Origin of the sequence: Demequina silvatica (assembly GCF_000971215.1) — a bacterium.
Lineage (GTDB): Bacteria > Actinomycetota > Actinomycetes > Actinomycetales > Demequinaceae > Demequina > Demequina silvatica.
This window is the reverse complement of sequence record NZ_BBMA01000002.1, coordinates 388749-443530: the sequence shown is the minus strand read 5'-3', so window position 1 is coordinate 443530 and position 54782 is coordinate 388749. Positions and strand designations below refer to the sequence as shown.

General features: G+C 72.9%; 57 protein-coding genes, 1 tRNA gene and 1 pseudogene (1 of these 59 only partly in view). 25 read left to right on the top strand and 34 right to left on the bottom strand.

The annotated features are described in order from the left end of the window. The 4 genes in view from AOM05_RS02140 to AOM05_RS02125 are tightly spaced (at most 23 nt apart) and all read right to left on the bottom strand, a layout consistent with a single transcriptional unit that may run on beyond the window. Positions 1-1650, bottom strand: partial view of a cation:proton antiporter gene (locus AOM05_RS02140; protein WP_062519039.1) — the 5' portion only. 195 nt of this gene lie to the left of the window's left edge; only the first 1650 of its 1845 coding nucleotides appear in the window; the start codon lies at positions 1648-1650; the stop codon falls past the left edge of the window. A gap of 9 nt (positions 1651-1659) precedes the next feature. After that, positions 1660-2616, bottom strand: coding sequence for an SGNH hydrolase domain-containing protein (locus AOM05_RS02135; protein WP_062519037.1), 957 nt, complete (start codon positions 2614-2616; stop codon positions 1660-1662). Next, positions 2613-3083 carry a nucleoside deaminase gene (locus AOM05_RS02130; RefSeq protein ID WP_062519035.1) on the bottom strand — a complete coding sequence of 157 codons (471 nt, stop codon included), beginning with the start codon at positions 3081-3083 and terminating at the stop codon, positions 2613-2615. Before AOM05_RS02130 ends, AOM05_RS02135 begins: the two co-directional genes overlap by 4 nt. A gap of 23 nt (positions 3084-3106) precedes the next feature. Then, positions 3107-4381, bottom strand: a complete 1275-nt coding sequence (locus AOM05_RS02125; RefSeq protein ID WP_062519033.1) for an ATP-binding protein — start codon at positions 4379-4381, stop codon at positions 3107-3109. A gap of 250 nt (positions 4382-4631) precedes the next feature. Between AOM05_RS02125 and AOM05_RS14110 the strand changes: the two genes are divergently transcribed. Next, positions 4632-5024: an FKBP-type peptidyl-prolyl cis-trans isomerase gene (locus AOM05_RS14110; RefSeq protein ID WP_062519031.1), complete on the top strand. Its 393-nt coding sequence runs from the start codon at positions 4632-4634 to the stop codon at positions 5022-5024. A gap of 113 nt (positions 5025-5137) precedes the next feature. On the opposite strand, the gene AOM05_RS02115 is transcribed toward AOM05_RS14110, so the two are convergent. Next, positions 5138-5425 (bottom strand): type II toxin-antitoxin system RelE/ParE family toxin, encoded by a 288-nt coding sequence (locus AOM05_RS02115; RefSeq protein ID WP_062519029.1) that lies wholly within the window; start codon positions 5423-5425, stop codon positions 5138-5140. Further along, positions 5422-5676 carry a ribbon-helix-helix protein, CopG family gene (locus AOM05_RS14375; protein ID WP_062519026.1) on the bottom strand — a complete coding sequence of 85 codons (255 nt, stop codon included), beginning with the start codon at positions 5674-5676 and terminating at the stop codon, positions 5422-5424. The genes AOM05_RS02115 and AOM05_RS14375 overlap by 4 nt, the downstream gene beginning before the upstream one ends. Positions 5677-5851: 175 nt before the next feature. On the opposite strand from AOM05_RS14375, the gene AOM05_RS02105 reads away from it, so the two are divergent. Continuing rightward, entirely contained in the window at positions 5852-6253 is a 402-nt protein-coding gene (locus AOM05_RS02105) for an ArsR/SmtB family transcription factor (RefSeq protein WP_062519023.1), read from the top strand. Positions 6254-6256: 3 nt separating this feature from the next. Next, a complete protein-coding gene (locus tag AOM05_RS02100) occupies positions 6257-7249 on the top strand; it encodes an SRPBCC family protein (RefSeq protein ID WP_062519021.1) in 993 nt (330 codons plus the stop codon). Here the strand turns inward: AOM05_RS02100 and AOM05_RS02095 are convergent. Beyond that, positions 7246-8010: a putative protein N(5)-glutamine methyltransferase gene (locus AOM05_RS02095; protein WP_062519019.1), complete on the bottom strand. Its 765-nt coding sequence runs from the start codon at positions 8008-8010 to the stop codon at positions 7246-7248. The genes AOM05_RS02100 and AOM05_RS02095 overlap by 4 nt on opposite strands. 55 nt (positions 8011-8065) lie before the next feature. On the opposite strand from AOM05_RS02095, the gene AOM05_RS02090 reads away from it, so the two are divergent. Together AOM05_RS02090 and AOM05_RS02085 are read left to right on the top strand one after the other, a co-directional pair. Beyond that, positions 8066-8557 carry an SRPBCC family protein gene (locus AOM05_RS02090; RefSeq protein ID WP_062519017.1) on the top strand — a complete coding sequence of 164 codons (492 nt, stop codon included), beginning with the start codon at positions 8066-8068 and terminating at the stop codon, positions 8555-8557. A gap of 9 nt (positions 8558-8566) precedes the next feature. Beyond that, entirely contained in the window at positions 8567-8995 is a 429-nt protein-coding gene (locus tag AOM05_RS02085; RefSeq protein ID WP_062519016.1) for a cupin domain-containing protein, read from the top strand. 35 nt (positions 8996-9030) lie between these two features. On the opposite strand, the gene AOM05_RS02080 is transcribed toward AOM05_RS02085, so the two are convergent. Next, positions 9031-10464, bottom strand: coding sequence for a DHA2 family efflux MFS transporter permease subunit (locus AOM05_RS02080; RefSeq protein ID WP_082097186.1), 1434 nt, complete (start codon positions 10462-10464; stop codon positions 9031-9033). Between the two features lie 82 nt (positions 10465-10546). Here AOM05_RS02080 and AOM05_RS02075 point away from each other — a divergent pair, with 82 nt between their 5' ends. Continuing rightward, on the top strand, positions 10547-11158 hold the full coding sequence (locus AOM05_RS02075; RefSeq protein WP_062519011.1) for a TetR/AcrR family transcriptional regulator: 612 nt from the start codon (positions 10547-10549) through the stop codon (positions 11156-11158). Here AOM05_RS02075 and AOM05_RS02070 read toward each other — a convergent pair. Then, positions 11128-12546 (bottom strand): sensor histidine kinase, encoded by a 1419-nt coding sequence (locus tag AOM05_RS02070; RefSeq protein WP_156164993.1) that lies wholly within the window; start codon positions 12544-12546, stop codon positions 11128-11130. The genes AOM05_RS02075 and AOM05_RS02070 overlap by 31 nt on opposite strands. Beyond that, positions 12543-13226, bottom strand: a complete 684-nt coding sequence (locus AOM05_RS02065) for a response regulator transcription factor (RefSeq protein WP_062519008.1) — start codon at positions 13224-13226, stop codon at positions 12543-12545. The genes AOM05_RS02070 and AOM05_RS02065 overlap by 4 nt, the downstream gene beginning before the upstream one ends. Positions 13227-13405: 179 nt before the next feature. On the opposite strand from AOM05_RS02065, the gene AOM05_RS02060 reads away from it, so the two are divergent. The 3 genes from AOM05_RS02060 to AOM05_RS02050 are packed head-to-tail and all read left to right on the top strand — an operon-like array spanning position 13406 to position 16626. Beyond that, positions 13406-14029 (top strand): DUF4956 domain-containing protein, encoded by a 624-nt coding sequence (locus AOM05_RS02060; RefSeq protein ID WP_082097184.1) that lies wholly within the window; start codon positions 13406-13408, stop codon positions 14027-14029. Further along, positions 14026-14793 (top strand): polyphosphate polymerase domain-containing protein, encoded by a 768-nt coding sequence (locus AOM05_RS02055; protein ID WP_062519005.1) that lies wholly within the window; start codon positions 14026-14028, stop codon positions 14791-14793. Before AOM05_RS02060 ends, AOM05_RS02055 begins: the two co-directional genes overlap by 4 nt. A 15-nt stretch (positions 14794-14808) precedes the next feature. Further along, positions 14809-16626: a carbohydrate-binding domain-containing protein gene (locus tag AOM05_RS02050; protein WP_082097183.1), complete on the top strand. Its 1818-nt coding sequence runs from the start codon at positions 14809-14811 to the stop codon at positions 16624-16626. A gap of 472 nt (positions 16627-17098) precedes the next feature. Here AOM05_RS02050 and AOM05_RS02045 read toward each other — a convergent pair whose 3' ends face one another. Continuing rightward, positions 17099-17977, bottom strand: a complete 879-nt coding sequence (locus AOM05_RS02045) for a LysR family transcriptional regulator (protein WP_062519003.1) — start codon at positions 17975-17977, stop codon at positions 17099-17101. 78 nt (positions 17978-18055) lie between these two features. Between AOM05_RS02045 and AOM05_RS02040 the strand changes: the two genes are divergently transcribed. Beyond that, positions 18056-19087, top strand: coding sequence for an aminotransferase class V-fold PLP-dependent enzyme (locus AOM05_RS02040; RefSeq protein WP_062519001.1), 1032 nt, complete (start codon positions 18056-18058; stop codon positions 19085-19087). A gap of 51 nt (positions 19088-19138) precedes the next feature. Here AOM05_RS02040 and proC read toward each other — a convergent pair whose 3' ends face one another. Together proC and AOM05_RS02030 are read right to left on the bottom strand one after the other, a co-directional pair. Further along, the gene (gene proC / locus AOM05_RS02035) at positions 19139-19984 is read right to left on the bottom strand and encodes a pyrroline-5-carboxylate reductase (RefSeq protein WP_062518999.1); all 846 of its coding nucleotides are present in this window, start codon (positions 19982-19984) and stop codon (positions 19139-19141) included. 44 nt (positions 19985-20028) lie between these two features. Continuing rightward, the gene (locus tag AOM05_RS02030; RefSeq protein ID WP_062518996.1) at positions 20029-21225 is read right to left on the bottom strand and encodes a hypothetical protein; all 1197 of its coding nucleotides are present in this window, start codon (positions 21223-21225) and stop codon (positions 20029-20031) included. 94 nt (positions 21226-21319) lie between these two features. On the opposite strand from AOM05_RS02030, the gene radA reads away from it, so the two are divergent. Continuing rightward, positions 21320-22696, top strand: coding sequence for a DNA repair protein RadA (gene radA, locus AOM05_RS02025; protein ID WP_062518994.1), 1377 nt, complete (start codon positions 21320-21322; stop codon positions 22694-22696). A 6-nt stretch (positions 22697-22702) separates the two neighbouring features. Here radA and AOM05_RS02020 read toward each other — a convergent pair whose 3' ends face one another. Next, the gene (locus AOM05_RS02020; RefSeq protein WP_156164992.1) at positions 22703-23329 is read right to left on the bottom strand and encodes a hypothetical protein; all 627 of its coding nucleotides are present in this window, start codon (positions 23327-23329) and stop codon (positions 22703-22705) included. 59 nt (positions 23330-23388) lie between these two features. On the opposite strand from AOM05_RS02020, the gene AOM05_RS02015 reads away from it, so the two are divergent. After that, the gene (locus AOM05_RS02015; protein ID WP_082097182.1) at positions 23389-24300 is read left to right on the top strand and encodes an HhH-GPD family protein; all 912 of its coding nucleotides are present in this window, start codon (positions 23389-23391) and stop codon (positions 24298-24300) included. Positions 24301-24313: 13 nt separating this feature from the next. On the opposite strand, the gene AOM05_RS02010 is transcribed toward AOM05_RS02015, so the two are convergent. From AOM05_RS02010 to AOM05_RS01950, 13 genes are all read right to left on the bottom strand, one after another. Beyond that, entirely contained in the window at positions 24314-25327 is a 1014-nt protein-coding gene (locus tag AOM05_RS02010; protein ID WP_062518990.1) for an aldo/keto reductase, read from the bottom strand. Positions 25328-25487: 160 nt separating this feature from the next. Next, positions 25488-26543, bottom strand: coding sequence for an IS110 family RNA-guided transposase (locus AOM05_RS02005; RefSeq protein WP_062518989.1), 1056 nt, complete (start codon positions 26541-26543; stop codon positions 25488-25490). A 368-nt stretch (positions 26544-26911) separates the two neighbouring features. Beyond that, positions 26912-29422 carry an ATP-dependent Clp protease ATP-binding subunit gene (locus AOM05_RS02000; protein WP_062518987.1) on the bottom strand — a complete coding sequence of 837 codons (2511 nt, stop codon included), beginning with the start codon at positions 29420-29422 and terminating at the stop codon, positions 26912-26914. A 183-nt stretch (positions 29423-29605) separates the two neighbouring features. After that, complete coding sequence (dtd, locus tag AOM05_RS01995) at positions 29606-30031, bottom strand: D-aminoacyl-tRNA deacylase (protein WP_062518985.1); 426 nt, start codon at positions 30029-30031, stop codon at positions 29606-29608. A gap of 7 nt (positions 30032-30038) precedes the next feature. Further along, a complete protein-coding gene (locus AOM05_RS01990) occupies positions 30039-30380 on the bottom strand; it encodes a DUF2516 family protein (protein WP_062518983.1) in 342 nt (113 codons plus the stop codon). A 31-nt stretch (positions 30381-30411) separates the two neighbouring features. After that, positions 30412-30843 (bottom strand): type II toxin-antitoxin system VapC family toxin, encoded by a 432-nt coding sequence (locus tag AOM05_RS01985; RefSeq protein WP_062518981.1) that lies wholly within the window; start codon positions 30841-30843, stop codon positions 30412-30414. 2 nt (positions 30844-30845) lie between these two features. Then, the gene (locus AOM05_RS01980) at positions 30846-31106 is read right to left on the bottom strand and encodes a type II toxin-antitoxin system prevent-host-death family antitoxin (RefSeq protein ID WP_062518979.1); all 261 of its coding nucleotides are present in this window, start codon (positions 31104-31106) and stop codon (positions 30846-30848) included. Positions 31107-31156: 50 nt separating this feature from the next. Then, positions 31157-32293 carry a CAF17-like 4Fe-4S cluster assembly/insertion protein YgfZ gene (ygfZ, locus tag AOM05_RS01975; RefSeq protein ID WP_062518977.1) on the bottom strand — a complete coding sequence of 379 codons (1137 nt, stop codon included), beginning with the start codon at positions 32291-32293 and terminating at the stop codon, positions 31157-31159. Between the two features lie 25 nt (positions 32294-32318). Further along, a complete protein-coding gene (locus AOM05_RS01970) occupies positions 32319-32906 on the bottom strand; it encodes a heme-binding beta-barrel domain-containing protein (protein ID WP_062518975.1) in 588 nt (195 codons plus the stop codon). Positions 32907-33078: 172 nt separating this feature from the next. Further along, positions 33079-33438 carry a DsrE family protein gene (locus AOM05_RS01965; RefSeq protein WP_062518973.1) on the bottom strand — a complete coding sequence of 120 codons (360 nt, stop codon included), beginning with the start codon at positions 33436-33438 and terminating at the stop codon, positions 33079-33081. Between the two features lies 1 nt (position 33439). Further along, complete coding sequence (locus AOM05_RS01960) at positions 33440-33877, bottom strand: DUF4395 domain-containing protein (protein ID WP_062518971.1); 438 nt, start codon at positions 33875-33877, stop codon at positions 33440-33442. A 33-nt stretch (positions 33878-33910) separates the two neighbouring features. Continuing rightward, positions 33911-34345 (bottom strand): thioredoxin family protein, encoded by a 435-nt coding sequence (locus tag AOM05_RS01955; protein WP_062518969.1) that lies wholly within the window; start codon positions 34343-34345, stop codon positions 33911-33913. 18 nt (positions 34346-34363) lie between these two features. Further along, entirely contained in the window at positions 34364-35098 is a 735-nt protein-coding gene (locus AOM05_RS01950; RefSeq protein WP_062518967.1) for a hypothetical protein, read from the bottom strand. Between the two features lie 56 nt (positions 35099-35154). On the opposite strand from AOM05_RS01950, the gene AOM05_RS01945 reads away from it, so the two are divergent. Together AOM05_RS01945 and nhaA are read left to right on the top strand one after the other, a co-directional pair. After that, positions 35155-35859 carry a response regulator transcription factor gene (locus AOM05_RS01945; protein WP_062518965.1) on the top strand — a complete coding sequence of 235 codons (705 nt, stop codon included), beginning with the start codon at positions 35155-35157 and terminating at the stop codon, positions 35857-35859. A gap of 49 nt (positions 35860-35908) precedes the next feature. Next, the gene (gene nhaA, locus AOM05_RS01940; protein WP_228373179.1) at positions 35909-37255 is read left to right on the top strand and encodes a Na+/H+ antiporter NhaA; all 1347 of its coding nucleotides are present in this window, start codon (positions 35909-35911) and stop codon (positions 37253-37255) included. A 26-nt stretch (positions 37256-37281) separates the two neighbouring features. On the opposite strand, the gene nth is transcribed toward nhaA, so the two are convergent. Continuing rightward, complete coding sequence (gene nth, locus AOM05_RS01935) at positions 37282-37986, bottom strand: endonuclease III (protein WP_062518963.1); 705 nt, start codon at positions 37984-37986, stop codon at positions 37282-37284. Positions 37987-38081: 95 nt separating this feature from the next. Between nth and AOM05_RS01930 the strand changes: the two genes are divergently transcribed. Next, positions 38082-38486: a hypothetical protein gene (locus AOM05_RS01930; protein WP_062518961.1), complete on the top strand. Its 405-nt coding sequence runs from the start codon at positions 38082-38084 to the stop codon at positions 38484-38486. A gap of 1 nt (position 38487) precedes the next feature. After that, positions 38488-39180, top strand: a complete 693-nt coding sequence (locus tag AOM05_RS01925; RefSeq protein WP_062518959.1) for a Crp/Fnr family transcriptional regulator — start codon at positions 38488-38490, stop codon at positions 39178-39180. Positions 39181-39278: 98 nt separating this feature from the next. Here AOM05_RS01925 and AOM05_RS01920 read toward each other — a convergent pair whose 3' ends face one another. After that, positions 39279-39752 carry a RidA family protein gene (locus AOM05_RS01920; RefSeq protein WP_062518957.1) on the bottom strand — a complete coding sequence of 158 codons (474 nt, stop codon included), beginning with the start codon at positions 39750-39752 and terminating at the stop codon, positions 39279-39281. Between the two features lie 2 nt (positions 39753-39754). Next, complete coding sequence (gene sp36, locus AOM05_RS14100) at positions 39755-39913, bottom strand: Sp36 family protein (RefSeq protein WP_156156006.1); 159 nt, start codon at positions 39911-39913, stop codon at positions 39755-39757. A 78-nt stretch (positions 39914-39991) separates the two neighbouring features. Between sp36 and AOM05_RS01915 the strand changes: the two genes are divergently transcribed. The 4 genes from AOM05_RS01915 to AOM05_RS01900 all read left to right on the top strand — a co-directional run bounded on the left by AOM05_RS01915 (position 39992) and on the right by AOM05_RS01900 (position 45323). After that, positions 39992-42544, top strand: coding sequence for a penicillin-binding protein (locus tag AOM05_RS01915; protein ID WP_062518954.1), 2553 nt, complete (start codon positions 39992-39994; stop codon positions 42542-42544). Between the two features lie 2 nt (positions 42545-42546). Next, positions 42547-43449, top strand: coding sequence for a metallophosphoesterase (locus AOM05_RS01910; RefSeq protein WP_369401109.1), 903 nt, complete (start codon positions 42547-42549; stop codon positions 43447-43449). A 47-nt stretch (positions 43450-43496) separates the two neighbouring features. Further along, a tRNA-Pro gene (locus tag AOM05_RS01905) sits at positions 43497-43570 on the top strand. A gap of 184 nt (positions 43571-43754) precedes the next feature. Further along, positions 43755-45323, top strand: a complete 1569-nt coding sequence (locus tag AOM05_RS01900; RefSeq protein ID WP_062518952.1) for an L-lactate permease — start codon at positions 43755-43757, stop codon at positions 45321-45323. A gap of 173 nt (positions 45324-45496) precedes the next feature. Here the strand turns inward: AOM05_RS01900 and AOM05_RS01895 are convergent, their stop codons facing one another. Both AOM05_RS01895 and AOM05_RS01890 read right to left on the bottom strand, forming a co-directional pair. Continuing rightward, positions 45497-46540 (bottom strand): aspartate-semialdehyde dehydrogenase, encoded by a 1044-nt coding sequence (locus AOM05_RS01895; RefSeq protein WP_062518950.1) that lies wholly within the window; start codon positions 46538-46540, stop codon positions 45497-45499. Then, the gene (locus AOM05_RS01890; RefSeq protein ID WP_174442350.1) at positions 46537-47808 is read right to left on the bottom strand and encodes an aspartate kinase; all 1272 of its coding nucleotides are present in this window, start codon (positions 47806-47808) and stop codon (positions 46537-46539) included. The genes AOM05_RS01895 and AOM05_RS01890 overlap by 4 nt, the downstream gene beginning before the upstream one ends. Positions 47809-47923: 115 nt before the next feature. Between AOM05_RS01890 and AOM05_RS01885 the strand changes: the two genes are divergently transcribed. From AOM05_RS01885 to AOM05_RS01865, 5 genes are all read left to right on the top strand, one after another. Beyond that, the gene (locus AOM05_RS01885) at positions 47924-49441 is read left to right on the top strand and encodes a carboxylesterase/lipase family protein (RefSeq protein ID WP_062518948.1); all 1518 of its coding nucleotides are present in this window, start codon (positions 47924-47926) and stop codon (positions 49439-49441) included. A gap of 99 nt (positions 49442-49540) precedes the next feature. Beyond that, on the top strand, positions 49541-50476 hold the full coding sequence (locus AOM05_RS01880; RefSeq protein WP_062518946.1) for an ABC transporter ATP-binding protein: 936 nt from the start codon (positions 49541-49543) through the stop codon (positions 50474-50476). After that, positions 50473-51696 (top strand): ABC transporter permease, encoded by a 1224-nt coding sequence (locus AOM05_RS01875; RefSeq protein WP_062518944.1) that lies wholly within the window; start codon positions 50473-50475, stop codon positions 51694-51696. Before AOM05_RS01880 ends, AOM05_RS01875 begins: the two co-directional genes overlap by 4 nt. 88 nt (positions 51697-51784) lie before the next feature. Further along, positions 51785-52714, top strand: a complete 930-nt coding sequence (locus AOM05_RS01870; RefSeq protein ID WP_062518942.1) for an ATP-binding cassette domain-containing protein — start codon at positions 51785-51787, stop codon at positions 52712-52714. Then, the gene (locus AOM05_RS01865; RefSeq protein WP_062518940.1) at positions 52711-53892 is read left to right on the top strand and encodes an ABC transporter permease; all 1182 of its coding nucleotides are present in this window, start codon (positions 52711-52713) and stop codon (positions 53890-53892) included. The genes AOM05_RS01870 and AOM05_RS01865 overlap by 4 nt, the downstream gene beginning before the upstream one ends. On the opposite strand, the gene recR is transcribed toward AOM05_RS01865, so the two are convergent. Next, positions 53885-54481: a recombination mediator RecR gene (gene recR, locus AOM05_RS01860; protein ID WP_062518938.1), complete on the bottom strand. Its 597-nt coding sequence runs from the start codon at positions 54479-54481 to the stop codon at positions 53885-53887. The genes AOM05_RS01865 and recR overlap by 8 nt on opposite strands. 52 nt (positions 54482-54533) lie before the next feature. Further along, a pseudogene (locus AOM05_RS14370) lies at positions 54534-54782 on the bottom strand (hypothetical protein); the annotation flags it as partial.

Genomic DNA, 54782 nt, shown 5'->3' with positions numbered 1-54782 from the left:
GAGCCGCTGCGCGAGCTCGCGCCTGCCGTACTCGCGCGTGAGGTGCGTCGCGTGGATGCGCCAGCCGTCCGCGACATGCGCGTCGAGCCCGGCCAGGTCGGTGCTGCCGTCGAACGCGTACGAGGCGCGGCGCTCGAACGTGAGCGCGCGGCGCTCGCCCGTGCCCTCCGCGGGCGCGACCTGGAACGACCGGTGGAAGCCGTACTCCGTGCCGAGGCTGCGGGCCACCAGCGCGTTGTAGTAGTCGTTGTCGGTGGCCGCGAGCACGTGGCTGACGCCGGCCTCCTCGAGGGTCTCGTCGGCGTGCTCGGACAGCACCTCGCCGAAGTAGGTGGGGACGCCGGCCATGCGGGCGGGCTGGAGGCTCTGGTAGCGGCCGTCCGCGATGGTGGTCCTGACACCGAGCCGGCGCAGCGCCTCCGCGAGCTCGAGCCCGAACCGCGACGCGCCCACCAGCAGCAGGCCGTTGCGCGGTCCCATGGTGAGCCCGAGCCGGCGCGCGAGCGGCGCGAGCGTGAAGCCGTGCGCGACCACCGTGACGATGATGACCAGGAACACCGTGGGCACCAGCTGGGCGCCGTCGGGGTAGCCCGCGGCCTCCATCGCCGGGCCGAACGATCCCGCTGTCGCGGCGGCCACGATGCCGCGCGGCGCGATCCACCCCAGCAGGATCCGGTCCGGCTTGGGCACGTCGGAGCGCAGCGTGACCAGGGCGATGGTGATGGGGCGGACCACGAACATCAGGACGAGCACGAAGGCGACGATGCGCAGGTCCAGCTCGCGCAGGTCCTCGGCGGTGAGCGTGGCCGGGATGACGATGAACAGCGAGCTCACCAGCACCACGGTGAGCCCCTCCTTGAAGTGGAGCAGCTGCTCGCGTTCGGCGAGGCGCATGTTGCCCAGCACCAAGCCCATCGCGGTGACCGCGAGCAGGCCCGTCTCGTCCTGCATGCGGTTGCCCAGGCCCGCGACCAGGAGCACCGCGACCAGCAGCAGCGGCGACTTGAGGTGGCCGGGCACCCAGCCGCGGCGGAAGGCCACGCCCATGAGCAGGCCCACGCCGGCGCCCATGCCGCCGCCCACGATGATCGCGAACATGAGGCCGCCCAGCACGGAGGCGGCGCCGTCGTCGGACAGCGCGAACAGCTGGAACGTGAGGAACGCGAGCGTGACGCCGATGGGGTCGTTGACGATCCCCTCCCACTTGAGCAGCGCCGCGGAGTCGCGCCGCAGGCCCGCCTGACGCAGCAGGGGCGCGATCACCGTGGGTCCCGTCACCACGAGGATCGCGCCGAGCACCAGCGAGACGGGCCAGTCGAAGTCGCCCACCCAGTGCGCCGCGCCGGCGGTGAGCGCCATCGCGACGGGCGGCCCGAAGATGGTGAGGCGGCCGATCCCCCTGCCCACGCGGCGGAACTCCGAGAAGCGCAGGCTCATCCCGCCCTCGAACAGGATGACCGCGACGCCGAGACCGATCAGCTCGGACAGCTCGTCGGGCTCGAGGTCCACCGTGACCCACCCGGTGAAGGGTCCGAGCGTGAGCCCGACCGCGATGAGGACCACGATCGCGGGGATGCGCAGGCGGGCGGCGAGCAGCTGGGACGCGAGCCCGGCCACCAGGACCAGGACCACGGAGGCGGCGATGTTCACGGGCCGAGCCTAGGGCGCCGCGAGGAAGCGGTCGGGGATCCGGCGCTCGAGGTACGGCGCGAGGGTCCGGGAGAACGTCTTGGTGAGGTGGTTCTCGTTGCGGTAGACCACCACGGAGCCGATCGCCGCAGGGCAGCGGGTCTCGGTGCAGAACATGCGCGAAAGGTTCGCCGGGGTGACGGCCTTGACACGAGCCGCCGCGAGCCCGAGCATGTTGGGCCGGGCGAACGCGACGTCGCGCGGCGTGCCGCACTTGCGGACCGCGGGCTCGTTCTTCACCAGGCACTCGAGCGCCTGCGTGCTCGCGACCGGGTTGTCGATGATGGGGATCACGCGCGAGCCGGCCCGCGCCAGCGCACGCCAGGTCCTCGCGTAGCCGTCCACTGCGGCCTCCTTGGCCGCGGCGCCCTCGCCGTAGGCGCTGCCGTAGATCGCGGACGTGAGGATCAGGGTCGGCTTGTCGCGGAGCAGGCGCTGCTGCACGCTCGCGTTCCACGTCGCGCAGCTCTCGCGCAGCTTGGTGCCGGTCCACGTCTGCGCCTCGACGTTCCACGGGCACGACTGCTTGAGGTGGATGGTGAGGTCCCAGCCGTTCTGGTTCGCCAGGATCTTCACGGCGGGGAACCAGTGCGCGGCGTGCGAGTCGCCCACGAGAGCGACCTTCACCTTCCCCTTCGGATCGCCGAACGTGCAGCTCTTGAGCGTCGGGCTGAAGCGCGTGGTGCGGCACCTGTCCGCGTTGAAGTCCGGCAGGTCGGCGCGGGCCTTCGCCGGCGACGGGGTGAGCGCGGCGGTCCAGTCGGTGGTGCAGCTCGCCTTGTAGGCCATCGCTTCGGCGCCGAAGCAGGTGTCCGTGGCGGCCGTGGCCGCGGGGGCGGCGGGGGCGAGCGTGAGGCCGGTCGCCGCGAGGGCGGCCGCGATCGCGAGCGTGACGGGGCGCCGGAGTGCGGTCCAGGCGTGGGTCACGCCCAGAACCCCTGGTGGGGCGCAGCGGCCTCATCCTCGAGCAGGGGCCCGGTGACCGCGATGCGGCGCGATCCGGCGCCCAGCACCTCGCGGCACGGCAGGCTCAGCGTGGGGTTGTCCTCGTGGGCGCCGGTGAGGGCGAGCAGCCCCGTCTCAGCGAGGCCGTAGACCACGGCGCCGATCCCGGACCAGTAGATCGCACCGGAGCACATCGCGCACGGCTCGCAGCTGGTGACCAGGGTACAGGCGGCGAGCTCGTCCGCGTCGAGCTGGTTCGAGGCGAGCCGCACCAGGTTGGTCTCGGCGTGACCTGTCGCGTCGCGGTGGGTCACCACGGTGTTCTCGGCCTCGAGGACGATGCGCCCGTCGCCGTCCACGAGCACCGCGCCGAACGGGTGGTTGCCGTGGTCGCGTGCGGCCTGCGAGACGGCGATCGCGCGGCGCAGGTGGTCGAGGTGATCGGTCATGGGCCCAGCCTAGGCAACCCCGCCTACACGCGCCCGAAGGTCTCGATGTCCTCCGCGAACTCGCCCGCGACCTGCGCGGACACGGTGGCGCGCGTGGCCGCGACGGCCGCGAGGTAGTGCTCCGTCGACGGGCCCGCCCCGTCGCCGCCGTCCACGGCCGCCTCGAGCGCCGCCTGGTTCGCACGCCTGGCGGCGAACTCGATGTCGGCGGGCGTGAAGCCGTCGCTCGCGGCCACCACGGCGTCGACGTCGACGGACTGTGCGGCGGCCGGGGGCAGGAACCGGGCCCAGATCGCGGCGCGCGCCTCCGCATCGGGCAGGCCGATCGGGATGACGTAGTCGAAGCGTCCGTGGCGCAGGAACGCGCTGTCGAGCGAGCGGATGAAGTTGGTCGCGCACACCAGCAGGCGGTCGGGGCGCTCGCGGAACGCGGGGATGAGCTTGAGCAGCTCGTTGGTGACGCCCTGCAGCGGCGAGGGCGGGTCGCCGCGGCGGTGCGAGGCGATCTCCTCGACCTCGTCGATCAGCACCACCGCGTGCTCGAGCTCCGCGATGCGGTGGAACGTGTCGCGCAGGGCTCCGGCGAGCCCCGCCGGGTCCGCCGCGAGCCGCGAGGGGAACACCTCGACGAAGGACCAGTCGAGGCGGGACGCGATCGCCTTCGCGAACGTGGTCTTGCCCGTGCCGGGCGGGCCGAACATCACCACCGCGCGCGGCGGCGCCACCCCGAAGCGGTCCGCCAGGGCCGGCTCCGCCAGCGGCAGCACCAGGCGCCGCTCGATGAGGTCCTTCTCATGGCGCATGCCCGCGACGCCGTCCCAAAGCCCGCGCGGCAGCACGCGCCCGCCCAGCTCCTCGAGCAGCACCATCTCCTCGCGCTGCACCCGGATGCGCCTCTCGAGGTACCTGACCGCCTTCTTCTCCTCGAAGCCGGCGTCGCGGAACGCGTCCAGATGCGTCTGCTCGCCCGGGACCAGGGCCGAGAGCGTGCTCGGGCCCGCCTCGGCCACTCGCGTCTCGACCGCCCGCAGAAGCCCGGGGCCTATGCCCAACCCATGCCACGCATCGTCCACGCCGTGGAATACCACCCACGCCTGGTTGTGCGCCCGGCGCGCGACCGCGGCACCCACGATCAGGTCCTGCGCGGTGGCGACCACCGCGATGTCCTCGGTCGCGGACGTCAGCACCTCCGCGAGCGCGTAGACCGGCTCGACCCCCGCCGCGCGAGACCTCTCCCACAGGCGCACCACGGCCTCGAGGTCCTCGGCGTGAGCGTCGCGGATCCTCCAGGCGGGCATGCGGGCCTCCTCGCACCTCGGTGTACGTGGCACCGACGGTACCCGAGGGGGGTATGCGCGGGCGAGGGGGTGTTGCCGCCGCGGCGCCGTGCGGCCCCGGCGTCGCGCGGCCCCGCCGTGCTGCGGGACGCTCACCGTGCTTTTCAGGCGGTCCGTGCTCCGGGCGGGACAGGCGCTCACCGCTCGCGGCACCCGGCCGGCCCGCGCCGCCCTAGGCTGGCGGGGACAGCCCTCGACCCCAGGAGCCACCATGACGCTGCCCACCATCACCCGCGACGCGAACGGCGCGCCCAGCATCGACTTCACCGGTGCGGAGAAGCCCGAGGGGCTCGTGGTCGAGGTCCACGAGGCCGGCGACGGTCCCGCCGTGACCGAGGGTCAGCACATCACCGTGCACTACAGCGGCTGGCTGTGGGACGGCGCGAAGTTCGACTCGTCGTGGGACCGCGGCGAGTCCATCTCCTTCCCGATCGCGTACGGCTCGCTCATCGACGGCTGGGTCGACGGGATCGTGGGCCAGCCGGTCGGCTCGAAGCTGCTGCTCGTGGTGCCGCCGGAGTCGGGCTACGGCTTCCGCCCGATGGGCCCCATCCCCGCCGGCTCGACGCTGGTGTTCACCGTGGACGTGCTCGAGGCGCGCTGAGCGCTTGGGTGGCGCGCTGAGCGCGCGCCCACCTCACTGACCCGCGCGCGCCGGGCGGCTGTCCCGCCCGGCGCGCGGCAGCGCAGAAAAGCACGGTGAGCGTCCCGCCCGGTTCAGTCGACGCCGGGCGTGTCCCGTCGGGTGTGCAGCACCCGGAGGATCAGGATGTCTCCCGCGTCGAGGCGGTAGAAGAGTCCGTAAGGGAACTCGCGGATGCGCGCGCGTCGCACCCCGGGCAGGCCGTCGACCGGCGGCGCGCCGTTGGGGAACATCACGAGCCGATCCATCGCGCGATCGAGCCGGTCGAGGAAGCGTCGCTCGAGATCCCGGTCGACCGCGCGGTAGTGGTCGCGCGCCTCGGTCAGATCGCCTACGGCGCGCTCCGTGAGCCGGATCGTCACCGCTCGCGGTGCAGCTCAGCGCGGACCTGCGCCCAGTCGTGGTCCCCGGCGGGATGCTCGCCGGCCTCGTCGAGCGCAGCGACCAGCAGTTGCCGCTCCTGCTCGGTGGGGACGTAGACGGCCTCGCCGAAGTGCGTCCGCAACGCCTCCTGGATCACCTCCGACCGGGTGCGGTGCTCCACTGCCCTGGCGCGCTCGACAATCTCGAACAGCTCCTCGGGCAACGTCACGGCGACCTTGCGCACCGGCATGGTTCCTCCCGACCCCGCGTGGTATGACAAAAGCATACCGAGGCTCGCTGACCGCGCACCGGGCTGCTGTCCCACCCGGTGCACAGCAGCGCAGAAAAGCACGGTGAGCGTCCCGCCCGGACCGGGAGACGAGAGCACTTGCGCCCGCGCGGATACGGGGTTAACGTACAACCAAATGGTTGTAGAAACTGACCTGTCCGACGCCGAGGTGGACCGGATCTTCCGGGCCTTGGCCGACGCGACGCGCCGCGACATCGTCGAGCGCGTCCTCACCGGGGAGCAGTCCGTCAGCGCTCTCGCGGATCGCTACGACATGTCCTTCGCGGCCGTGCAGAAGCACGTCGCGGTGCTCGAGAGGGCGGGACTCGTGACCAAGCACCACCACGGCCGCGAACGACTGGTCCGCGGCAACCCCGACGCCATCCGACGCGTCCAGCACCTGCTGGACCGCTACGAGCGGCTGTGGCGCGCGCGCATCGACGCGCTCGACGCGCTGCTCGCCGCCCCGCTCGCGACCCCGCCGGCAGCAACGCCGGCACCGACTTCAGCACCGACACCCGTCCCCGAACAGGAGTAGGCCATGCCCATCACCTCCGTCACCAAGGACCCCGAGGCCCTCACCATGACGGTGACCGCCGACTTCGCGGTCCCCGTCCAGCGCCTCTGGGACGCCTACGCGGACCCGCGTCAGATCGAGCGCTTCTGGGGTCCGCCCACGTACCCCGCCACGTTCCTCCGCCACGACATGGCAGCCGGCGGCCGCTCGCAGTACGAGATGCACGGCCCCGACGGCGACGTCTCCGCCGGCTACTGGGAGTTCCTCGCCGTGGACGCGCCGCGATCGTTCGAGGTGCGCGACGGCTTCGCGCGCGAGGACGGCACGCCCAACCACGACCTGCCTCACATGCGCATGATCTTCGCCTTCGAGGAGACCCCCGAGGGCTCGCGCCTGGTCACCACCACGTGGTTCAACTCCGCCGAGGAGCTCGAGCAGCTGCTCGGCATGGGCATGGAGGAGGGCATGACTCTCGCGATGGGTCAGATCGACGCCGTCCTCGCGGACCTCGAGGCGTTCGCCGCCGGCCGCGGCGTGGTCTCTCAGATCCTGTCCGACACCCAGGTCCGCGTGTCGCGAGTCATCCGCGGCACCGCCGAGCAGATCTGGCGCGCCCACCACGAGCCCGAGCTGATGAAGCGCTGGCTCCTGGGCCCCGACGGCTGGGAGATGCCCACCGCGATCGTCGCCCAGAACGTCGGCGACTCCTACCGCAACGAGTGGGCGCCCGTCCCCGGCGGCCCCGCCGACGGCGCCCCGTCCTTCGGCTTCGAGGGCGAGCTGCTCGAGTCCGAGCCGCCGTACCGCGAGGTCACCACCGAGCGGATGATCGGCATGGAGGGCCCCGGCACCACCAACGAGCTCACCCTCACCCCCCGCGAGGAGGGCGGCACGCTGCTCAGCCTGCTCATCACGTACCCGAACGCGGAGCTGCGCGACATCGTGCTCGCGACCGGCATGACCGACGGCATGGAGGCCAGCTACGCGCGTCTCGAGTCCGAGCTGGTGAACGCCTAGCGCCGCCCGACCACGACCACGGCGCCGAGCTCCTCGTCCCGCTCGACGCGCACCACGAGGCCCTCGTCGGCCGCCGCCTCCGCGGTGAGCCCGATGAGGGCCTCGCTCGTCTCGACCACCACCGTCCCTCCCGGTCGCAGCAGGCGGGACGATGCGGCGAGCACCGCGCGCTGCAACCTCGCCCCGTCGGGGCCGCCGTCGAGCGCTCGGCGCGGCTCGTGGTCGCGGGCCTCGCGCGGCATCAGGGGGATCGCGGCGGTGGGGACGTAGGGCGGGCAGGCGGCGAGCACGTCGACCGTGCCGTCGAGGTGGCGCAGCGCGGCGTCCACGTCGGACACCAGGGACGATGCGCGGTACGGGGCGAGGCTCGCGGCCGCCAGGGCGACGGCGGCCGGGTCCACGTCCGCCGCCACCACGGTCACGTCGGGGCGGGCCGCGGCGACCGCGACGGCGATCGCCCCGACGCCGCAGCACAGGTCCACCACCACGCCGTCCGGAGGGGCCGCAGCGGAGGCAAGCCGCGCGACCAGCTCCGTGCGGCGGCGCGGCACGAACATCCCCGGCGCCACCGGGATCCGCAGGCCCGCGAACGCGACCCATCCCACCACCTGCTCGAGCGGGTCGCCCGCGATCCGGCGCGCGAGCATGGCCTCGAGGCGCGCGTCATCGCCGTCCGCCGCCTCGCGGATGAGCGTCGCCTCGTCCTCCGCGAACACGCTGCCGGCCGCGCGAAGCCGGGCCGCCGCATCGTCCCCCGTCACGCTGGCACGCTACCGCTCGGGTGGCAGGAACGGGGGAAGCGTGGAGACTGGAGGGATGGACCCGGACCAGATCGACCCTGCCAGCGAGGGGCGCGTCCTGTCCCCGGACGACGGCGACTACCTGCGCTTCGAGCGCACGCTCGCGCACCCGCCGGCCGAGGTCTGGCAGGCGCTCACCCACCCCGACCGGACCGCGGCGTGGGCGTACCGGACCGAGTTCGAGCCGCGCGAGGGCGGCGCCGTGACCATGTCCTCGGGCGGCGACGGCGAGGTGCTCGCGTGGGACGAGCCGCACGCCCTCGAGTACGCGTGGGAGGGCTACGGCGGGCGGTGGCACGTGCGGATCGCGATCGCGGACTCGCACCACGGCACGCTGCTCACCTTCGACCACGTCGCCCCGGATCCGAACAATCCCGACTTCGCCGCCGGCTGGCACTGGCACCTGGACCGGCTCGAGCAGCACCTCGCGGGCGAGGAGCCGGCGCAGGTCGACTCGGATGCGCACTTCGAGGAGCTGCAGCGGCTGTACACGCACGCCGAGGGCTAGCATCGCCGGATGGGCGATTACCAGGTGCTGGAGATGGGCGCGCTCGACGGCTGGCGCGACCACCACGGCGGATTCCAGCCGCACACGCAGCGCGACGGGCGCCGCGTGGTGGACCACGAGCTGGCGATGCAGTACATCGGGATGACGGCCAACGCGTTCGTCCCGGGCGAGGAGGCCGGCTACTGGCACACCCATCGCGACATCGAGGAGCTCTACGTCTTCCTCGCCGGTCAGGGACAGATGGCGCTCGACGGCGACATCGTGGACGTGGGGCCTGGCACCGCGGTGCGCGTGGGGCAGGGTGTGTGGCGGACGTGGCGTTGCGTGCCCGACAGCCCCGAGCCGATGCGCTGGTTCTGCATCCGCGCTGGCGGCGGCGAGCTGCCGCACCTGCCCGACGACGCGACGCGCGACGAGGGCCGCCCCTCGCCGTGGTGACGAGGGGCGGCCTCCCGCGCTCGCGGGCGTGACGGTCAGGCCGCGACGAGCACCTCCCGGGTGGGCTCGACGGCGGCCGCGTCGGCGAGCTCGGCGCGCCGCGACGGCAGCAGCGTCGCGACCGCGGTGGTGACGGCGAGGATCGCCGCGCCCCACAGGACCGCCGTCTGCGCGGCGTCCGTGTAGCCGGTCGGGGTGAGCTCCCCGCCCATGCCGGTGAACACCGCGGTGAGCACGGCGATGCCGAGCGCGACGCCGATCTCCCTGACGGTCGCGTTGGTGCCGGAGGCCTTCGCGTGGTCCTCGTCGCGCATGCGGGCGAGGACCGCCGTCGCGAGGGGCGCGAACACCAGGCCCATGCCCACGCCGCACGCCACGAACCCGGGCACCAGGGTGGCGTACGCGACGTCGGGGTCCAGGACCGTGCCGATCCACGCGAGCCCGGCGGCCTGGAACGCGACGCCGGCCGTGATGAGGGTGCGGGTGCCCACGCGGGGTGCCACCAGGCCCGTGAGGGGGGCCACCACCAGCGGCGCCATGGTCCACGGCATGGTGAGGACGCCCGCCTCGAGCGGCGACCTGCCCTGCACCACCTGCAGGAACTGGATGAGGATGAACACGGCGCCGAAGATGCCCACGGAGAACATCAGGCCCACGGCGTTGGCGACGGAGAAGGACCGGTCGCGGAACAGGCGCAGCGGCAGCAGCGCCGCGTCGCGGCGGCGGTGCTCCCACGCGAGGAAGCCGGCCAGCAGGACCGCCCCGCCCACGAGCCCGGCGAGCACCTGTGCGGAGGTCCACCCCGCATCGTTCCCCCGCACGATCCCGAAGACCAGGCCGAACACGGCCGTCATGCCGAGCGCCAGCCCGACCAGGTCGAGGCGCGCGGCGGCGCCGCGGGTCTCCGTGAGGAACGCGCGGATGAGCACGAGCGCGAGCACGCCCACGGGGACGTTGAGCCAGAAGATCGCGTGCCAGGACAGGCCCTCGACCACCGCGCCGCCGATCAGCGGCCCGACCGCGACGCCCAGGCCGGCGACGCCGCCCCAGATGCCGATCGCCACCGGCCGCATGCGTGCCGAGACGTTGGTGGAGAGGATCGCGAGGGACAGCGGCATGAGCGCCGCGCCGCCGATGCCCTGGAGCACGCGCGCGGCGATGAGCGCCTCCGCTGTCGGGGCGAGCGCGCACAGGATGGACGCGAAGGTGAACAGCGTGACGCCGCCCGCGAAGATGCGGCGGCGGCCGAAGCGGTCGCCGAGCGCGACCGCCATGAGGATCATGCTCGCGAAGGCGAGCGAGTAGCCGTTGATGAACCACTGGAGCTGCTCGAGGGTCGCGTCGAGGTCTGTCGCGAGGACGGGCAGCGCGTTGGTGACCACGAGGTTGTCGAGGCTCGCCATGAAGGCCGGGATCGAGGCCGCGAGGATCACGAGACCCACGGGCGTCCGGCGTGCGGTGGTGGACATGTTCCCTCCCCGGGGACGGTCGCGAGTAATCAACTGATTACTACATGTCGACACGCTAGTAATCGCTTGATAACCTGTCAACATGAGCACCGCAGAAGCCCGTCTGACCAGCGACGACAGGCGCGAGCAGATCCTCGCCGCCGCGACCGTCGTGTTCGGGGACAAGGGCTACGCGGGCGGCACCACCGACGCGATCGCCAAGCAGGCCGGCATCTCCCAGGCGTACGTGGTGCGCATGTTCGGCACCAAGGAGCGCCTGTTCCTCGAGGTCGCCAGGCGCGCCACCGACCGGCTGCGTGAGAAGTTCGGCCTGGTCATCGCGTCCTTCACGGGCGCGGAGACCTCGGAGGAGCGGCAGTCCGCGCTGGGAGTCGCGTACGCCGAGCTGGTGTCGGACCGCGGCACGCTGCTCGCGCTGCTGCACCTGTTCGGGCTGGGCGCCGACCCGGTGTTCGGCCCCGAGGGTCGCGAATGCTTCCTGTCCGTGTACCGCCTGGTCCGCGAGCAGGCCGGCTTCACCCCGGAGGAGACCGTCGAGTTCTTCTCGCGCGGCATGCTCATGACCATCCTGCTGGCGCTGCGCATGCCCGACGCGACCGACCCGGCCGCGTCGGAGCTGCTCGTCACCGCGATGGGCCCGCAGTGCGAGGCGATCCTCGCGGGCTACGAGGCGACCGTCTCCTCCGCCGGCTGAGGCGCCGCCGGGAACGCGAGGCTCACCGTGGTGCCCTCGCCCTCGGTCGAGTCGACCGCGAGCGTGCCGCCGTGCACCGAGACGATCGCGGCGGTGATGGCGAGGCCCAGGCCCGAGCCGCCCGTCGCACGGGTCCGCGAGTGGTCGCCGCGCACGAACCTCTCGGTGGCGCGCGCCGCCACCTCCGGTGCCATCCCGGGGCCGTCGTCCTCGATGTCCACCCTGGCCAGCGCATCGTCCCTGGTCACGCGCACGGTGACGTGCGAGCCGCCATGCACGGCAGCGTTGGTGACCACGTTGATGAGCGCCTGGCGCAGGCGGTCGGGGTCGCCCTCGATGGTGACCGGGGCGGGCGCGTCGAGGGTGAAGGTCACGCCCTCGCGGGCAGCGGTCGCGTCGCGCACCACCTCGCCGCACACGTGCGAGAGGTCGAGCGCGATGGGGGACAGCTGGGGCTCCGCGTCGTAGCGCGCGAGCTCGAGCATGTCCTCGACCAGGCGGCGCATGCGGCTCGCCTCGGCCTCGGTGCGGGCCCACGCGTCCGCCACGTCCTCGTCGCGCTTGAGCGCCCCGCGGCGGTACAGCTCCGCATAGCCGAGCACGGTGGTGAGCGGCGTGCGCAGCTCATGCGAGGCGTCCGCGACGAACTCGCGCAGGCGCGCCTCCGACCGCTCGCGCTCCTCGAGCGAGGCGGTGAGCGTGTCGACCATGGTGTTGAGCGAGGCGGCGAGCTCCGCGGACTCGCTGCCGCGGCCCCTGCCCTCGAGGCGGACGTCGAGGTCGCCCTCCGCGATGCGTGTCGACGCGTCGACCATGCGGCGCATGGGCGCGATGCCGAGCCTGATCACCCACCAGCCCACCACCGCGAGCGCGGCGAGGATGAACGTGATGCCGATCGCCTCGATGAGGATCAGCCGGTGCGTGGTGGCCTCGACGGAGTCGAGCGGCAGCGCGGTGAGGTCCGTGCCGACGGTGGTGGCGCGCGCGAGCACGCGCCACTCACCCTGGCCGTCGGACGATGCGACGGTGAAGTAGGACGTGCCGGTCGCGGGCATCTCGGCCGCCTCGATGAGGGGCCGGGCGTCGGACGAGTCCGTGGTGTTCGGCACGAACAGCACCTGGACCTCGCCGTTGGACGCGAGGACCGCGCGCCACGCCTCGGACGGGCGGGCGTACTCGCCCTGGACGTCGTCGGAGTCCGCGAGCGTGGGCTTGCGGTCGTAGTCGACCGGGCCGGAGAAGGAGGCGAGGCGCTCGTCCATCTGGGTGACCAGGTGCGAGTGGGTGACGCCGGTGACCGCGATCGCGACGGCGACCGCGATCGCGGCGATCGCGCCGAGCCCGATGAGGAGGCGCGAGCGGAGGCTCATGCCCGGGGAAGCGGTCACGGCAGCCTCAGCGTGTATCCCACCCCACGGATCGTGTGGATGAGCTTGGGGTCGACGGTGTCGACCTTGCGTCGCACGTAGCCGATGTAGGTCTCCACCACGCCCGGGTCGTCGTCGCGGGAGTAGCCCCACACGCCCTCGAGCAGCTGGCCGCGCGACAGGACGCGGCCGGTGTTCTGCATGAGGTGGCGCAGCAGGTTGTACTCGGTGGGGGACAGCTGGACGTCCTCGCCCGCGCGGGTCACGCGGTGCGCGACGTCGTCGAGCTCGAGGTCCGCGACCCGGTAGACGTCGGAGGCGCTCGGGGCGCGCTCGACGCGGCGGGACACGGCCTCGACGCGGGCGACCAGCTCGTCGAGGTTGAACGGCTTCTCGAGGTAGTCGTCGCCGCCGATCGTCAGGCCCTCGACCTTGTCCTGCGAGCTGTCGCGCGCGGTGAGGAAGATGATGGGCGTGCGGTCGCCGGACTCGCGCAGGCGGCGCGTCACCGCGAAGCCGTCGAGGCCCGGCATCATCACGTCCAGCACGATCAGATCGGGGCGCTGCTCGCGCGCGGCCTTCAGCCCGGCCTGGCCGTCGGAGGCCTCGGAGACGTCGTAGCCCGCATAGCGCAGGGCGGCGCAGAGCATGGTGCGGAGGTTGTCCTCGTCATCGACCACGAGGATGCGGCGTTCAGGCATGCGCCCAGTATCGCGGTTCAACCTGAGCATTCGCTGGGAGGCCGCTGGGCGTGGACGGGGAGCGGCGTCCCCGGTCAACTCTCGCGCCCCTCCCAGTCTTCTCCCAGGTCCCGTCGGTTAACTCGAGGTGAACACAGGCCCGGAGCGCCCCTCCGACGCCCCCGACCTGAGAGGTGCTCATGCCCTACTACGCCTTCATCGCGGCCGACCTGATCGCGATCTCCATCCTCGTCTTCGGCCTCTACTTCCCGCGTCATCGCCGGCGCGACCTCATCGTCGCGTTCCTGTCGATCAACGTCGGCGTCATGGGAGTGACGTACGCGATGACCAACGCGGACATCTCGCTCGGCTTCGGCATGGGCATCTTCGCGGTGCTGTCGATCATCCGCCTGCGCTCGACCGAGATGGACCACGCGGAGATCGCGTACTACTTCACCGCGATCGCGCTGGGCCTGCTGGGCGGCTTCCCCGCGCTGTCCGCGTCGCTCAGCTTCACGCTGATGGCCGTGCTGCTCGGCGTCATCCTGGTGGGCGACAACCCCCGCCTGTTCTCCCGCAGCCGCCAGCAGCAGATGGTCCTGGACCGCGCCTTCACCACCGAGGAGGCGGCGGCGAACCACCTCGCGCTGCTCCTGGGCGCGGAGATCAACCGCGTCACCATCCGTCGGGTGGACCTCCTCACCGAGTCGACCATGGTGGACGTCCGCTACACGCTGCTCGCGAAGCCGGCGCTTGGCGCGGAGGCGTCGTTCGACGGCTCGCTGGCCGCCGAGCGCCCCGTCGCCACCGAGGTCGCGCGATGACCGGCTGGGAGCAGCGGGTCGCGGCGCTGCCGGCGGTGACGCTCGCCGAGCTGGAGGCCGAGGCCGCGCTGCTGACCCGCGTGGACCGCAAGTACATCGTGTCCCCGGTGCTCCTCGCCGACGTCCTCGGGGCCGTGGACGGGATGCGCGCCCTCGAGATCGACGGCGAGCGGGCCTTCGGCTACGCGTCCGTCTACTTCGACACCCCCGACCTGGAGTCCTACCGGGACGCCGCGCGCCGCCGGCCCGCGCGCTACAAGGTGCGGACCCGCGACTACCTCGACACCGGGGGCAGGGCGATCGAGGTCAAGCTCCGCTCCGCGAAGGGCGAGACCGTCAAGCACCGCGAGTGGATCGACGCCCACGTGGCCCGAGGCGGAAGCCTCGACGGCGAGGCCAGGGCGTTCGTCGCATCGTTCCCCCAGGTCGGGGACGCGGTCGACGCGCTCGGCCCGGTCCTCACCACCCGCTACCGCCGCTCGACGCTCGTCGCCGACGGCGCCCGCGTGACCATCGACCGCGACGTCACCGCGGTCGAATCCCGCGGCGAGTCCGTGGGCTTCGGCTCGGCGCTCATCCTCGAGACCAAGTCCTCCTTGCGGGCGGGCGACGTGGACCGTGCGCTGTGGGCGCGCGGCGTCCGCCCGGTCCGCGTCTCCAAGTACTGCACCACCCTGGCCGCGCTGCAGCCCGAGCTCCCGGCGAACCGCTGGGCGCGCACCCTGCGCCGCCACCTGACCCCCACCGCTGCCACCGCGGCCTGAGAAAGGCGAACGATCATGCGCAAGCCCACCACCGTCTTCGCCGGCATCCTCGCCGGCACGCTGCTCCTCGCGGGCTGCTCCACCACCACCGGCTCCGACGCGACGTCGACCACCGCGAGCGACGACACCACCACGACCACCACCACCACCGCGGCGACCTCGACCGAGCTCACCGAGGCCACCTATGACGAGCTCGGCGTCAATGACCTCGACACCTCCGCCGACCTCGACGGCGCGACCGACATCACCCTGTCCGACTCCGGCTCGACCGGCGGGGACGGCGTGACCGTCGACGGCGACACCGTCACCATCACGGAGGGCGGCACCTACCGCCTGTCCGGCACCCTGTCCGCGGGCCAGGTGGTGGTCGCCACCGAGGACGAGGACGTCACCCTGATCCTCGACGGCGTCGACATCACCTCCGCGGACACCGCGGCGATCGACATCGAGGGCGCCGACGAGGTGGTGATCTGGCTCGAGGACGGCTCCGCCAACACGCTGTCCGACGCGGCCGACGCCACCGCGGCCGCGGACTCCGAGACCGACGTCCCCAACGCGACCCTGTACTCGACGGCGGACCTGTGGATCGCCGGCGACGGCGCGCTCACCGTGAACGCGGTGGCCGAGGACGGCATCGGGTCCAAGGACGGCCTGGTCATCGAGTCGGGCTCGATCTCCGTGACCGCCGCCGACGACGGCATCCGCGGCAAGGACTACCTGGTGGTCTCCGGCGGCGACATCACGGTCGACGCCGAGGGCGACGGCCTGAAGTCCACCAACGAGTCCCTCGAGGAGGAGACGGCGGTGGGCGTGGTGTGGATCTCCGGAGGCACGCTCGACATCACCTCCGGGGTCGACGGCATCGACGCGGTCAACCAGGTCACCGTCGAGGGCGGAGAGCTCGCGATCGCCGCCGGCGACGACGGCATCACCACCGACGGTGTCCTGCACATCTCCGATGGCACCGTGGACGTCACCACGTCGGTCGAGGGCCTCGAGGGCGGGATCATCCGCCTCAGCGGCGGCACCGGCACCATCAAGTCGAGCGACGACGGCGTCAACGTCTCCGGCGGCACGTCCTCCGGCGGCGACATGGGTGGCGGAATGGGCGGCGAGATGCCGTCCGACGGCACGCGTCCCGAGCGTCCCACGGACGGCGGGATGCCCGGGGAGTCCACCACGGACACCGGCACTTCCACGTCGACCACCGCGTCGGTGACGTCGGCGGCGTACTCGACCGACGCATCGTCCACCTCCACGGCCACGACGGACGGGACCACCGACGGCACCGAGGCGACCACGGTCGCCGGCGGCATGGGCGGCATGGATCAGGCGGCCGAGGGGCGTGCGCTCGAGATCTCGGGCGGCACCTGGTACATCGACGCCGACGGCGACGGGCTGGACTCGAACGGCACGGCGACCATGACCGGCGGCACCGTGGTGGTCGACGGCCCCACCAACAGCGGCAACGGCGCGATCGACGTCAACGGCGAGTTCACGGTGAGCGGCGGCACGCTCGCGGCGTCAGGCGCCTCGGGGATGCTGGTGTCGCCCACGGCCGACGGGCAGGGCGTGCTGACCATCACGTTCGCCTCCGCGATCGCGGAGGGCACGCCCATCACCGTGACGGACGCGGACGGCAACCAGGTGGCGACGTTCACCACGGGCAAGATCTCGCAGTCGCTGGTGCTGTCCTCGGACGCGATCGTGTCGGGCGAGACGTACACCATCACCACCGGCGCGGCGGTGTCGGGCGACGCGGTCGCGGGTGGGCTGGTGCTCGGCGCGGGCGCGACCGGCGGTGACGAGCTGGGCACCGTGACGGCGGACTGACCCGCAGCCCTGACCTCCGCCGAGCGCTCCTCCACACGCTTCACCCCGGATCGGGCCCATGCCGAGCATGTGCCCGCTCACATCAGGGGTGGTGTGTGGAGGAGTGCTCTTCGTGTGTGGAGGAGCGCACGGCGTGGCCCACTCCCCGGCACCTCTCGCCTGGCTCCCAGCGTTCTCCCAGGAGCGGACGATTGTATGAATACCAGGAGCCCCCGCCCCCCAGGGGCTCCGAGCCGAGAGGCGCCCATGGTCGCCGGCCCCGCCGTCCACCCCGCGTCGACGGCCCTCGTCCTCCCCGAGGGTCCCGACTGGACGGCGGCCGGTGAGCTCCGGGCCTGATGACCGGCCGCGGCCGGGCCGGAGCGAGGCCGTGGACGCCTCTCGGCTCCCGAGTAGGGGCGGCGGCTGCCAACGCCGCCCCGAGACCGTGCGAGGCCCCCGATGACTGCCACATCGGGGGCCTCGCGGCCGTCTACAGCCCCGTGACCAGCAGGCTCGCGAAGGCCTCCGCGGCGGGCGCGGCGTCTCGCGGCAGCGCGAGGAAGATGTCCCGGTACGTGTCCGGGCGTGTGGGCACGGCGACGATGCCGGGGATCGCCGGGCTCGCGTCGAGGGCCATGCGCGTGAGGAGCGCCACCCCGAGGCCCTCCGCGATGAGCCGCTGCGCCGCGATGTAGTCCTCGGTGACGAACGCGATGTGGGGCACGAAGCCGGCCTCGTCCGCGTGGGCCACCAGGTGGGTGCGGCAGCGCACGCAGCCGGAGATCCAGCGCTCGTGCGCGAGCGCGCCCATGTCGATGGCCGCGCGGCCCGCGAGCGGGTGCGTCTCGGGCAGGATCGCGAGGTACTCGTCGCGGCCCAGCGGCACCGTGGGGATGTCGACGGGCGGCGGCGTGGCCGCGTCGGAGAACCCGATCACCAGGTCCGCCGCGCCCGACCGCAGGAGGTCGAGCGCCGGATCCGTCTCCGTCTCCTCGAGCCCGATCTCCACGCCCGGGTACGTGTGCGCGAACTGCGCGAGCGGGCGCGGCAGCACGGTCGCGCAGAAGGACGTGAACGCCGCGATGCGCAGCTGACCCACCTGGAGGTCGGCGTGACGGTGCAGGCTCCGCTCCGCGTCCTCGAGGCTGGCCGCGATCGCGTCCGCGTGCTGCACCAGCGCCTCCCCGGTCGGGGTGAGGCGGGTGACCCGGCCCGCCCGCATGGTGAGAGGCACGCCCGCGCGCCGCTCGAGCGCGCGCAGGTGGTGCGCGACGGTGGGCTCGCTCAGCTGCAGCGCCCGCGCGGCGGCCGCCTTCGAGCCGTGGCGCGCGACCTCGCGCAGGATCAGCAGGCGCTCGACGTCGATCATCGGACCATCATCTCATCGAGGTCTGGGTGCTGGCGATACGTTCTTGTCGAGGGGTCGAGCCGTCGCGATCATGGTCGCATGCTCGAGATCGCGTCCTCCTTCCGCCGCCTGCCGGGGTATCTCGACACGCCCTCGTACGGCCTCCCCGCCCGCGCGACCGCGGCCGCGCTGCGCCGCGCGACCCGCGAGTGGGAGCGCGGCACGCTCGGCCCGTGCCGCCTCGACGCGGTGGTGGACCGCCTCCGCGCCGCCTACGCGACCCTGGTGGGCGCGATGCCCGAGGACGTCGCGCTCGCGGGCTCCACGTCGCAGGTGGTGGGCATGGTCGCGGCGTCGCTGCCCGCCGGCGCGCGCGTGGTGGTGGCGGAGGGGGACTTCGCCTCCGTGCCGCTGCCCTTCGTCCACGACCCTCGCCTCGAGGTGCGCGCGGTGCCGCTCGACCGGGTGGTGCCGGAGGTGATGCGCGGCGCGGACCTGGTCGCGGTGAGCGCGGTGCAGTCCTCGAACGGCGCGGTCGCCGACCTCGACGCGCTCGCCACCGCGGCGCGGCTCACCGGCACGCGCACCCTGGTGGACGCGAGCCACGCCGCGGGCTGGATGCCGCTGCGCGCCCGCGACTTCGACGTGGTGGTGGCCAGCGCGTACAAGTGGCTCGGCGCCCCGCGCGGCATCGCGCTCGCCGCGGTGCGCCCCGAGGCCGCCTGGGTGCGGCCCGTCAACGCCAGCTGGTACGGCGCCGACAGCCCCTGGACGTCGCTCTACGGTCACGAGGTCCGCCTCAGCACCGCCGCGCGCCGGCTCGACACCTCCCCGCCGTGGCAGCTGGTCGAGGCGGGCGCCCTTGCGCTCGAGCTGCTCGCCGCCCAGGGCGTCGACGCGATCGGCCGCCACAGCGTGGGCCTTGCCAGCGAGCTCCGCGCGCGGCTGGGGATGCCCGCCGGAGCTTCGCCCATCGTCTCCGTCGACGGCGTCGACCCGGCCGCGCTGGCCAGGGCCGGCATCCGCGCCGCCGCCCGCGGCGGCCGCGCCCGTCTCGGCTTCTACGTCTACAACGACGAGCGCGACGTCGACGCCGCCGCCTCCGCGATGCGCGTCGCCCAGGCCGCCTGACGTGCGGGGGACGATTCGCGGGTCACCCGACCCGTGCATCCGCCCCCGCGGTCATCCGGCGAGCTGCGCGCCGAGCTCCTTGGACCGTGCCACCGCGGCGTTCGCGCCGGCGGAGATGACGCCTTGCAGGCCGGCGTGCTCCATGGCCTCGAGCGCGGCGAGGGTGGTGCCGCCGGGGGAGCTGACGCGACGGCGGAGCTCCTGCGGGGTGTCGCCGGACTCGGCGAGGAGCTGCGCGGCGCCCGTGAAGGTCTGCTGCGCGAGCAGCGTCGCGAGGTCCCGGTCGAGCCCCTGCATCACGCCGGCCTCCGTGAGCGCCTCGGTGATCGCGTAGTAGTAGGCGGGGGCGGACCCGGCGACGGCGATGACCGCGTCGATCTGCTCCTCGGGGACGCGCACCACCAGGCCCGTGGCGCGCAGCATCCGCTCGGCGAGCGCGAGGTGCTCCTCGGTCGCATGCGCGCCGGCGGACACCGAGGTCGCGCCGCGGCCCACCACGGACGGGGTGTTGGGCATGGCGCGCACCACGGGCGTGCCCGCGGGCAGGCGCTCCTCGTAGAAGGAGGACGGCAGCGCGGCCGCGACGGTCACCACGAGCGTGCCGGGCGCAACCGCGTCGCTGATGGTGTCGAGGACCTCGCCCATCTGCTGCGGCTTGACCGCGAGGACCACGATCCCGGCGCCCGTGACGGCCGCGACGGCGTCCTCGGCGGCGTTGATGCCATGCGCGGCGACCAGGGCGTCGCGCCGCTCGGCGCCGCGGTTCGCGACGGTGATGGAGCCGCCTGGCCACCCGGCGACGCGCATCGCGGAGATGAGGGTGCCCCCCATCACGCCGCCCCCGACCACGGCGACGGCGGGCAGGGCGGACGGGGACTCGGCTGCTTCGGTGCTCATGCGTCCAACCTAGCGCGGACCCCCGACGGGCTCGCGGGCTGGCATCAGAGGCCCAGCGTCTCCACGAACGCCTCGACCGCGCCCGACGGCCCGGTGGCCTCGAAGTACGCGCTGCCGTTGGTCCATCTCACCGTGGTGACGCCGTCCTTCTCCTCGACCGCGCGCTCGCCCACCACCGTCGAGCCGACCATCGCGTCCTCGAGCCCCGCGTCCTTCCCGGCCGCGCGCACCAGGGCGTCGTGGGCGTCCTGCTCGGTGTAGAGCTGGCGCGCGGTCAGGGTGACCTGGTCCGCGCCGTCGTCGTAGGTGAGGACCTGGACCTCGGCCACCCGATCGGGCAGCGCGGTGTCCGCGTCGGGGTCCGGGGTCGCGACCTCGGTGAGCGCCCACAGTCCCGACGTGACCGGCATGGCCGCGAGGAACGGCGTGGGGTCCTCGGGCACGATCGGCTCGACCTCGCGCGCCGCCGGCACGTCCACCACCTGCTGCGCGGGGATGTCGACCTCCGACGGGCGGAACAGCGCCCACGCGGCGCCGGCGAGCACCGCGGCCAGCACCACCAGCCCGATCGCGATGAGCGGCCAGGAGCGGTCGCGGCCCGGCCCGGCCGGCGCGGGGGTCCCGTCGCCGTCGCCGCCGCCGTGGTCGGGCGCGGCGGGGGACGATGCGGGGGTCACCGGGACCTCCGCGGTCGCCATGCGCGGGCGGTACAGGGCGGGGCCGGCCGTGTCCGCGGGCGGCGCGCCGCCGTCCTCAGCGACGGAGACCCACGAGGGGATCGGTGCGGGAGCCTGGGTGCGGGCGGGTACCGCCGGGGTGTACGCGGGTGGCGCGGCCGGAGCGTCGACGGCCGGGTCGAGGTCCACTGGGGCCTGCACGGGCACGATGCGCGGCACTCCACCGAGCGGGGTGGGCGCGCCGGCCGCGTGGAGCGCCGCGTTGCGGGCGGCCGCGGCGCCGAGCAGCTCGTACGACGTGGGGGCCGCGGGTGGCGCCGCGAGCGACTCCGCCTCGGCGGCGAGGTCGAACGGCGACCGCGGCTCCGGCATCACCTCATGGGCGGGCGGGGCCGGCACCGGCGAGGCGACGTCATCACCGTCGATGTCGAGGTCGATGGGGACCGGCACCGGCGGCCCGACCGGGGCGCGGGGCGCCACGGGCTTGGAGGGCGCGACCTCACGGACCGTCGCGACGGCCTCCTCCCGCACGGGCGTGCCCCTGCCCGGCTCTTCACGCGTCATGGGGTCAGCGTAGGGCCGGGGTCCGACACCGCCGCCGAGCGCGCTCGCGTGTCCGCCAGGCTCGGCTGTCGGAGGCCGCCGGTAGCGTGGGCGCATGGCCACCACCACCCGCAAGGCGACCCCCGGATACCGCTGCACCGAGTGCGGCTGGACGGCGGTCAAGTGGGTGGGCAGGTGCGGCGAGTGCCAGGCATGGGGGACCGTGATCGAGGCGGGCGCGTCGCCGGCCGGCCCTGCGACCAAGGCGACCGCGGTGACCGCGCCGGCCACCCCCATCCCCGACGTGTCCGCCGCCGCCGCGACGCGATCCGCGACCGGGGTGGGGGAGTTCGACCGGGTCCTGGGCGGCGGGCTGGTGCCGGGAGCGGTGATCCTGCTCGCGGGCGAGCCTGGAGTGGGCAAGTCCACGCTGCTGCTCGACGTCGCCGCCCGCACGGCGCGCGGCGGCGGACGCGTCCTCTACGTCACGGGCGAGGAGAGCGCCGGTCAGGTGCGGCTGCGGGCCGAGCGGATCGGGGCGCTCGAGCGGGACGTGCTGCTGGCCGCGGAGACGGACCTCGGCGCCGTGCTCGCCCACCTCGCGGACGCGGAGCCGGCCCTCGTCATGATCGACTCCATCCAGACCATCGCCTCCTCGGAGGTGGAGGGCACGCCGGGCGGCGTGGGTCAGGTCCGCGAGGTCTCCTCCGCGCTCATCCAGGCCGCCAAGACGCGCGGCATCCCGATGGTGCTCGTGGGTCACGTCACCAAGGAGGGCTCCGTCGCGGGGCCCCGGATCGTCGAGCACCTGGTCGACGTCGTGTGCCACTTCGAGGGCGACCAGCACAGCCCGCTGCGCCTGCTGCGGGCGCTCAAGAACCGCTTCGGCTCGGTGGACGAGGTCGGCTGCTTCCAGCTGGTCGACTCCGGCATCGAGTCCGTCTCCGACCCCTCCGGGCTGTTCCTGTCCCGCGAGACCGAGGCCGTCCCCGGGACGTGCCCCACCATCACCATCGACGGCAAGCGTCCCCTGCCGGCGGAGATCCAGGCGCTCGTCGCGCCCAGCGCGCTGTCGAACCCCCGCCGTGCCACGTCGGGCGTGGACGGCCCGCGCGTCGCCATGCTGCTCGCGGTCCTCCACCGGCGCGTGGGCCTCGCGGTCGCCGCGGACGACGTCTACGTGTCGACGGTCGGCGGCGCGCGCGTCACCGAGCCGGCCGCGGACGTCGCGCTCGCCCTCGCGCTCGCCTCCGCGCGCGCGGACCGGCCGCTGCGCACCGGCTGGGCCGCCGTCGGGGAGGTGGCGCTGTCCGGTGCGGTGCGTCCCGTCTCCGCCGTCGCGCAGCGGGTGGCCGAGGCCGCGCGGCTGGGCTTCACCGACGTGATCGTGCCCGCGGGCGTCGAGGTGGGCAAGGTGGCCGCGAACGTGCGCGTCCACCCGGTGGGCTCGGTGGGTCAGGCGGTCAGCCTCGCGCTCCCCACCCGCGCCTGAGCGCCGCTACTCGAGCACGAACGGCACCGCGTCGGCCTTGACGCCCGCGACGGTGACCTGCGCCCAGTAGGTGCCGGCGCCCGGCGCCTGGTCGGTCGCGGCGCAGCCCTCGGCGCTGCGGATGCGGGGCCATGCGACCTGCACGTCCTTGGTGTCACCGGCGTCCAGCAGCCACTCCTTGCCGATGAGCGACTGCTCCGCGGGGCAGTCCGCCGAGCTCCAGATGCGGTCCTCGCCCGAGGTGATCACCAGCTTGGTGTTCTTGCCCGTGGTGTCGAGCAGGCAGGCGACGTCGCCATTCTGATCGATGGTGACGTCGAACTTGGGCTGCGTGTCCGCCGGCACGTTCGCCGGGTTGGCCGCGACGGAGACCTCGATCGCGGCCGCGTCGCACTCGCCTACCGCGTTCGACGCGCTCGTGGTGGTGCTCTCCGTGGGCTCCGGCTCGGGGCCGGTGGTGGTGACGGCCTCGGGCTTCGCGGACGGCTCGGCCTTCGCGCCGTCGGAGGACAGGGCGCTCACGATCAGCCAGCCGAGAGCGACGATCACGCCGACGGCGACCAGCAGCACTATCCGGCGTCGCCAGTAGACCTCCGAGGGCTGGTTCCCCACGGGTGCGCGTAGACCCTTCATGGTTCCTCCCCACGTTCGCCATCCACGGTAGGTGCGCGATCCGCTGGGATGATGAAGGCATGCCGACCGCACCGCAGAACGCTCCCGCACGCGCCGACGCGCGCTCCGAGGAGATGGTGGAGGCGGTGCGCGCGTGGTTCGTGGAGGCCGGACGCGACCTGCCCTGGCGCGGCCGCACCACCCCGTGGGGGGTGCTGGTGAGCGAGATCATGCTGCAGCAGACCCCGGTGGTCCGTGTCGAGCCGGTGTGGCGCGAGTGGATGGAGCGCTGGCCCACGCCCGCCACGCTCGCGGCCGCCGGGCAGGCCAAGGCGGTGCGCGCGTGGGGACGGCTGGGCTACCCGCGGCGCGCGAAGCGGCTGTGGGAGTGCGCGGTCGCGCTAGTGGAGCGCCACGGCGGCGAGGTGCCGGCCACGCTCGAGGACCTGCGTGCGCTGCCGGGCGTGGGCGACTACACGGCCGCCGCCGTGGTCTCGTTCGCGTTCCACGGCCGCGCGTTGGTGCTCGACACCAACGTGCGCCGCGTGATCGGGCGGGCGTGGCGCGGCGAGGCGCTGCCCGCCGCGCACCAGACCGTCGGCGAGCGTGCGCACGCGGAGTCGCTCATCCCCGCGGACGCGGCGGGCGCCGCGGAGTGGGCGGTCGCGTCGATGGAGCTCGGGGCGCTGGTGTGCACGGCCAGGGTCGCGCGGTGCGACGCGTGCCCGCTCGCCTCCTCGTGCGCGTGGTTCGCTGCCGGCTGCCCGGGGCTGGATGCGGCGCCGCGCCGCACGCAGGCCTGGCACGGCACGGACCGTCAGGTCCGCGGCCGCATCATGGCGCTGCTGCGCGCCGCCTCCTCACCGCTCAACGTCGCGGGCCACGCGGCGCTCGCGGACGTCGAGCCAGGGCAACTCGACCGGTGCCTCGACGGCCTGGTCGCCGACGGGCTGGTGACCCGCGACGACCGGACCGGTCGCTGCTCGCTCTAGCCGCGCATCGTCCTCACGCGTAGTACGTGCCGTGCACCGCGTGCGGCTCGATCGCCGCGATCTCCGCCTCGGTGAGGTCGGGGAAGGACAGCGCCTCCACGTTCGCGCGCAGCTGCGCGACCGAGGACGCGCCCACCAGCGCGGACGTCACCCGCCGGCCGCGGAGCACCCACTGCAGCGCGAGCTGCGCGAGCGTCTGGCCGCGCCCCTGCGCGATCGCGTTGAGCGCGCGGGTGCGCTCGAGGTAGGTGTCCGTGATCTGGCCCTCGCTGAGGAACTGCGAGTGCGTGACGCGCGAGCCGTCCGGGATGCCCTTGAGGTAGCGGTCCGTGAGCATGCCCTGCGCCAGCGGCGAGAACACGATCGAGCCGGTGCTCGTGTCCTCGAGCGCCTCGAGGAGGCCGTCCTCGGGGGTGCGCTCGTACATCGAGTACTTGAACTGGTGGATCAGCAGCGGGGTGCCCAGGTCCGCGAGGATCGCGGCGGCCTCGCGGGTCTCCTCCGGGCCGTAGTTCGAGATGCCTGCGTACAGCGCCTTGCCGGAGCGGACCGCGCGGTCCAGCGCCATCATCGACTCGCCGATGGGCGTGTCCGGGTCCGGACGGTGGTGGTAGAACACGTCGATGTAGTCCACGCCCATGCGCGTGAGGGACTGGTCGAGGCTGCTGAGCAGGTACTTCCGGGAGCCCCAGTCCCCGTACGGACCGGGCCACATGTGGTAGCCGGCCTTGGTGGAGATGACGATCTCGTCGCGGTAGGGCTTGAGGTCGCGCGCGAGGAAGCCGCCGAAGTTGGTCTCCGCGCTGCCCGGCGGAGGGCCGTAGTTGTTCGCGAGGTCGAAGTGCGTGATGCCCATGTCGAACGCGGCGAGCAGGATCGCCCGTTGGTTGTCGAGGGCGTGGTGGCCTCCGAAGTTCTGCCACAGGCCCAGGCTGATCGCGGGCAGCACCAGCCCCGAGTCGCCCGAGCGACGGTAGTCCATGGAGTCGTAGCGGGCGGCGTCGGCCACATACGGATCGTGGGTCATGGGCTCAGCCTAGGCGGTGGCGCGGGGTGATTCCTCCTGGCAGCGGGATGAATCCCAATGACGCTTGTGACGGGGGTGTTCTCGCGTGACGGATGTGACCGCCTCACGAGTCGATCCGCGTCACTCCCTGCACAAGCGTCATTGACGCTTCTATGTCGCGTCAAGGGGTCGGTGCGTGTGCGAGGAGCCTGTAGATGCGGCGGGCGAGGTAGCGCTTGAGGGAACGGGTGATGTCGCGGTTGCTGCGGTTGTCGGTGGTGTGACGCGCGACGTAGTCGCGCGTCACAGGGTCGATGCGCTTGCGTGTCAGAACGATCGAGTGCAGGGCACGGTGGAGTCTTCTGTCGCCGCCTCGGTTGAGGCGATGGTGCGTGGTGTTACCCGATGAGGCTGGGATGGGGCATACGCCTGCCAGCGAGGCGAACGCGGCCTCGGAGCGGATGCGGCCGGGGTGGGACCAGGCGGTGAGGATGATCGCGGCGTTGATCGGTCCGATACCGACCTCGTCGAGCAAGATCGCGACCGGTGATGCCAGCACGAGGGCGTGGAGCCGGTCGTGGTTGTCGGCCAGCTCGAGATCGGCCTGGATGATCGCGTGGGCCATGCGGCGCGCTTCGGCGCGTGCCGTGGCGGTTGCGACGTCCTCGACGCGGTCGCGCCAGGCGGCGACGGTCGCGATCTGAGAAGTCTTGAGGGGGTGGCGGGCGTCGATCCCCAGATCGTGCAGGCGGAGCAGCGCGGTCAGGGCGTTGATCGACGCGGTGCGATGGCGCGTCAGCTGCTCACGACCAGCCAACAGCACCGCCACCGCCGCACGAATGCCTTCGTCGTGGCGGGGATCGCGCAGCTCGTCGACGTCCGCGGGAAGCACCGAACGGGCGATCAGTTCCGCATCGATGGGGTCGGACTTGCCTCGTCCGGACCGCCACGCCTTGGGGATCGGCCCGGGTTCAACCACGCGGTAGCCGGCCTGACGGGCGGCGTGGGCGATCAGCGCACCGTAGGAGCCGATCCCTTCGATCACGACCAGCGTCGCCATGTGGCTGCACTGTCGACCGATCCAGGCAACCGCGCGCGACAGTCCTCGCGCGTTCGTGGGGAACGCCGCGGTGTCGCCGCGGGCACCGGTTGCCGCGGTGATCGCGGTCACCGTGTGGGTGCGGGCGTGGGTGTCGATCCCGATGACATTGAGGTAGGTGTTTGCGACGATGGTCATGGCGGTGGATCTCCTTCCGGGTGACGTCGCTGTCATGGACCGGCGTCGACCCGGTGGGATCACTGCGAGGCAATCCTGCAAAGGGCCACAACCCACGGGTTGGGCAAGCTTCTATCAAGCCATCGGGGTGGACGGGCCGGCGCCGGTCCCCACGCCCGAGTGGACATGCCAATGACAAGACACCCCACATCGGGGGTCAGGAACTCGAAGAGTCACACTCGGGCGTCAGGACCAGCATCCACCCCGACAGCCAGCCCCGGGCCAGCCAACCTCACACTTGCAGGAACTCGACGCGCGGCCCGGACATGCGAGAGGCCCGACCCCCGCGAACGGGGATCGGGCCTCTCGACACGAGCGGACGGTGAGGGTCACTCCGGCTTGGAGGCGACCTCCGGGTCCTCCACGGGCTCGCCCACGACGGCGTCGCGGTCGATGCCCTCGAACGTGAACTCGCCGAGGATGCCCTCGCCCTGCGCGTCCACGCGGATGATCTGGCCCGAGGTGACCTCGCCGAAGAGGATCTTCTCCGACAGCGGGTCCTCGATCTCGCGCTGCAGCGCACGGCGCAGGGGTCGGGCGCCCAGAACCGGGTCGTAGCCCTTCTCCGCGAGCAGCTGCTTGGCCGCCGTGGTGAGCTCGATGCCCATGTCCTTGTCCTTCATGCGCTCGTCGAGGCGGGCGACCATGAGGTCGACGATCTGGATGATCTCCGCCTGCGTGAGCTGCGGGAACACCACCACGTTGTCGACGCGGTTGAGGAACTCCGGCTTGAAGTGCTCCTTCAGCTTGCCGTTGACCAGCTTGACCATGTCCTCGTAGGTGTGGCCGCCCTCCCTGATCGCGGAGAAGCCGGTCGCCTGGCGACGCGAGATCGCGTCGGCGCCGAGGTTGGTGGTCATGATGATGATGGTGTTCTTGAAGTTCACCTCGCGACCCTGGGCATCCGTCAGCTTGCCGTCCTCCAGGATCTGGAGCAGCGAGTTGAAGATGTCCGGGTGGGCCTTCTCGACCTCGTCGAACAGGACCACGGAGAACGGCTTGCGGCGCACCTTCTCGGTGAGCTGGCCGCCCTCCTCGAAGCCGACGTAGCCGGGAGGCGCACCGAACAGGCGGGCCACCGTGTGCTTCTCTCCGTACTCGGACATGTCGAGCGAGATCAGCGAGTCCTCGTCGCCGAACAGGAACTCGGCGAGCGCCTTCGCGAGCTCGGTCTTACCCACACCGGTCGGGCCGGCGAAGATGAACGAGCCGCCGGGGCGCTTCGGGTCCTTGAGGCCGGCACGGGTGCGGCGCATCGACTGCGCGAGCACCTTGATGGCCTGCTCCTGACCGATGATGCGCTTGTGCAGCTCGGCCTCCATCGACAGCAGCCGCGAGGACTCGTCGGAGGACACGCGCGTGACGGGCACGCCCGTGGACATCGACAGCACCTCGGCGATCAGGTCCTCGTCCACCACGGCGGCGACGTCGAGGTCGCCCGACTTCCACGCCTCCTCCTTGCGCGAGCGCTCCTCGGAGAGGCGGCGCTCGACGTCGCGGAGCGACGCGGCCTTCTCGAAGTCCTGCGAGTCGATCGCGGACTCCTTGTCGCGGCGGACGCCGGCGATCTTGTCGTCGAGCTCCTTGAGCTCCGGCGGCGACGTCATGCGACGGATGCGCAGGCGCGCGCCCGCCTCGTCGATGAGGTCGATCGCCTTGTCCGGCAGGAACCGGTCGGAGATGTAGCGGTCCGCCATGGTCGCGGCGGCCACGATCGCGTCGTCCGTGATGGTGACGCGGTGGAACGCCTCGTAGCGGTCGCGCAGGCCCTTGAGGATCTCGATCGCGTGCGCGAGCTCCGGCTCCGGCACCTGGATGGGCTGGAAGCGGCGCTCGAGGGCGGGGTCCTTCTCGACGTGCTTGCGGTACTCGTCGAGCGTGGTCGCGCCGATGGTCTGCAGCTCGCCGCGCGCGAGCATCGGCTTGAGGATCGAGGCCGCGTCGATCGCGCCCTCGGCCGCGCCGGCACCCACGAGCGTGTGGATCTCGTCGATGAACAGGATGATGTCGCCGCGGGTGCGGATCTCCTTGAGCACCTTCTTGAGGCGCTCCTCGAAGTCACCGCGGTAGCGGGAGCCCGCGACCAGCGAGCCGAGGTCCAGCGTGTAGAGGTGCTTGTCCTTGAGCGTCTCGGGCACGTCGCCGCGCACGATCGCCTGGGCCAGGCCCTCGACCACGGCGGTCTTGCCGACGCCGGGCTCGCCGATGAGGACGGGGTTGTTCTTGGTGCGGCGTGACAGGACCTGCATCACGCGCTCCATGATGAGCTCGCGGCCCACGACGGGGTCGAGCTTGCCCTCGCGCGCGGCCTGCGTGAAGTTGCGGCCGAACTGGTCGAGCACGGTCGAGCCCGCGGGCTGACCCTCCTGCGGGCCGCCGCCCGAGGTGACGGGCTCCTTGCCCTCGTAGCCCGACAGCAGCTGGATGACCTGCTGGCGCACGCCGCCGAGGTCCGCGCCCAGCTTGCCCAGCACCTGCGCCGCCACGCCCTCGCCCTCGCGGATGAGGCCCAGCAGGATGTGCTCGGTGCCGATGTAGTTGTGGCCCAGCTGCAGTGCCTCGCGCAGCGACAGCTCGAGGACCTTCTTCGCGCGAGGTGTGAAGGGGATGTGGCCCGACGGGGCGTGCGAGCCCTCGCCGATGATCTCCTGGACCTGCTCGCGGACGCCGTTGAGGGAGATGTCCATCGCCTCGAGTGCCTTCGCGGCCACGCCTTCGCCCTCGCGCACCAGGCCGAGCAGGATGTGCTCCGTGCCGATGTAGTTGTGGTTGAGCATCCGCGCCTCTTCCTGCGCGAGCACGACCACTCGACGGGCTCGATCGGTGAACCGTTCGAACATGTCAGCCTCCCTTGATTCGTCCGGCCGGGGCCGGGGTCGCGGCGGTCGCCCACCGCGGGTGATTCCAGGCTAACGGCGGCCCCCCGCCGCTCATGCCCGTGTTCGCCAGGGGCGTGACGACCGTTACCGCCTCGAAACACGCGAGGGCCGATGCGGGGCCCGCCCGCAGGGGCGGGCCCACACTCACGCCTCGAGCAGGATGGTGATGGGCCCGTCGTTCACCAGCTCGACGTCCATGTGCGCGCCGAACACCCCGGTGCCTACCTCGAGACCCCGCGCGCGCAGCGCGGCCACGACGGCCTCGACCAGCGGCTCGGCCACGGGGCCGGGCGCGGCGCCGTTCCAGGAGGGACGGCGGCCCTTGCGCGTGTCGGCGTAGAGGGTGAACTGCGACACCACGATCACGGGTGCGTCGACATCCGCCAACGACTTCTCGTCGGTCAGGATCCGCAGCTCCGCGATCTTGCGCGCGATGGTCTGCACCTGCTCCGGGCCGTCGCCGTGGGTGACGCCCACGAGCGCCACGATCCCCTGGCGGTCGAACGACGCGGTGACCGTGCCGTCGACGGTCACGGACGCGCGCGAGGCGCGCTGGAGGACCGCCTTCACCCGCGGGTCACCAGCCGCCGGTGGAGCGGCCACGCGAGCCGCCCGACGGGCCGTAGCCGCCGCCGAGCTTGGGGCGCACGTCCACCAGGTAGACGATGACCGCGACGATCGCCGCGATGCCCAGGATCCCGCCGATCCCGCCGCCCGTGCCGAGCGGCCACGGCAGCGAGATGAACGCGATGATGGTCGCGACGCCCAGGATCACCAGCCAGATGGTCTTGGACCACTTGCCGGCCGCGGTGAACGCGCCCTCGGGACGGCGCGCCGCGTCGATGAGCCCCCAGATGGCACCCGCGAACGCGGCGAGCGAGATGAGGAGCACGACGGTGTTCTGCAGGAAGCCGAACATGGGAGTACCTCCGGGTAGGCGCGACGGGTTCCTACGCTAACGCAGGGGGCAGGACCTGCAGTCCCTCGGCCCTCCCGGCCGCCGCGAGGCGCCGGTCCCAGCACGCGAACACCGGCGAGGCGCCGGCGAGGGTCAGCGCGCTCGCGAGGTGGATGGCGTCGCCCGCGCGCAGCGGCCTGCGGTCCGTCAGGTCCGCGGCGCGCTCGCACACCGCGGCGCTCACCTCGACCTTGACCACCCCCGGCCACAGCTCGTCCCAGCGCTCGCGCGCGGCGGCCGCGGGCGCCGCGTCGATGCGACCGATGCGCTCCGCCGAGGCCAGCACGGACCGCACCTCGGCGTCGGCGAGGCGGGAGGTGACCAGCGCATCGGCCCCCTTCCACAGGGACACGGCGAGGTCGCTGCCCGTCTCGAGGACGCACAGCTTGAGCAGGGCGGACGTGTCGAGGTAGACGAGTGCCACGGCTACCTGCGCAGTCGCCCGAGCAGGCTGGACAGCGCGTCCTTGGCCGCCTCGGCCTGCGGCAGGCGCGGCACGGCGCGGTCCGAGGCGGGCACGGCGATCACGCCCTCCTCGGCCAGCCTCTCGAGCAGGGACGCGGACTCGACGGGGCCGAGCTTGGCGACCGGCAGGCCGCCCTCGGTCAGGATCACGTCCTCGCCGGCGCGGGCGGCGGCCAGCGCATCGTCCAGGTGCGATGCCAGATCGCTCAGGGGGATCTCCACGGGGCCACCGTAACCCCGCGACGCCCGGAGCGCCGGGAGCGGCGCCGGGATCAGCCGGGCAGGTCGCCGCCGTCGGCGGCGCAGCCCTTGCCCATGAGCAGGCCCTTCATGGTGGGACCGGGCTTCGGGGGACGGTCGGCGGAGAAGCCGTCCGCGTTCACGATCAGCTCCTGCGCGGCGGTCACCGGCCCGCCGTCGGTGGGCACCGTGAGCACGGAGGACGGGTCCACGGAGCGCTTGAGGATCGCGAGTGCGACGGGGCCCAGCTCGTGGTGGCGCGCCACCGACGTGACGCGTCCCACGGTCGCGCCCTCGGCGTTCAGCACGTCCGCGCCGAGCTCGGGCAGCGAGTGGCCCGAGCCGTCGAGCAGCAGCATGGTGAGGCGGCGCGGGGGGCGGCCCACGTTGTGCACCTTGGCGACGGTCTCCTGGCCGCGGTAGCAGCCCTTGTGCAGGTGCACGGCCGTGCGCAGCCAGTCGAGCTCGTGGGGGAGGGAGTGGTCGTCGACGTCGAGGGCGGCGCGGGGACGATGCGCGGCGATCCTGATCGCCTCCGTCGCCCAGGTGCCGGCGAGGGTCCAGCCGGCGTCGACGCGGGCCTCGATCTCGGCGGCGAGCGTCTCGCGCGGGACCAGCACGATGCGCCACGGGCGCACCGCGCCGGACAGCGCGGCCGGATCCGCCGCGTACGAGGTGCCGCCGGCGGTGACGCCGGGCCACGGGTCCACCCAGGTGACCGGCTCGCCGTCGCTCGCGGGACGCGAGACCGCCTCGCCGATCGCCGCCCACCCGGCCGTCGCATCGTCCACCTCGACCCGCAGCATGAAGCGCATGCGGTCGAGGAACGCGGCGAGCGCCGGCGCGGACTCGGTGATCAGCCAGGCGGTGGTGCCGTCGTCGACCAGGCCGGCGACGTGCTCGATGCGGCCCTGCGGGGACAGGATCATGAGCTCCGCGGACTCGCCGGGCACGAGGCCCGCGACCTGCTGCGTGCACAGCGAGTCGAGCCACGTGAGCCGGTCCGGGCCGGTGACGGTGACGATGCCGAGGTGCGACTGGTCGGCGACCGCGCGACCCGCCTCGAGGGCGCGCTGCTCCGCGGTCGGGTCGCCGTAGTGCCACGCGACGGGCGCGTCGGTGCCGAGGCCCGCGACGGCGCCGTGGCGATCGAGAAGTGGGGAGGTCATGACGTCTGAACGCGCGGGGAGGCGGTCAGGATTCCTGGGCGTCGTCGGGACCCACCGTCTCCGCGCCCTCGGGCACGGCCGGGCCGTCGACGCGGGCGAGACGTGCGCTCGCGTAGGACTGCAGCTCGTGCCCGAAGGCGGCCATGTCCCACGCCCACATGAGCTCGCCGCCCACGTTGCCGTACATGCGGGTCGCGCCGCGCACGTCGGGGCCGGACTCGGTGGCCGCCGCGAAGCGGGTCGCGAGGTCGATGCGACCGTTGCCCACGGCGCCGAAGTACGCGGTGAGCAGGCCCGACGCGTCCGCCAGGACCACCTCGAGGGGGTGCTGGAAGTCGGCGAGCTCGACGCCCTCGGGCGCGCTCGGCGCGACGCGCCAGAAGCCGGACTCGACGGACCACACCTGGCCCACCTCGCCGTCGGGGCCCATCAGCGTGATGGAGGACGTATAGGAGAGGTACGGTCCGCCGTCGTGGTCGAACACCACGCGCTGGCGGAAGTCCGCTGCGTCGATGCCCGGGTAGTCGATGACGCCGTGGCCCTCCCACGTGCCCACCACCCAGGCGAGGGGGTAGACCTCGGGGGCGAGGTCGGACGGGATGACGAACGTCACCGCTTCGGGCCCTTCACCAGGCGGAAGGCGACCACGCCCGCCACCCAGGCGGTGGCGGCGAAGGCGGCGACGGCGAGCGCGATGAACGTGACCTCGAGAGCAGTCATGCGCCGAGTCTATGCCGGGACGGAGGTCCCGTTCCACGCGCAGCGCGGGGGGACGATGCGGTGGCTCAGTAGACCAGCGCGGTCGCGTCGGCGGCGGTCGCCTCCGCGACGAAGGCGGCGGCGCCGGCGATCCGGGCGCCGGGGACCAGGTCCTGCTCGGTGATCTCGCGGCGCATCGCGCACTGCGCGCACACGGTGAGCGTGCCGCCCGAGGCGAGGATCGCGTCCCGCAGCTGCGACAGCGGCGGCGAGTGGGGGATCACCACCTCCTCGGTGCCGGGGAGGGCATGCAGGGTCGCGTCGCCGGTGAGCCACACGCTCACGTCGAGGCCGGACGCGGCCCCGGTGGAGGCCACCGTGAAGGCCTGCATGAGGGTCTCGACGCGATCCGTGCCGGACGTGATCTTGACGACGAGGGTGGCCATGTCAGGCGGCGCGGGTGGTGGCGCGCTTGAACAGAAGGTAGATCTCGCAGCCCAGGCACAGGTCGAACACGCTGTTGAGGAAGGACGCGAACGTCACGAACCCCGTGAACACGTAGAAGCCGGTGTCGAAGCCCAGCAGGCCGGAGCCCACCGCGAGGATGCAGAAGGTGATGCCCATCTGCTGCGCGAAGCGCGGCGGGCGGAAGGACTCGGTCTCGCGGGGCGGGTCCAGGCGCGGGCGGATCACCTTGCGGAACACCCAGCCCTGGAGCGTGGCCTGCGGGCCGATGATCGCGCCGGGGATGAAGAGGACCAGGAGCACGGCCATGATCGCGACGCCCACGGGGTTGGCGCCCGCGATGAGCGCGGACACGGAGAACGCGAGCTGCCAGAACGCGCCGAACCGCGGCCCGCGCGGGTCGATCTGGATGTCCTTCATGATGCTCCCCTCGCTGGTAGCCGGAGTCTACGGCTAGATGGCGTAGTCGGTGCCCGTGCGCGGCACCGCCGCGAGCGCCTCGCGCGCCTGCTGCTCGGTGGGCGCGCCGGAGATCCGCGACACCACGACGCCGTCGCCGTCGAGCAGCAGGATGGTCGGGGTGCGCATGATCTCGAGCTCGCGGGCCAGGTCGAGCCGCTCGGCGGCGTCGATCTCGATGTGGGCCACCTTGGGGTCCTCCGCCGCGATGCGCGAGAGCAGCGTGGCCGTGGGCGGGCACTTGGCGCACATGGGCGTCGAGAACTGGACGAAGGTCGCGTGGTAGCCGCGCTTCGCGCCGAGCGTGGTGGAGGACAGGGCGCCGGCGCGCTCCACCTCGCGGGCGACGCCCTGGCGCCGCTGCCACCACAGCGCGACGGCGGTCGCGACCGCGAGGATCGCGACGACGATGACGATGCGCAGCAGCACTGTTCCTCCGGGGTTCCCTCAGCCGACGAGCAGGCGGCCGCCGATGTAGACGAGCGCCCCTGCAGCAAGAACGGGCGCGAGGGCCGATGCCATTCCCGGCAGCCATCCGGGCTGGCGCGGCTCGCGCCTGTTGAGCTCCTGGAGCAGCGTCACGATGATCGCGCACAGCAGCCCGACGCCCGCCCCGGCGTACCACGGGATCTCCGGGAACAGGGCGCCGGTCGCGGCGCCCGACAGCGTGCCCATGCCGAGCGCGATGAGGGAGTTGGCCTGCGCGCTGCGGGTCATGACGCCGGTCACGGCGGCCACCGCGAGGGCGATGCCGCCGGTCACCACCAGGTCCTCCGCCCCGTTGGTGCGGGCGGCGGCCACCCAGGCCGCGCCGGACGCCACCACGATCGCCCCGCCGCACGTCGCGGCCACCGAGGTGACGGCGCGACCGCGGGAGCTGGGCCAGAACACCTCGGACACGAGCGCGGCGATGACCATGAGCGCGACGGCGACGGCCATGTGCCGCAGGTGCGGCTCGACCCGGCCCGCGAGGACCGCGACCAGCGCGAGAGCGCCGCCGCCGATGAGGATCACCGACGCGGTCCGGCGGCGCGACGCGCGCAGCAGCACGGGCCAGCCGAGGGCGAGGACCACGACGAGCGCGAACACCGCCGCGGCCAGCGCCGTGGCCCCGAGGAACCCGCCCACGGCGATGAGCGCGGCGGCAGACGCGCTGATGGTCGCCCTGGTGGTCGAAAGCATGGGCGTTAGTGTCTCAGACCTGGCACCGCTAAAGTGAAGCGCAATCGGAGGTGGCGATGGCAGACCTGCTCGTGCTCACACCGTCAGCTGACGGCGCGGCCGACGTCCTGCCTGCCCTCGCGCTCCTGTCCCACCGGACCCGCGTGGTCGCGCCCGAGCCGTCCGCGATGCTCGACGCGATGGACGCCGACGTCCTGGTGGTCGACGCCCGCACCGACCTGGTCGAGGCCCGCAACAACTGCAACCTCATCCAGGTGACCGGCGTGGCGGTGCCGCTGCTGCTGGTGCTGCGCGAGGGCGGCATGTCGATCGTCAACGCGGACTGGGGCGCCGCGGACGTGGTGCTCGCGGAGGCGTCCCCGGCCGAGGTCGAGGCCCGCATCCGGCTCCTCATCGGCCGCGCGAACGCCGCCGACCCGCTCGACCGCGTCGCCGAGTTCTCCTCGGGCGACCTCACGGTCGACGTGGGCGGCTACACCGCGCGCCTCAAGGGCGTGCCGCTCGACCTCACCTACAAGGAGTTCGAGCTCCTCAAGTACCTCATGCAGCACCCGGGCCGCGTGTACACCCGCGACCAGCTGCTCCAGGAGGTGTGGGGCTTCGACTACTACGGCGGTACCCGCACCGTCGACGTCCACGTGCGCCGCCTGCGCGCCAAGCTGGGCGCCGAGCACGAGCAGCTGATCGGCACCGTCCGCAACGTCGGCTACCGGTTCGACCCTCCTCAGCCGCAGCGCACGGGGGTTCAGGAGACCGTCTGACGCTCTCGATAGGATGGCGGCGACCCCCCGTAGCCGTCCCAGGAGCGTCATGACCTCGAGCCCAGCCGCCCGCCTCTTCTCGCGCCTGACGCCGTCCACCGAACGGACGCTCGTCGACGTGCTGCGGACGGAGCGTGCCGGCGGGATCCTGCTGCTCGTCGGCACCGCGGCGGCGCTGATCTTCGCGAACACGGGCCTCCAGGGCTTCTACGAGCGGCTGAGCGACTTCACCATCGGCCCGCACGCCCTGCACCTCGACCTCACCATCGCCACGTGGGCCAAGGACGGACTGCTCGCGATCTTCTTCTTCGTGGTCGGCCTCGAGCTCAAGCGCGAGATCGTGGCCGGCGAGCTGCGCCGCCCCGCCACCGCGATCGTCCCCATCGTGGCCGCGGTGGGCGGCATGGCAGTGCCGGCCCTGCTCTACGTGGTCTTCAACCTGGGCCCCGACGGCTCGCTCGAGGGCTGGGCGGTGCCGACGGCGACCGACATCGCGTTCGCGATCGCGGTGCTCGCCGTGGTGGGCAAGTGGCTGCCGAACGCGCTGCGCGCGTTCCTCCTCACGCTCGCCGTGGTCGACGACCTGCTGGCGATCATCATCATCGCGGTGTTCTTCTCCGAGGACCTCAACTTCCTGTGGCTCGCGGCGGCCGTGGTCACCATCGTGATCTTCGGGCTGCTGATCCGGAAGGGCTGGGGCAGCGCCTACCTGCTGTTCCCCATCGCCTTCGCGGCATGGGCGTTCATGCACGCCTCGGGCATCCACGCGACCATCGCCGGCGTCGCGCTCGGCATGATGGTGCCCGCCGTGGCCCGCAAGGGCGAGCGCACCTCGCTCGCAGAGCACTGGGAGCACGTGTGGCGGCCCGTCTCGGCCGCGGTCGCGGTGCCGGTGTTCGCGTTCTTCGCCGCCGGAGTCACCATCAACTCCGAGGCGATCTCCGAGCTGGTCTCGAGCCCCGTCGCGCACGGCGTCATGGCGGGCCTGGTGATCGGCAAGCCGCTCGGCATCGTGCTCGCCACCTGGCTGGTCGCGACCTTCACGCGCGCGCAGCTGGACCGCGGCCTGTCCTGGCTCGACGTCACCGGCATGGGCATGCTCGCGGGCATCGGCTTCACGGTGTCGCTGCTGATCGGCGACCTCGCCTTCGGCGGCGAGAACGCGGAGGTGGTGAAGCTGTCCGTGCTGTCCGCCTCCGTGCTCGCGGCGGCGCTGGGCGCGTCCCTGCTGTTCGCGCGCGACCGGTTCTACCGCAAGCTCTACGAGCGTCGCTCGACCCCCGTGCCGCTGCCGTCCAACCGGATGGCCAAGCCGCACGAGCTCGGGAGGTCCGTCGGGGTCGACCCGGCCGAGGTGGGCGTCGAGGAGCCGCCGGCGGAGGACAAGGCGCACTAGCGCATCGTCCCCGTCCGGACCGGGCGCTACCCGTCGACGCGTACCTTCGCGCCGGGCGCGGTGGGGCACAGCGCCGCGATCTCGCAGCTGCCGCAGTCGGGCTTGCGCGCCATGCAGCGACGGCGGCCGTGGAAGATCACGCGATGCGACCACAGGGTCCACTCGCGCCGCTCGATCAGCGCCATGAGGTCGCGCTCGACCACCACCGGGTCGTCGTTGACGGTGAGCCCCAGGCGGCGCGCGAGCCGGCCCATGTGGGTGTCGACGGTGATGCCGGGGACGTCGAACGCGTTGCCCAGCACCACGTTGGCGGTCTTGCGGCCCACGCCGCGCAGGGTGACCAGGTCGCGCTGGCGGCCGGGCACGTCGCCGTCGTAGCGCTCGACCAGGTCGCGGGACAGGCCCAGCAGCGACTCGGCCTTGGCGCGGAAGAAGCCGGTGGGGCGGATGAGCGCCTCGAGCTCGTCGCGGTCGGCGCCCGCCATGGCCGCCGCGTCCGGGTAGCGCGCGAACAGGGCGGGGGTGACCTGGTTGACGCGCACGTCCGTGCACTGCGCGCTCAGCACCGTCGCGACGAGCAGCTCGAACGGGTTGCGGTAGTCGAGCTCGCAGTGCGCGTCGGGGTAGACCTCCGCGAGCGCGCGGTTGATGGCGCGGGCGCGCCGCACCAGCGCCACCGGCGGCGTCGCCTGGGTGGACGAGGCGACGGTGAGGGGGGTGCGGCCGGCCATGGCCTCACCCTAGCGAGCGCTCAAGGGCCCGGGGCCCGCCGCCGATAGACGGAGGGACAGGCGCACGGGATGCGCGAGGCCCGAGGGAGGTGGACGTGACCGCTGCGGTAACCGCCGACGTGATCGCCGACCTTCGCCAGCGCCGCAGGGACATGCGCCGCGAGCTCGCCCGCGTGCGGTGGTGGCGCCGCCTGGTGCACGCCCGCCGCGAGCTGGCCCTCGCGTTCCTCGCGCAGCCGGACGTGCACTCGTCCACGGCGCTCGACCTGTCGTGGGAGGCGCTCGCCGCCGGCGCGCCCACGTCCTCCGAGCTCGCGGCGGCGGTGTGGCCCGATTCCACGGGTTTCACGGTCGGTTCGCTCGAGGACCTGGGAGCGCTCGACGCGCGGCTCGGTGAGTACGAATCCCGGGTGGCCGCCACCCTTGATAATGTGACGGCCCAGATGGTGCGTGCGTTGGCGCATGCGCATCAGGCGGAGATTGCGACCAAGGAGGCGTGACATGGCCGAGGCGGGCCGCGAGGAGCAGCTGCTCCGGTCGTCGCCGCTCTTCGGCGGCATGGATGCCGCCACGGCGCGTTCGCTGATCTCCCAGATGAAGCGCCGCGAGCTCTCCCGCGGCGAGAACCTCTTCGTCGAGGGCGACGACGGCCACGCGCTCTACGTGGTGGTCAAGGGCAAGGTGAAGCTCGCCCGCACGGCCCGCGACGGCCGCGAGAACCTCCTCGCGCTCGTGGGCGTGGGCGACATGCTCGGCGAGCTGTCCGTCTTCGACCCGGGCCCGCGCCTGTCCCGCGCCCACACCGTCGAGGACACCGTGGTCTACGAGCTGCCCAAGCAGGTGCTCGACGTGTGGCTCGACGACCACCTCGAGATGTCCCGCCACATGCTGCGCGCCCTCGCGCAGCGCATCCGTCGCCAGTCCAACACCATGGCGGACCTGGTGTTCTCCGACGTCCCAGGCCGCGTCGCCAAGGCGATCCTCGACCTGGGCCACCGCTTCGGACGCATGGAGCGCGGCCACGTGACCGTGCGGCACGGCCTCACCCAGGAGGAGCTCGCCCAGCTGGTGGGCGCCTCCCGCGAGACGGTGAACAAGGCGCTCGCGGACTTCGCGTCGCGCGGCTGGATCGACGTGCACATCGGCGCCGTCGAGGTCTACGAGCCCGAGCGCCTGCGCGCCCGCTCCCGCTGATCCCCGCCCGGCGCCACCGACCGGGCCCGTCCCTGGTGCCACGGGGTCAGGGGACGATGCGCGGGCCGGGTGACCCGTGCATCGTCCCCCGAAGGTCGCTACAGGGCGCGCAGGGCGACCGTGATCTCGACCTCGACGGGCGCGCCGAGCGGCAGCGCCGCGACGCCGACCGCCGAGCGGGCGTGGCGCCCGGCCTCGCCGAAGACCTCGACCATGAGGCTCGAGGCGCCGTTGAGGACCGCGGGCTGCGCCGTGAAGCCGGGCGCGGACGCCACGAAGCCGGTCACCTTGACCACGGACTCGATGCTGTCGAGCCCGCCCGCGGCCTGAGCCGCAGCGGCGAGCGCGTTGAGCGCGCACTGGCGGGCGCACTCGACCGCGCGCTCGGGCGTGACGTCGCCGGCGCGCTGGCCCACCATGCCCACGGCGAGCAGGTCGCCGTCGGCGAGCGGGAGCTGGCCCGACGTGTGCACCAGGTCGCCGTGGCGCCGGGCGGGCACGTAGGTGCCCACGGGCGTCGCGACCTCGGGCAGGGACAGGCCGAGCGCGGCGAGGCGCTGGCTCGCCGACACCTCTACTTCTCCCCGCTGGGGCGCTTGAGGTAGGCGACCAGGCCGCCGGTCGGGCCCGTCACCACCTGGACGAGCTCCCAGCCGTCGGAGCCCCACTGGTCGAGGATCTGCTTGGTGACGTGGTCGATGAGCGGAACGGTCGCGTATTCCCATGTGGTCATGCCGCCGAGCCTAGCCCGGGGCGCCCCGCGCCGGGGGTCCCTGGCGGGGCTCTCAGGAGCCTCCCTTACCATTGCTGCATGCCTTCGTCCTCCTCGCGCCCCCGCACCAAGGTGACGTTCGTCCACCTCGTCACCGCGCTCGCGCTGTTCGTCGCCCTCTCGATCATGGGCGGCTTCCTGGTCGCGGGCCTAGCTCTACCTGCGGTGACGGTCGCGGGATCCGCCGCGAGCGGCTCGGCCGAGCTGTTCGAGGAGCTGCCGGAGGAGCTGTCCGCCGTGACCCTGCCCCAGCAGTCGAACATCTACGACCGCACGGGCAAGCACCTGCTCGCCACGTTCTACGACCAGAACCGCGTGGTGGTCCCGCTCGAGGACATCTCGCCGTGGCTGCAGAACGCGGTGGTGTCCATCGAGGACAAGCGCTTCTGGCTGCACCACGGCGTCGACGGCGAGGGCCTGCTCCGCGCGGCGTACGTCAACCTCACGTCGCCCGACTCGCCCGGCGCGTCGACCCTCACGCAGCAGCTGGTGAAGAACACGCTCCTGCAGAAGGCGATCCTGTCCGACGACGAGGACGCGCAGGACTCCGCGACCGAGGTGTCGCTGTCCCGCAAGATCCGCGAGTGGCGCCTCGCCCTCGCGCTCGAGGAGAACCTGGACCGCGAGTACGGCGTCGAGTGCGACGAGACGGAGCCGAAGGTCGACTGCGGCAAGGAGCAGGTGCTCGAGCAGTACCTCAACATCGCGCAGTTCGGCGCGAACACGTACGGCGCCGAGGCCGCCTCGCAGCTGTACTTCTCCAAGTCCGCCAAGGACCTCAACGCGATCGAGGCGGCGACCATCGCCGGCATCACGCAGAACCCGTCGAAGTGGGACCCGATCCGCTACCCGCAGAACGCGAAGGCCCGCCGCGACACCGTGCTGTACCAGATGTACCAGCAGGAGTTCATCACGGCCGAGGAGTACGACGAGTACAGCTCGATCCCGGTCGAGGAGACCCTCAAGGTCTCGAACCCGAAGTTCTCGTGCGTCGCGGCGCAGGACGCGCCGTTCTTCTGCGACTACGTCACCAAGATCATCCGTCGCGACGACGTGTTCAACAAGGACGGCGCGGAGCTCACCGGCGCGGAGCTGCTGAGCCGTGGTGGCCTCGACGTCATCACCACGCTCGACCTCAAGAAGCAGAAGGCGGCGAACAGCGCGCTGGCGGACGCCCTGCCTGCGGACGACCCGAGCGGCTGGGCGATGGCGCTCGTGTCGCTCGACCCGAGCACGGGGCAGATCCTCGCGATGGCGCAGTCGAAGACGTTCGACCCGTCGGCGGAGGAGGAGGGGTCCACCGCGATCAACTACTCCGTCGACCGCGAATGGGGCGGCTCGCGCGGCTTCTCGCCCGGATCGACGTTCAAGCCGATCATCCTCACCGAGTGGCTGAAGAGCGGGCGCACCCTCATGGAGAACGTGAGCGGCGCGCAGAAGGCCTACACGGGCGACTCGTGGAACGCCAAGTGCCTCGACAACCCGATGTTCTACTACGGCACGTGGGAGCCCGGGAACGTCGAGAACGCGTACACGTACACGCAGACGGTGCTCAAGGCGACCGCGAACTCGGTCAACACCGCGTACGTGAACATGACCAACCAGCTCGACCTGTGCAACATCCGCGACACGGCGGACCAGCTGGGCTTCCACCGCGCGGACGGCGAGGACTTCGAGGTGGTGCCGTCGATCGCGCTGGGCACCCAGAACGCGTCGCCGCTCACCATGGCGCAGGTCGCGCAGGTCTACGCGAACGAGGGCGTGCGCTGCGACCCGATCGCGATCCTGTCCGTGACGGACGCGGACGGCAAGGAGCTCGACGTGCCGCAGCAGAACTGCGAGCGCGTCATCGACAAGGAGATCGCCGACGGCGTCGCCTACGCGATGCAGGAGGTCATGAAGACGGGCTCCGGCCAGTACGTGAACCTTGCGGACGGGCGACCGTCCGCCGGCAAGACGGGCACCGCGAACAACAACACCCACACGTGGTTCATGGGCTACACCCCGAACCTGGTGGCGACGGTGTGGCTGGGCAACCCCAACGAGGACGAGCCGGGCCAGGGCATCACGCTCAACGGCACCTACTACCAGTACCTGTACGGATCCTCCCTCTCGGCGCCCACGTGGAAGGCCTACATGGACGCGGCGGTCACCGACCTGCCGGTCGAGCAGTTCTCCGACGCGAACGACGACGTGCTCTACGGCGAGCCGATCCCGGTCCCGTCGATCATCGGCATGACGCCGGAGGACGCCGCGGGCGTGGTCTCCTCCGCCGGCTTCACGCTGGCGTCCTCGGGCGGCGAGGTCTACACGACCGAGTACGCGCCGGGCACCATCGTGTCGCAGTCGCCGAGCGCCTACTACAAGACGCTCCCCGGCTCGACGGTCAGCTACTCGGTCGCGACGGACGTCCAGCCCGAGTGGTACACCAAGTGGCCCAAGGGCTGGGACCCGACGGTCGCGCCCGACGGGTACACGGGCGAGTGGCCGCCGGCCTGGTTCGAGACCAACCCGCCCGCGGGCTGGCCGGGGACGGGCGGCGACGGCGACAACGACGGCAACAACGGCAACGGCCGCGGACGGGGCAACTGAGCGTGGCGCGGCGCGCGGCGCTCGCCCTCGCGGGTGTGGCGGCGGCCGGGCTCGCGTGGTCGCTGGCGGAGGCGCGCGCCTACACGGTGCGCCGCCACGAGGTGCCGATCCTGCCGCCGGGCAGCCGGCCCCTGCGCCTGCTGCACCTGTCGGACCTGCACCTCACGCCGTCGCAGCGCGGCAAGGTGGCGTGGCTGCGACGCCTCGCCGACGAGCAGGTCGACGCCGTCATCACCACCGGTGACAACCTCGCGCACCCGGATGCGGTGCCGACGGTGCTCGAGGCGCTCGAGCCGCTGCTCGCCAAGCCGGGCGCGTTCGTGTTCGGCTCGAACGACTACCACGGCCCCCTGCCCAAGAACCCGCTCGCGTACTTCGCCGGCCCGTCGAGCCTCCAGGAGCGCCAGGCGCAGCTGCCCACCGAGGACCTGCGCGCGGGCCTCGCCGCGGGCGGCTGGGTGGACCTCAACAACGCGCGCGGCTCCGTCTCCGCGGTGGGCTCGGTGCTGGACCTGGTGGGCGTCGACGACCCTCACATCGGCCTCGACGTCATGCCCGCCGCCGCGGAGCGCGTCGCGGGCGCGGCGGTGCGGATCGGCGTGGCGCACGCGCCGTACATCCGCGTGCTCGACGGGATGGCCGCGGACGGCGCGGACCTGATCCTCGCCGGCCACACGCACGGCGGCCAGGTGTGCGTGCCGTTCTACGGCGCGCTGGTGACCAACTGCGACCTCGACACCAGCCGCGCGAGCGGCCTCCACGGCTGGCCGGGGGTGCGCCCCGACTCGGGCGGCACCGGCACCTACGTGCACGTGTCGGCCGGGCTCGGCACGTCGCCGTACACACCCATCCGGTTCGCCTGCCGCCCCGAGGCCACGGTCCTCACGCTGGTGCCGCGGGGCTGATTTCGTGTTTCGGCCCCGAGTCCGATATTCTTAGCGGGCTCAAAAACCGGGGTGTGGCGCAGCTTGGTAGCGCGCCTCGTTCGGGACGAGGAGGCCGCAGGTTCAAATCCTGTCACCCCGACGGTTGAGAGAAGGGCCGGATCCGTACGGATCCGGCCCTTCGCCTTTCCCTCCCGGGGGGACGATGCGCCGGTCGGGTGGGTCTCCCGCGCACCGTCGCGCGCTGGCGGCCCGGTTCCCGCGCCCGACGGACCGGTCCGCGCTAGCGTGAACCAGGGATGTTGTCGACGGCGGGAGGGTCGTTGATGGATACGCTGCTGGCCGCGCTGCCGATCGTGGTGGTGCTGGTGCTCATGATCGGGCTCAAGTGGTCGGCGATCTGGGCGGGCGTGACCGCGGCCGTGGTCGCGGTGGTGATCGCGCTGACCACCTTCGGGTTCGGCACCGACGAGGGCTTCGGGCGCGTCCAGGGCGTGACCGGCGTGGTGGTGAGCGCCGCCTGGACCGCGCTCACCGTGATGCTCATCATCGGGCCGGCGCTCGGCATCCACCACCTGCAGCAGAAGACCGGGGCGACCTCAGCGATCGAGGCGGGGCTCGCGCGCATCACTCCCGATCCGCGGGTGGCGGCCCTGCTCATCGCGTGGTTCTTCACGCTGCTCATCGAGGGTGCCGCCGGGTTCGGCACGCCGGTCGCGCTGTCCGCCCCGTTCCTGGTCGCGGCGGGCTTCAAGCCGGTCACCGCCGTGGTCGCCGCGATGGCGGGCAACGTGGCGGCCGTGCCGTTCGGCGCGGTGGGCACGCCCACGCTCGCGCAGGCGGCGATCGTGGACTACGACCCCGTGGACCTGTCCTGGGCGGTGTCGCCCTACATGGTGGTCACCGGCGTGATCCTGGCCCTGACCGTGGCGCGGCTGGTGGGGACGCTCATCCCGACGGCGGGGCCGCCGTGGAGGTGGATGGCGGTCGCCTACGTCGCGTTCTTCGCGCCGTACCTGCTCATCGCGCGCTTCGTGGGACCCGAGCTGCCGTCCCTCGTGGGGTCGATCCTGGGCGCCGGGGTGTTCATCGCGCTGGTGCGCGCCGTGGTGATGCGGCGGGCGCGCGCGCGTGTGCTGCTCACCGGGCCCGAGGAGGCCGCGGAGCGCGACGTCGAGCGCGCCGCCGACGCCGCGGAGCGCAGCGAGCCGCACCACATGGGCATGATGGCGGCCACGGCGCCGTACGCGATCCTGGTGGTGCTGGTGCTCCTCACCCGGCTGGTCCCGCCCATCAAGGACGCGTCCCAGTCGTGGGACGTCACGTGGAGCCTGTTCGACGGCGCATTCGGGGACGGCATCCAGCCGCTGTACCACCCCGGCCCGCTCCTGCTGGTGGCCTTCCTGGGCGGCGCGCTGTGGCAGCGCGCGACCCGGTCCGAGATCGGGGGAGCGTTCTCGGTCGCCACCCGGCAGGTGGTGCCGGTGTTCGCGGCGCTCGTCGCGATGGTCACCGTGGCGTACACGATGTCCGAGTCGGGCATGACCACGCAGCTCGCTGTCGCAGCGGCGGGAGCGGGCGCCGCGTGGCCGCTGCTGTCGCCCTTCGTGGGCGCGCTCGGCACGTTCATGACCGGCTCCGCGACGTCCTCGAACATCCTCTTCACCGACTTCCAGGACCTCACCGCCGGCGAGGCCGGGCTCGAGCAGCTGCCGCTGATCGGGGCGCAGAACGCCGGCGCCGCGATCGGCAACATGATCTGCCCGCACAACATCATCGCGGCGGCCGCGACGGTGGGGCTCGCGGGCCGCGAGGGCGAGCTGCTCAAGGGCACGCTGCCGGTGGCTCTCGTCACGCTGGTGCTGACCGGCGGGATGGCGCTGCTGCTCGCGTGAGGCGGGAGCGTGAGGCGACCGGCGCATCGTCCCCGGGCCCCCCGACCGCGCTCCACACGCGCGGCGCGATGTGAACGTGCCCCGCATGCAACTGGCGGCGCGTTCCTCGAGGAACGCGCCGCCAGCTGCAGAAAGCGTGTGGAGACCGGTCGCACCGGTCGCGGGGACGGAGCCTAGGCGGCCGCCTTCAGCCTGGCCGCGACCAGCTCCGCGATCTGCACCGCGTTGAGCGCGGCGCCCTTGCGCAGGTTGTCGCCCGAGACGAAGAGCACCAGTCCACGCGTGCCCTCGAGCGAGCGGTCCTGACGGATGCGGCCCACCAGCGACACGTCGCCGCCGGCGGCGGCCAGCGGGGTGGGGACCTCCGTCACCTGGACGCCGGGCGCGGCGGACAGGATCTCGTAGGCGTCCTCGGGCGTGATGCCCCGCTCGAACTCGGCGTTGATGGACAGCGAGTGGCCGGTGAACACGGGCACGCGCACGCAGGTGCCGGACACCAGGAGCTCGGGCAGGCCCAGGATCTTGCGGGACTCGTTGCGGAGCTTCTGCTCCTCGTCGGTCTCGTTCGAGCCGTCGTCCACCACGGAGCCGGCCAGCGGCACCACGTTGAACGCGATGGGGGCCACGTACTTCACAGGCGCGGGGAACTCGACCGCGGAGCCGTCGTGCGCGAGCGCGTCGGCGCCCTCGGCGGTGGCGAGGACCTGCGAGTGCAGCTCCTCGACGCCCGCGAGGCCCGAGCCGGACACGGCCTGGTACGAGCACACCACCAGGCGCTCGAGGCCCGCGGCCTCGTGGAGCGGCTTGAGGACGGGCATCGCGGCCATCGTGGTGCAGTTGGGGTTCGCGACGATCCCCTTGGGGATGCTGTCGAGCGCCTCGGGGTTGACCTCGGAGACCACCAGGGGCACCTCGGGGTCCTTGCGCCATGCCGACGAGTTGTCGATCACGATCGCGCCGGCCGCGGCGAACAGCGGCGCGTACTCCTGGGAGGCGGCGCCACCGGCGGAGAACAGCGCGATGTCGATGCCGGCGTAGTCGCCGGACGCGACGTCCTCGACCACGATGTCGCGACCCAGGTGGCCGAGCGTGCGGCCCGCCGAGCGCGAGGACGCGAAGAACCGCACCTCCGCGTCGGGGAAGCGCTCCGCGACCAGCTCGCGCATGACGGCGCCCACCTGACCGGTGGCGCCCACGACTGCAACTACCAGGCTCATCGTCCCGTCCCTCCGTACACCACGGCCTCGCCCTCGGTGGAGTCGAGCTCGAACGCCGTGTGGACCGCCTTGACCGCCTTCTCGAGGTCCGCGTCGCGCGTGACCACGGAGATGCGGATGTCCGAGGTGGTGATCATCTCGATGTTGACGCCCGCGTCACGCAGCGCCGCGAAGAACTTCGCGGACACGCCCGACGAGGACCGCATGCCGGCGCCGATGAGCGACACCTTGCCGATCGACTCGTCGGTGACGAGCTCGGCGTAGCCGATCGCGGCGTGGTCCGCCTCGATCGCCGCGATCGCCGCGGGGACCGAGGCGCCGGGCAGCGTGAAGGAGATGTCCGTGACGCCCGTGTTCGTCGCCGACACGTTCTGCACGATCATGTCGATGTTGACGTCGGCGCGCGCGACCGCCTCGAACAGGCGGGCGGCGGAGCCGGGCACGTCGGGGACGCCCGTGACGGTGATCTTCGCCTCGGACTTGTCGTGCGCGACTCCCGCGATGATCGGGTCTTCCATCTCGTCTCCTTCTTCAGTCTCGCCCACGACCCACGTTCCCTCCAGGCCGGAGAACGACGAGCGCACGTGGATGGGCACGTTGAACCGGCGCGCGTACTCGACGCAGCGGGGCATGAGCACCTTCGCGCCGGAGGCGGCCATGTCGAGCATCTCCTCGTAGGTGATGCGGTCGAGCTTGCGGGCGGAGGGGACCATGCGGGGGTCGGCGGAGAACACGCCGTCCACGTCCGTGTAGATCTCGCAGACGTCCGCGCCGAGCGCCGCGGCGAGCGCGACGGCGGTGGTGTCGGAGCCGCCGCGGCCGAGCGTGGTGACGTCCTGCGTCTCCTGGTTGAGGCCCTGGAAGCCCGCGACGATCGCGACGCGGCCCTCCTGCAGCGCACGCTGGAGGCGGCCGGGCGCGACGTCGATGATGCGCGCGCGCCCGTGGTGCTCGGTGGTGATGACGCCGGCCTGCGGGCCCGTGAACGCCTGCGCGGGGATGCCCTCGGAGCCGATCGCCATCGCGAGCAGCGCCATGGAGATGCGCTCGCCCGCCGTGAGCAGGATGTCCATCTCGCGCGGGTCGGGAGCGTCGCTCACCTGCTGCGCGAGGTCGATCAGCTCGTCCGTGGTGTCGCCCATCGCGGAGACCGTGACGACCACGTCGTGGCCCTCCCGCACCGTGTCCGCCACGCGACGCGCGACGCGCTTGAGCGCCTCGGCGTCGGAGACCGACGATCCGCCGTACTTCTGCACCACAAGGGACATGCAAGACTCCAGGAGGAATGGGGGTCCGTGACCGCACAGCGGACACGGTGTCTCATTCTAGGGGACGATGCGCGGGTCCCGGGCGGCCGATCGGTCCCGGTTCTAGGGTGGCCGGGTGACCCCTGACGCACCCGTTGTCCGTACTCGCGCCGGCGCCCTGAGCGGCGCCTGGCGCGACCACCTGTCCGCCGACGGCGGCGTGAGCCGCGCCGCGATCTTCCTGGGGATCCCGTACGCCGAGCCGCCCGTCGGCGCGCTGCGGTTCGCCGCGCCGCAACCTCGCGCGCCCTGGGACGGCGTGCGCCCGGCCGTCCTGCACGGTGCGACCCCGCAGCGCCGCTCCCCGTGGCCCGACTCGTACGTGCCCGAGCCCACCGTCCCCGGCGAGGACACCCTTACGCTCGACGTCGGCACGCCCGACCCGTCGCCCGACGCCGGCCTCCCCGTGCTGGTCTACGTCCACGGCGGGGCGTTCGTCGCCGGTTCCCACGCGAGCCCCTGGTACGGCGGGCAGGCCTTCCACCGCGACGGCGTGGTGACCGTGTCCGTCGCGTACCGGCTGGGCTTCGACGGCTTCGGCTGGATCGACGGCGCCCCGGGCAACCGCGGCGTGCGCGACTGGCTCGCCGCGCTCGCGTGGGTGCAGGAGAACATCCGCGCGTTCGGCGGGGACCCGGCCAAGGTGACCATCGCCGGACAGTCCGCGGGCGGCGCCGCCGTGATGCGCCTGCTCACCCTGCCGGCCTCGCGGGGCCTGTTCCGCGCCGCGCTCGCGCTCTCGCCCGCGGACGTGCCGGTGACGGCGGACGATGCGCGGGCGGCGGCCGCGCGGGTCGCGGCGGCCCTGGGGGTGGCGGCGGATCGCGACGGCTTCGCGTCGGTGAGCGAGGCGGCCCTGCTCGACGCGCAGGAGGCCGCCACGGAGCTCGATCCCGAGGACCCGCTTGCGGGCGCGATGGGACGGCGCGGGCTGCTGCTGTCGCCCGTGATCGACGGCGACCTGGTCCCCGACACGGTGAGCGGCGCGATCACCGCCGGCGTGGGCGCGGACGTCGCGCTGCTGATCGGCGCCACCGCGCACGAGTTCAACGCCGCGCTCGCGCACGTCACCGGCCTCGAGGGCGCCGAGCCGATGGACCTGCTCGCCCGCGGTGGCGTGCCCGCACGGGAGCGCGAGGCGCTCGCGTCGCGCGCCCCGGCCCGCGACGCCGCCTCCGTCGCCGGACAGGCGCTGACCGACGGCATGTTCCGCCGCCACGTCGCCCGCTGGGCCGGGCAGCGCGCGGCGACCGCCGCATCGTCCCTCACGTGGGCCTACGACTTCCGGTGGGCCTCACCCGTCGAGGGCCTGGCGGTGCACTGCCTGGAGCTGCCGTTCGGCTTCGACATCCTGCGCGAGCCCACGGCGCTGCGGCGCACGGGAGCCGAGCCGCCGCAGGCGCTCGCGGACGCCGTCCACGCCGACTGGCTGACGCTCATCCGCGAGGGCCGCGTGGACGCCCCGGTGCACGCCGACGGGTGCGCGACGGTCGTGTACGGGGAGCCCCTGCGCGACGTGCGGCCCGGATACCAGGGAGAGGAGCGCCTCGCGCTCGCGCTGGAGACCCCAGAAATGGGGGATCACCAGGAATAACATCCGGGGTGTCCCTGATAGGCGCGCGCTGCGCCGTGTGGGAGTGTGGGCTCACGGCGCGCGGCGAGGGGCCCGCGCCCGAGGGAACCTGGGGGAGAGATGACGGCGACGGAGCCGGAGGTGATGACCGCGGCGGTGAGCGCGCGCGGCGTCGCGAGAGCGTTCGGATCGGTGCAGGCGGTCGCCGACGCGACGCTCGAGGTGCGGCCGGGGACCGTGACCGCGTTGATCGGTCCCAACGGCTGCGGCAAGACCACGCTCATGCTGATGCTCGCCGGGCTGCTGCGGCCCGACGCCGGCGAGATCCGCGTCGCGGGAGCGGACCCGCGCCACGACTCGGCGGCCGTGCGGGCGTCGATCGGGTGGATGCCCGACCAGCTCGGATCCTGGGACAACCTCACCTGCCTGCAGACCCTCATCCTCATGGGGCGCGGGTACCGCCTTCACAAGGACGAGGCGCGCGAGCGCGGCACCGGGCTGCTGGCGATGGTCCACCTGAGCGAGTTCGCGGACCGACCCACGCGCGTGCTGTCCCGCGGGCAGAAGCAGCGCCTGTCGCTGGCGCGTGCGCTCATGAACGACCCCCAGGTGCTGCTGCTCGACGAGCCCGCGAACGGGCTCGACCCGCGCTCGCGCATCGAGCTGCGCACCCTGGTGCGCGACCTCGCGGCAGACGGCAAGGCCGTGCTGGTGTCGAGCCACGTGCTCGCCGAGCTCGACGAGATGGTCGACGACGCGGTCTTCATGTCGAAGGGCCGCACACTCGGCGACGAGGCCGCCGCGAAGGTGGCCGACGCGAAGCGCCGCTACCGGGTGTCGACGCTCGACGACGTCGCGCTGCGCACCGTCCTCAAGAACGGCGGGGTGCCGTTCGACGACGATCCTTCCGGCGTGGTCATCCGCGTGGGCAACGAGGAGGAGGCGTTCCAGGCGCTGGCGTGGCTGATGTCGCACGGCGTCAAGGTGCACCGCTTCGGGCCCGCGGGAAGCGCGCTCGAACAGACCTATATGTCGATGGAGGAGGAGCGGCGATGACCCTCGTGGACCAGAACCCGGCGCCCTCCGCGGCCCCCGACCCCGCATCGTCCCCGCGTCCGCGGGTCAAGGGCAACCCGTGGCTGCCCACCCCGAGCGGCGTGTGGCTCGTCACCGGAATCGAGCTGCGGCGCCGGCGCCCCACCGTGAAGGGGTGGATCTTCTACGGGCTGCTGCTCGCGGCCATCCTCGGGCTCGGGATCCTGCTCGCGGTGGTGAGTGGCGACGAGAAGACGTCGATGCCCATGGAGCTGGTGCTGGTGCTCGTGCTGGGCGCGGGCATGCTGATCGCGCCGTCGCTCGCGGCGACCTCGATCAACGGCGACTCCTCGGAGGGCGTGCTCGCACCGCTCCAGATGACGCGCCTCACCGCGGGCGACCTCGCGCTCGGCAAGCTCATCGCCTCCTGGGTGATCGCCTTCGCCGTGCTGCTCACCATGACGCCGTTCCTGGTCTACGCGTTCACGCGGTCGGGCTGGCACTGGGACGAGCTGCTCACCGTGATCGGCGTGATCCTGCTGGTGGTGCTCACGTCCACTGCCATCGGGCTGGCGTGGTCCTCGCTCGCGGCGCGCGCCGTCGCCTCCGTGTCGCTCGCGCACCTCACCACCGGCGCGCTCTTGCTGGGCACGCTGCTGGCGTTCGTGTTCGTGCAGCCGCTGGTGTCGGAGACCGTCAAGGACACCTCGAGCTACGTCGACTACGAGGCGCTGACGGAGGAGCAGCTCTACGCGTACGAGAACTGGGACTGGTCCGAGGTGGACCCGGCCACGCTGCCGTGCGTGACCAGCCAGGACCAGTGGGAGTACCCGGTCGCGCACACCGAGCAGATCGCGTGGCTGCTGCTGGCGAACCCGGTGGTCCTCATCGGGGAGTCGTCGCCGATCATCAGCTACGACACCTGGGAGGAGGACGGGCGCGCCGCGCCCGGACTGTTCGCGGAGATTCACCGCGCGGTCAGCGACGCGCGCATCGGGCCCTCCGAGGCGGACCTGGCGGGCCAGCAGTACGACGAGTGCGCGATGCTCGTCGCCGAGGCCAACGGCGAGCGCTACGACGACGGCTGGGAGGACCAGCAGGAGGTCAACTCGGTCTACCCGCGCGCCCCGTGGATCGGGCTCGGCGTCCAGGTGCTGCTCCTGATCGGCTCGCTGTGGATCGTCATCGCCCGCCTGCGGGTGCCGTACAAGAAGCTGCGTCAGGGCACGCGAGTGGCGTAGCCCCCGCCCGGCGGCCCGCGGCTCCCTGTGCCATGGTGAACTCAGGGCGTGCGGCCGCCGGCCGCCGCCGCATGGCGACGGGGGATCCATGACGGCGACCACCACGGGCGCGGGCGAGGCCGTCCTCGCGCACGGCGTCGCGGGCGGCGCCGGCGCCGGCGCGGGTGGCGTGGTCGAGGCGACCCTTACCGTTCCCGCGGCCACCGTCACCGCGCTCATCGGCCCCGTCGGCGCGGGCAAGACGGCGCTCCTGCGCATGCTCGCGGGTCGCGCCCGTGCGGAGGCGGGGGACATCCGGATCGCGGGCGAGGACCCGGCGACGGATCCGGCGGCGGTCCGCGCCGCCGTGGGGTGGGTGCCCGAGCAGCCCGGGTCCTGGGGCGCCGCGACGTGCCGGCGCGCGCTCACGCTCACGGGGCTCGCCCACGACCAGCGCGCCGCTGCGGCTCGTGAGCGGGCGGCGGCGGTGCTGGACGCCGTGGGGCTCGCGGACGTCGCGGACCGTCCGGCGCGGAGCCTCGCCCGCGTCCACCGGGCCAGGCTCGCGCTCGCGGTCGCGCTCATGGGCGACCCGCCGGTGGTGATGCTCGACGCCCCGGCGGCCGACCTCGACCCGCGCGGTCGCGACGACCTCCGGCGGATCCTGCGAGGCCTCGCGAAGGCGGGCACGGCGGTGCTGATCTCCGCCCGCGATCCCGACGAGGTCGACGAGATGATCGACGACGCGGTGTACATCGCCGACGGCTCCACGCTCGACGAGCAGGGCACCCTGCGCGCGCTCGACCCCCGCAGCCGATACTTGGTCGAGTCGCTCGACGACGGCGCCGTGCGCGCGCTCCTCGACGCGTCCCACGTGGACTACGAGCCGGTGCGCGACGGCGTCATCCTCCGGCTCGACGACGCGGACGAGGCCGCCCAGGCGCTCGCGTGGCTCGTGCGCAACGGCGTGCCGGTGCACCGGTTCGGCCTCGCGGGCGCGTCCGGTCGGGCCGTGCCCGACGGCGGCTCCGGGTCATGACCGCCGTGAGGGACGATGCGGCGGTCGCCCAGGCGGCGTCCGCGCCCGAGCCGTCGGCTCGCCGGGGCGTGCCGGGGAACCCGTGGGTGCCGACGCCGCGGCGCACGTGGATCGCTGTGCGCGTCGAGCTGGAGCGCAGGCGCCCGGGGCGGCGCGGGTGGGTGGCGCTGGGCCTGCTCGCGCTCGCGCTGGCGGGCGTCGGGGTCGCGGTGGTGGTGCTGGCGCCCGCGGGGGAGTCCTCGATCCCGATGGAGCTGCTGCTCCTGCTGATGCTGGTGGTCGGGCTGGTCGCGGCGCCGTCGCTCGCCGCGACGTCCGTGAACCGGGACGCCGCCGGTGGCGCGCTCGCGGCGCTGCAGATGACCAGGCTCACCGCCGCGGACATCGCGCTGGGCAAACTGCTGGCCGCGTGGCTGGTCGGGGCGGCCGGCATGCTTCCGCTGGTGCCGTTCCTCGGGGCGACCTGGGGGCGGTCGGGCTGGCGAGGCGGCGCGCTTGTGGTCACCGTCGCGGCCATCCTGTTGGTGGTCCTGGCCGCGACCGCCGCGGGACTGGCGTGGTCGGCGCATGTCGCCTCTCCCAGCACGTCCGTCGCGTTCGCACACCTCACCACCGCCGCGCTGATCCTCGGGACGCTGGTGCTGTTCGCGGTCACCCAGCCCTTGGTCGCGTCGCCTGCGCAGGTGAGCCAACGCTTCCTCGACTACGACGCGATGACGGAGGAGCAGCAGGCCGCCGTCGAGCAGGCGTGGGCCGCGGGCGACCTGTCGGGCATCGACGTCCCGTCGCTGCCGTGCCGCGAGGAGTCCTACGCGACCACGGTCGAGCGCACCGAGCGCACCGCCTGGATGCTGCTGGCGAACCCCGTGGTGTCCATCGCGGAGACCGCGCCGCTGGTGCGCCCGGACACCGCAGGGTCGGACGGCGCGGCGCCGGGGCTGTTCGCGCACACGCACGCGTGGGTGAGCGCGCAGCGGCTGGGCCCGGACCCCGCCGACCTGCTGTTCGACGAGTGCACCGCGCCACTCGACGTCGCCGCCACCGACACCGCCCGCGAGGACCGCGCGATGCTCGCGCCCGCCCCATGGGTCGGGCTCGGGGTGCAGGCGGTGCTGCTCGCCGCCGCGCTCGCGGTCACGGTGCGCAGGCTCCGCCTGCCCACCAGACGGGTCAGCTGACCTTGCGGCGACCCTCGAAGGCGCGGCCCAGGGTGACCTCGTCGGCGTACTCCAGGTCGCCGCCCACGGGCAGGCCCGACGCGAGGCGCGACACGGTCACGCCCATCGGCACGAGCATGCGCGCAAGGTACGTCGCGGTGGCCTCCCCCTCGATGTTGGGGTCGGTCGCGATGATGACCTCCTCGATGCGGCCGTCGCCCAGGCGGGTGAGGAGCTCGCGGATGCGGAGGTCGTCGGGGCCCACGCCGTTCATCGGGTCGATCGCGCCGCCGAGCACGTGGTACCGGCCGCGGAACTCGCGGGTGCGCTCGATCACCACCACGTCCTTGGGCTCCTCGACCACGCACAGCAGGTCCTCGGCGCGGCGCGGGTCCAGGCAGATGCGGCACTGCTCGGCCTCCGCGACGTTGCCGCAGGTGGTGCAGAAGCGCACCTTCTCCTTGACGGTGATGATCGCGTCGGCGAGGCGGCGGACGTCCGTCGGGTCGGCGGAGAGGATGTGGAACGCGATGCGCTGGGCGCTCTTGGGGCCGATGCCCGGGAGGTGCCCGAGCTCGTCGATGAGGTCCTGAACCGCGCCGTCGTACATGGGGACAAGCGTAGGCGCCCGGACCGACAGGCCCGGTCAGCCGCGCGCGCCGTCAGTCCTCGATGACCGTCCCGCCGAGCTCCTTCGCGAGGATCTCCGCCGCGCTGAGGCCGGCGTCCTCCGCGCGTGCGTCGTCCGCGGAGATCTCCTCCTCGTCGTGGAACGGGGGCTCGTCCTCGGGCGGCGGCACGTCCCACGGCGGCGGGGCATCCGAGGGGGACGATGCGGGGGTCGGGGCGGGCGCCGGCGTCGCCTGCCGCGCGGCAGGCGACGCGGACGCAACCGATGCGGCGGGCGCCGC

Coding starts and splice junctions, on each gene's coding strand:
- AOM05_RS02130 (WP_062519035.1), bottom strand. CDS start 3,083: ATGACCGATCACCTCGACCACCTGCGCCGCGCGATCGCCGTCTCGCAG.
- AOM05_RS02125 (WP_062519033.1), bottom strand. CDS start 4,381: ATGCCCGCCTGGAGGATCCGCGACGCTCACGCCGAGGACCTCGAGGCC.
- AOM05_RS14110 (WP_062519031.1), top strand. CDS start 4,632: ATGACGCTGCCCACCATCACCCGCGACGCGAACGGCGCGCCCAGCATC.
- AOM05_RS14375 (WP_062519026.1), bottom strand. CDS start 5,676: ATGCCGGTGCGCAAGGTCGCCGTGACGTTGCCCGAGGAGCTGTTCGAG.
- AOM05_RS02105 (WP_062519023.1), top strand. CDS start 5,852: ATGGTTGTAGAAACTGACCTGTCCGACGCCGAGGTGGACCGGATCTTC.
- AOM05_RS02100 (WP_062519021.1), top strand. CDS start 6,257: ATGCCCATCACCTCCGTCACCAAGGACCCCGAGGCCCTCACCATGACG.
- AOM05_RS02090 (WP_062519017.1), top strand. CDS start 8,066: ATGGACCCGGACCAGATCGACCCTGCCAGCGAGGGGCGCGTCCTGTCC.
- AOM05_RS02085 (WP_062519016.1), top strand. CDS start 8,567: ATGGGCGATTACCAGGTGCTGGAGATGGGCGCGCTCGACGGCTGGCGC.
- AOM05_RS02080 (WP_082097186.1), bottom strand. CDS start 10,464: ATGTCCACCACCGCACGCCGGACGCCCGTGGGTCTCGTGATCCTCGCG.
- AOM05_RS02075 (WP_062519011.1), top strand. CDS start 10,547: ATGAGCACCGCAGAAGCCCGTCTGACCAGCGACGACAGGCGCGAGCAG.
- AOM05_RS02065 (WP_062519008.1), bottom strand. CDS start 13,226: ATGCCTGAACGCCGCATCCTCGTGGTCGATGACGAGGACAACCTCCGC.
- AOM05_RS02060 (WP_082097184.1), top strand. CDS start 13,406: ATGCCCTACTACGCCTTCATCGCGGCCGACCTGATCGCGATCTCCATC.
- AOM05_RS02055 (WP_062519005.1), top strand. CDS start 14,026: ATGACCGGCTGGGAGCAGCGGGTCGCGGCGCTGCCGGCGGTGACGCTC.
- AOM05_RS02050 (WP_082097183.1), top strand. CDS start 14,809: ATGCGCAAGCCCACCACCGTCTTCGCCGGCATCCTCGCCGGCACGCTG.
- AOM05_RS02045 (WP_062519003.1), bottom strand. CDS start 17,977: ATGATCGACGTCGAGCGCCTGCTGATCCTGCGCGAGGTCGCGCGCCAC.
- AOM05_RS02040 (WP_062519001.1), top strand. CDS start 18,056: ATGCTCGAGATCGCGTCCTCCTTCCGCCGCCTGCCGGGGTATCTCGAC.
- proC (WP_062518999.1), bottom strand. CDS start 19,984: ATGAGCACCGAAGCAGCCGAGTCCCCGTCCGCCCTGCCCGCCGTCGCC.
- AOM05_RS02030 (WP_062518996.1), bottom strand. CDS start 21,225: ATGACGCGTGAAGAGCCGGGCAGGGGCACGCCCGTGCGGGAGGAGGCC.
- radA (WP_062518994.1), top strand. CDS start 21,320: ATGGCCACCACCACCCGCAAGGCGACCCCCGGATACCGCTGCACCGAG.
- AOM05_RS02020 (WP_156164992.1), bottom strand. CDS start 23,329: ATGAAGGGTCTACGCGCACCCGTGGGGAACCAGCCCTCGGAGGTCTAC.
- AOM05_RS02015 (WP_082097182.1), top strand. CDS start 23,389: ATGCCGACCGCACCGCAGAACGCTCCCGCACGCGCCGACGCGCGCTCC.
- AOM05_RS02010 (WP_062518990.1), bottom strand. CDS start 25,327: ATGACCCACGATCCGTATGTGGCCGACGCCGCCCGCTACGACTCCATG.
- AOM05_RS02005 (WP_062518989.1), bottom strand. CDS start 26,543: ATGACCATCGTCGCAAACACCTACCTCAATGTCATCGGGATCGACACC.
- AOM05_RS02000 (WP_062518987.1), bottom strand. CDS start 29,422: ATGTTCGAACGGTTCACCGATCGAGCCCGTCGAGTGGTCGTGCTCGCG.
- AOM05_RS01990 (WP_062518983.1), bottom strand. CDS start 30,380: ATGTTCGGCTTCCTGCAGAACACCGTCGTGCTCCTCATCTCGCTCGCC.
- ygfZ (WP_062518977.1), bottom strand. CDS start 32,293: ATGACCTCCCCACTTCTCGATCGCCACGGCGCCGTCGCGGGCCTCGGC.
- AOM05_RS01965 (WP_062518973.1), bottom strand. CDS start 33,438: ATGGCCACCCTCGTCGTCAAGATCACGTCCGGCACGGATCGCGTCGAG.
- AOM05_RS01960 (WP_062518971.1), bottom strand. CDS start 33,877: ATGAAGGACATCCAGATCGACCCGCGCGGGCCGCGGTTCGGCGCGTTC.
- AOM05_RS01950 (WP_062518967.1), bottom strand. CDS start 35,098: ATGCTTTCGACCACCAGGGCGACCATCAGCGCGTCTGCCGCCGCGCTC.
- AOM05_RS01945 (WP_062518965.1), top strand. CDS start 35,155: ATGGCAGACCTGCTCGTGCTCACACCGTCAGCTGACGGCGCGGCCGAC.
- nhaA (WP_228373179.1), top strand. CDS start 35,909: ATGACCTCGAGCCCAGCCGCCCGCCTCTTCTCGCGCCTGACGCCGTCC.
- nth (WP_062518963.1), bottom strand. CDS start 37,986: ATGGCCGGCCGCACCCCCCTCACCGTCGCCTCGTCCACCCAGGCGACG.
- AOM05_RS01925 (WP_062518959.1), top strand. CDS start 38,488: ATGGCCGAGGCGGGCCGCGAGGAGCAGCTGCTCCGGTCGTCGCCGCTC.
- sp36 (WP_156156006.1), bottom strand. CDS start 39,913: ATGACCACATGGGAATACGCGACCGTTCCGCTCATCGACCACGTCACC.
- AOM05_RS01915 (WP_062518954.1), top strand. CDS start 39,992: ATGCCTTCGTCCTCCTCGCGCCCCCGCACCAAGGTGACGTTCGTCCAC.
- AOM05_RS01900 (WP_062518952.1), top strand. CDS start 43,755: ATGGATACGCTGCTGGCCGCGCTGCCGATCGTGGTGGTGCTGGTGCTC.
- AOM05_RS01895 (WP_062518950.1), bottom strand. CDS start 46,540: ATGAGCCTGGTAGTTGCAGTCGTGGGCGCCACCGGTCAGGTGGGCGCC.
- AOM05_RS01890 (WP_174442350.1), bottom strand. CDS start 47,808: ATGTCCCTTGTGGTGCAGAAGTACGGCGGATCGTCGGTCTCCGACGCC.
- AOM05_RS01880 (WP_062518946.1), top strand. CDS start 49,541: ATGACGGCGACGGAGCCGGAGGTGATGACCGCGGCGGTGAGCGCGCGC.
- AOM05_RS01875 (WP_062518944.1), top strand. CDS start 50,473: ATGACCCTCGTGGACCAGAACCCGGCGCCCTCCGCGGCCCCCGACCCC.
- AOM05_RS01870 (WP_062518942.1), top strand. CDS start 51,785: ATGACGGCGACCACCACGGGCGCGGGCGAGGCCGTCCTCGCGCACGGC.
- AOM05_RS01865 (WP_062518940.1), top strand. CDS start 52,711: ATGACCGCCGTGAGGGACGATGCGGCGGTCGCCCAGGCGGCGTCCGCG.
- recR (WP_062518938.1), bottom strand. CDS start 54,481: ATGTACGACGGCGCGGTTCAGGACCTCATCGACGAGCTCGGGCACCTC.